Source organism: Nocardioides deserti, from assembly GCF_014266025.1.
GTDB classification, from domain to species: Bacteria; Actinomycetota; Actinomycetes; order Propionibacteriales; family Nocardioidaceae; genus Nocardioides; species Nocardioides deserti.
This window is the reverse complement of sequence record NZ_JACMYC010000013.1, coordinates 1-56471: the sequence shown is the minus strand read 5'-3', so window position 1 is coordinate 56471 and position 56471 is coordinate 1. Positions and strand designations below refer to the sequence as shown.

Annotated in this window: 49 protein-coding genes, 3 tRNA genes, 1 rRNA gene and 1 pseudogene (1 of these 54 running past the window's edge); 24 read left to right on the top strand and 30 right to left on the bottom strand. The window is 74.0% G+C overall.

From position 1 onward, the window contains the following. The 4 genes in view from rhaS to H7344_RS16525 are tightly spaced (at most 42 nt apart) and all read right to left on the bottom strand, a layout consistent with a single transcriptional unit that may run on beyond the window. On the bottom strand, positions 1 to 282 hold the beginning of the coding sequence (rhaS, locus tag H7344_RS16540) for a rhamnose ABC transporter substrate-binding protein (protein WP_186347106.1). Its footprint begins 753 nt before the window's first position; the window shows 282 of its 1035 coding nt (coding positions 1-282); the start codon lies at positions 280 to 282; its stop codon lies off the left edge, out of view. A gap of 42 nt (positions 283 to 324) precedes the next feature. Beyond that, positions 325 to 1425: an ABC transporter permease gene (locus H7344_RS16535; RefSeq protein ID WP_186347105.1), complete on the bottom strand. Its 1101-nt coding sequence runs from the start codon at positions 1423 to 1425 to the stop codon at positions 325 to 327. Continuing rightward, complete coding sequence (locus H7344_RS16530; RefSeq protein ID WP_186347104.1) at positions 1422 to 2597, bottom strand: ABC transporter permease; 1176 nt, start codon at positions 2595 to 2597, stop codon at positions 1422 to 1424. The genes H7344_RS16535 and H7344_RS16530 overlap by 4 nt, the downstream gene beginning before the upstream one ends. Next, on the bottom strand, positions 2594 to 4135 hold the full coding sequence (locus H7344_RS16525) for a sugar ABC transporter ATP-binding protein (RefSeq protein ID WP_186347103.1): 1542 nt from the start codon (positions 4133 to 4135) through the stop codon (positions 2594 to 2596). The genes H7344_RS16530 and H7344_RS16525 overlap by 4 nt, the downstream gene beginning before the upstream one ends. Before the next feature lie 201 nt (positions 4136 to 4336). Here H7344_RS16525 and H7344_RS16520 point away from each other — a divergent pair, with 201 nt between their 5' ends. Next, the gene (locus tag H7344_RS16520; RefSeq protein ID WP_186347102.1) at positions 4337 to 5350 is read left to right on the top strand and encodes a LacI family DNA-binding transcriptional regulator; all 1014 of its coding nucleotides are present in this window, start codon (positions 4337 to 4339) and stop codon (positions 5348 to 5350) included. Here H7344_RS16520 and H7344_RS16515 read toward each other — a convergent pair. Together H7344_RS16515 and H7344_RS16510 are read right to left on the bottom strand one after the other, a co-directional pair. Continuing rightward, positions 5313 to 6971: a sensor histidine kinase gene (locus tag H7344_RS16515; protein ID WP_186347101.1), complete on the bottom strand. Its 1659-nt coding sequence runs from the start codon at positions 6969 to 6971 to the stop codon at positions 5313 to 5315. The two genes, H7344_RS16520 and H7344_RS16515, sit on opposite strands and share 38 nt — an antisense overlap. A 76-nt stretch (positions 6972 to 7047) precedes the next feature. Next, on the bottom strand, positions 7048 to 8847 hold the full coding sequence (locus tag H7344_RS16510; RefSeq protein ID WP_186347100.1) for a thiamine pyrophosphate-requiring protein: 1800 nt from the start codon (positions 8845 to 8847) through the stop codon (positions 7048 to 7050). Positions 8848 to 8981: 134 nt separating this feature from the next. Between H7344_RS16510 and H7344_RS16505 the strand changes: the two genes are divergently transcribed. Both H7344_RS16505 and H7344_RS16500 read left to right on the top strand, forming a co-directional pair. Then, positions 8982 to 9230: an acyl carrier protein gene (locus H7344_RS16505; RefSeq protein ID WP_186347099.1), complete on the top strand. Its 249-nt coding sequence runs from the start codon at positions 8982 to 8984 to the stop codon at positions 9228 to 9230. Positions 9231 to 9240: 10 nt separating this feature from the next. Beyond that, entirely contained in the window at positions 9241 to 10800 is a 1560-nt protein-coding gene (locus H7344_RS16500) for an alpha/beta hydrolase fold domain-containing protein (protein ID WP_186347098.1), read from the top strand. A gap of 27 nt (positions 10801 to 10827) precedes the next feature. On the opposite strand, the gene H7344_RS16495 is transcribed toward H7344_RS16500, so the two are convergent. Further along, positions 10828 to 11040 carry a hypothetical protein gene (locus tag H7344_RS16495; protein WP_186347097.1) on the bottom strand — a complete coding sequence of 71 codons (213 nt, stop codon included), beginning with the start codon at positions 11038 to 11040 and terminating at the stop codon, positions 10828 to 10830. A 63-nt stretch (positions 11041 to 11103) separates the two neighbouring features. Here H7344_RS16495 and H7344_RS16490 point away from each other — a divergent pair, with 63 nt between their 5' ends. Next, positions 11104 to 11298, top strand: a complete 195-nt coding sequence (locus tag H7344_RS16490) for a hypothetical protein (protein ID WP_186347096.1) — start codon at positions 11104 to 11106, stop codon at positions 11296 to 11298. Between the two features lie 249 nt (positions 11299 to 11547). Here the strand turns inward: H7344_RS16490 and H7344_RS16485 are convergent, their stop codons facing one another. Then, complete coding sequence (locus H7344_RS16485) at positions 11548 to 11760, bottom strand: hypothetical protein (protein ID WP_186347095.1); 213 nt, start codon at positions 11758 to 11760, stop codon at positions 11548 to 11550. Between the two features lie 91 nt (positions 11761 to 11851). On the opposite strand from H7344_RS16485, the gene H7344_RS16480 reads away from it, so the two are divergent. Next, positions 11852 to 12967: a glycosyltransferase family 4 protein gene (locus tag H7344_RS16480; protein ID WP_186347094.1), complete on the top strand. Its 1116-nt coding sequence runs from the start codon at positions 11852 to 11854 to the stop codon at positions 12965 to 12967. A 1-nt stretch (position 12968) separates the two neighbouring features. Then, positions 12969 to 14120: a glycosyltransferase gene (locus tag H7344_RS16475; RefSeq protein WP_186347093.1), complete on the top strand. Its 1152-nt coding sequence runs from the start codon at positions 12969 to 12971 to the stop codon at positions 14118 to 14120. Here H7344_RS16475 and mptB read toward each other — a convergent pair. Continuing rightward, complete coding sequence (mptB, locus tag H7344_RS16470; RefSeq protein ID WP_186347092.1) at positions 14050 to 15462, bottom strand: polyprenol phosphomannose-dependent alpha 1,6 mannosyltransferase MptB; 1413 nt, start codon at positions 15460 to 15462, stop codon at positions 14050 to 14052. The genes H7344_RS16475 and mptB overlap by 71 nt on opposite strands. 157 nt (positions 15463 to 15619) lie before the next feature. On the opposite strand from mptB, the gene H7344_RS16465 reads away from it, so the two are divergent. The 3 genes from H7344_RS16465 to H7344_RS16455 all read left to right on the top strand — a co-directional run bounded on the left by H7344_RS16465 (position 15620) and on the right by H7344_RS16455 (position 18891). Next, positions 15620 to 16477, top strand: coding sequence for an SGNH/GDSL hydrolase family protein (locus H7344_RS16465; protein WP_186347091.1), 858 nt, complete (start codon positions 15620 to 15622; stop codon positions 16475 to 16477). Positions 16478 to 16482: 5 nt separating this feature from the next. Continuing rightward, entirely contained in the window at positions 16483 to 17277 is a 795-nt protein-coding gene (locus H7344_RS16460) for a crotonase/enoyl-CoA hydratase family protein (protein WP_186347090.1), read from the top strand. 66 nt (positions 17278 to 17343) lie between these two features. Further along, positions 17344 to 18891 (top strand): hypothetical protein, encoded by a 1548-nt coding sequence (locus tag H7344_RS16455; protein WP_186347089.1) that lies wholly within the window; start codon positions 17344 to 17346, stop codon positions 18889 to 18891. On the opposite strand, the gene H7344_RS16450 is transcribed toward H7344_RS16455, so the two are convergent. Then, entirely contained in the window at positions 18839 to 19405 is a 567-nt protein-coding gene (locus H7344_RS16450) for a GNAT family N-acetyltransferase (protein WP_186347088.1), read from the bottom strand. The two genes, H7344_RS16455 and H7344_RS16450, sit on opposite strands and share 53 nt — an antisense overlap. 58 nt (positions 19406 to 19463) lie before the next feature. Between H7344_RS16450 and H7344_RS16445 the strand changes: the two genes are divergently transcribed. After that, positions 19464 to 20144: a PaaI family thioesterase gene (locus H7344_RS16445; RefSeq protein ID WP_229707229.1), complete on the top strand. Its 681-nt coding sequence runs from the start codon at positions 19464 to 19466 to the stop codon at positions 20142 to 20144. 152 nt (positions 20145 to 20296) lie between these two features. On the opposite strand, the gene H7344_RS16440 is transcribed toward H7344_RS16445, so the two are convergent. Then, a complete protein-coding gene (locus H7344_RS16440) occupies positions 20297 to 21808 on the bottom strand; it encodes an NAD(P)/FAD-dependent oxidoreductase (protein ID WP_186347087.1) in 1512 nt (503 codons plus the stop codon). Positions 21809 to 22133: 325 nt separating this feature from the next. On the opposite strand from H7344_RS16440, the gene H7344_RS16435 reads away from it, so the two are divergent. From H7344_RS16435 to H7344_RS16425, 3 genes are read left to right on the top strand one after another with little or no spacing between them, the layout of a single operon-like run. Continuing rightward, on the top strand, positions 22134 to 23153 hold the full coding sequence (locus H7344_RS16435) for an ATP-binding protein (RefSeq protein WP_186347086.1): 1020 nt from the start codon (positions 22134 to 22136) through the stop codon (positions 23151 to 23153). Continuing rightward, on the top strand, positions 23150 to 23542 hold the full coding sequence (locus H7344_RS16430; RefSeq protein WP_186347085.1) for a fluoride efflux transporter FluC: 393 nt from the start codon (positions 23150 to 23152) through the stop codon (positions 23540 to 23542). The genes H7344_RS16435 and H7344_RS16430 overlap by 4 nt, the downstream gene beginning before the upstream one ends. Further along, a complete protein-coding gene (locus H7344_RS16425; protein ID WP_186347084.1) occupies positions 23539 to 23886 on the top strand; it encodes a fluoride efflux transporter FluC in 348 nt (115 codons plus the stop codon). Before H7344_RS16430 ends, H7344_RS16425 begins: the two co-directional genes overlap by 4 nt. On the opposite strand, the gene H7344_RS16420 is transcribed toward H7344_RS16425, so the two are convergent. From H7344_RS16420 to H7344_RS16405, 4 genes are all read right to left on the bottom strand, one after another. Next, positions 23877 to 24236, bottom strand: a complete 360-nt coding sequence (locus H7344_RS16420) for a metallopeptidase family protein (RefSeq protein ID WP_186347083.1) — start codon at positions 24234 to 24236, stop codon at positions 23877 to 23879. The two genes, H7344_RS16425 and H7344_RS16420, sit on opposite strands and share 10 nt — an antisense overlap. A gap of 125 nt (positions 24237 to 24361) precedes the next feature. Then, positions 24362 to 24438, bottom strand: a tRNA-Asp gene (locus H7344_RS16415). 97 nt (positions 24439 to 24535) lie between these two features. Then, a tRNA-Glu gene (locus H7344_RS16410) sits at positions 24536 to 24608 on the bottom strand. A 30-nt stretch (positions 24609 to 24638) separates the two neighbouring features. Beyond that, positions 24639 to 26129 carry an ABC transporter substrate-binding protein gene (locus H7344_RS16405; RefSeq protein WP_186347082.1) on the bottom strand — a complete coding sequence of 497 codons (1491 nt, stop codon included), beginning with the start codon at positions 26127 to 26129 and terminating at the stop codon, positions 24639 to 24641. 152 nt (positions 26130 to 26281) lie between these two features. On the opposite strand from H7344_RS16405, the gene H7344_RS16400 reads away from it, so the two are divergent. Together H7344_RS16400 and H7344_RS16395 are read left to right on the top strand one after the other, a co-directional pair. Continuing rightward, positions 26282 to 26355: transfer RNA gene (locus H7344_RS16400), tRNA-Phe, on the top strand. Positions 26356 to 26550: 195 nt separating this feature from the next. Then, positions 26551 to 26805: pseudogene (locus H7344_RS16395) on the top strand (mycothiol transferase); the annotation flags it as partial. Between the two features lie 187 nt (positions 26806 to 26992). On the opposite strand, the gene H7344_RS16390 reads toward H7344_RS16395, so the two are convergent. Then, positions 26993 to 28189 carry a glycoside hydrolase family 26 protein gene (locus H7344_RS16390; protein WP_222130782.1) on the bottom strand — a complete coding sequence of 399 codons (1197 nt, stop codon included), beginning with the start codon at positions 28187 to 28189 and terminating at the stop codon, positions 26993 to 26995. 159 nt (positions 28190 to 28348) lie between these two features. On the opposite strand from H7344_RS16390, the gene H7344_RS16385 reads away from it, so the two are divergent. Continuing rightward, positions 28349 to 30055, top strand: coding sequence for a hypothetical protein (locus H7344_RS16385; protein ID WP_186347081.1), 1707 nt, complete (start codon positions 28349 to 28351; stop codon positions 30053 to 30055). A gap of 126 nt (positions 30056 to 30181) precedes the next feature. Here H7344_RS16385 and H7344_RS16380 read toward each other — a convergent pair whose 3' ends face one another. The 4 genes from H7344_RS16380 to H7344_RS16365 form a co-directional block, all read right to left on the bottom strand. Continuing rightward, the gene (locus tag H7344_RS16380; RefSeq protein ID WP_222130781.1) at positions 30182 to 36031 is read right to left on the bottom strand and encodes a lamin tail domain-containing protein; all 5850 of its coding nucleotides are present in this window, start codon (positions 36029 to 36031) and stop codon (positions 30182 to 30184) included. A 236-nt stretch (positions 36032 to 36267) separates the two neighbouring features. Then, complete coding sequence (locus H7344_RS16375) at positions 36268 to 37992, bottom strand: PP2C family protein-serine/threonine phosphatase (protein ID WP_186347080.1); 1725 nt, start codon at positions 37990 to 37992, stop codon at positions 36268 to 36270. A gap of 129 nt (positions 37993 to 38121) precedes the next feature. Next, positions 38122 to 38484 (bottom strand): hypothetical protein, encoded by a 363-nt coding sequence (locus H7344_RS16370; RefSeq protein ID WP_186347079.1) that lies wholly within the window; start codon positions 38482 to 38484, stop codon positions 38122 to 38124. Further along, the gene (locus H7344_RS16365; RefSeq protein WP_186347078.1) at positions 38481 to 39380 is read right to left on the bottom strand and encodes a DODA-type extradiol aromatic ring-opening family dioxygenase; all 900 of its coding nucleotides are present in this window, start codon (positions 39378 to 39380) and stop codon (positions 38481 to 38483) included. The genes H7344_RS16370 and H7344_RS16365 overlap by 4 nt, the downstream gene beginning before the upstream one ends. A gap of 99 nt (positions 39381 to 39479) precedes the next feature. Between H7344_RS16365 and H7344_RS16360 the strand changes: the two genes are divergently transcribed. Next, a complete protein-coding gene (locus tag H7344_RS16360) occupies positions 39480 to 40274 on the top strand; it encodes an IclR family transcriptional regulator domain-containing protein (RefSeq protein WP_186347077.1) in 795 nt (264 codons plus the stop codon). A gap of 21 nt (positions 40275 to 40295) precedes the next feature. Here H7344_RS16360 and H7344_RS16355 read toward each other — a convergent pair whose 3' ends face one another. Further along, positions 40296 to 41750 carry an amidohydrolase family protein gene (locus H7344_RS16355; protein ID WP_222130780.1) on the bottom strand — a complete coding sequence of 485 codons (1455 nt, stop codon included), beginning with the start codon at positions 41748 to 41750 and terminating at the stop codon, positions 40296 to 40298. Positions 41751 to 41960: 210 nt separating this feature from the next. Between H7344_RS16355 and H7344_RS16350 the strand changes: the two genes are divergently transcribed. From H7344_RS16350 to H7344_RS16340, 3 genes are read left to right on the top strand one after another with little or no spacing between them, the layout of a single operon-like run. Further along, entirely contained in the window at positions 41961 to 43175 is a 1215-nt protein-coding gene (locus H7344_RS16350) for a CaiB/BaiF CoA transferase family protein (protein ID WP_229707227.1), read from the top strand. Positions 43176 to 43186: 11 nt separating this feature from the next. Further along, positions 43187 to 43999 (top strand): citryl-CoA lyase, encoded by an 813-nt coding sequence (locus tag H7344_RS16345; protein WP_186347075.1) that lies wholly within the window; start codon positions 43187 to 43189, stop codon positions 43997 to 43999. After that, positions 43999 to 44973, top strand: coding sequence for a quinone oxidoreductase family protein (locus H7344_RS16340; protein ID WP_186347074.1), 975 nt, complete (start codon positions 43999 to 44001; stop codon positions 44971 to 44973). The genes H7344_RS16345 and H7344_RS16340 overlap by 1 nt, the downstream gene beginning before the upstream one ends. 63 nt (positions 44974 to 45036) lie before the next feature. On the opposite strand, the gene H7344_RS16335 is transcribed toward H7344_RS16340, so the two are convergent. Then, positions 45037 to 45804 carry a hypothetical protein gene (locus H7344_RS16335; RefSeq protein ID WP_186347073.1) on the bottom strand — a complete coding sequence of 256 codons (768 nt, stop codon included), beginning with the start codon at positions 45802 to 45804 and terminating at the stop codon, positions 45037 to 45039. 67 nt (positions 45805 to 45871) lie between these two features. Between H7344_RS16335 and H7344_RS16330 the strand changes: the two genes are divergently transcribed. Then, entirely contained in the window at positions 45872 to 46969 is a 1098-nt protein-coding gene (locus H7344_RS16330; RefSeq protein ID WP_186347072.1) for an NADH:flavin oxidoreductase, read from the top strand. 66 nt (positions 46970 to 47035) lie between these two features. Here H7344_RS16330 and H7344_RS16325 read toward each other — a convergent pair whose 3' ends face one another. The 3 genes from H7344_RS16325 to H7344_RS16315 all read right to left on the bottom strand — a co-directional run bounded on the left by H7344_RS16325 (position 47036) and on the right by H7344_RS16315 (position 50814). Beyond that, a complete protein-coding gene (locus H7344_RS16325) occupies positions 47036 to 48589 on the bottom strand; it encodes an aldehyde dehydrogenase family protein (RefSeq protein ID WP_186347071.1) in 1554 nt (517 codons plus the stop codon). Between the two features lies 1 nt (position 48590). Further along, positions 48591 to 50192, bottom strand: coding sequence for a GMC family oxidoreductase (locus tag H7344_RS21285; protein WP_186347070.1), 1602 nt, complete (start codon positions 50190 to 50192; stop codon positions 48591 to 48593). A 97-nt stretch (positions 50193 to 50289) separates the two neighbouring features. Continuing rightward, positions 50290 to 50814: a DUF5709 domain-containing protein gene (locus tag H7344_RS16315; protein WP_222130779.1), complete on the bottom strand. Its 525-nt coding sequence runs from the start codon at positions 50812 to 50814 to the stop codon at positions 50290 to 50292. Between the two features lie 98 nt (positions 50815 to 50912). Here H7344_RS16315 and H7344_RS16310 point away from each other — a divergent pair, with 98 nt between their 5' ends. Both H7344_RS16310 and H7344_RS16305 read left to right on the top strand, forming a co-directional pair. Next, on the top strand, positions 50913 to 51275 hold the full coding sequence (locus H7344_RS16310) for a hypothetical protein (protein ID WP_186347069.1): 363 nt from the start codon (positions 50913 to 50915) through the stop codon (positions 51273 to 51275). Further along, positions 51226 to 51870: a PP2C family protein-serine/threonine phosphatase gene (locus H7344_RS16305; RefSeq protein WP_260989640.1), complete on the top strand. Its 645-nt coding sequence runs from the start codon at positions 51226 to 51228 to the stop codon at positions 51868 to 51870. Before H7344_RS16310 ends, H7344_RS16305 begins: the two co-directional genes overlap by 50 nt. 34 nt (positions 51871 to 51904) lie before the next feature. Here H7344_RS16305 and H7344_RS21280 read toward each other — a convergent pair whose 3' ends face one another. Genes H7344_RS21280 through H7344_RS16285 form a run of 4 tightly spaced genes read right to left on the bottom strand, consistent with a single transcriptional unit; the run spans position 51905 to position 55184 of the window. Then, complete coding sequence (locus tag H7344_RS21280) at positions 51905 to 52681, bottom strand: Fpg/Nei family DNA glycosylase (protein ID WP_186347067.1); 777 nt, start codon at positions 52679 to 52681, stop codon at positions 51905 to 51907. 12 nt (positions 52682 to 52693) lie between these two features. Then, entirely contained in the window at positions 52694 to 53137 is a 444-nt protein-coding gene (locus H7344_RS16295; protein WP_186347066.1) for an ATP-binding protein, read from the bottom strand. Between the two features lie 56 nt (positions 53138 to 53193). Next, entirely contained in the window at positions 53194 to 53343 is a 150-nt protein-coding gene (locus H7344_RS16290; RefSeq protein WP_186347065.1) for a hypothetical protein, read from the bottom strand. Beyond that, positions 53340 to 55184, bottom strand: a complete 1845-nt coding sequence (locus tag H7344_RS16285; RefSeq protein WP_186347064.1) for a hypothetical protein — start codon at positions 55182 to 55184, stop codon at positions 53340 to 53342. The genes H7344_RS16290 and H7344_RS16285 overlap by 4 nt, the downstream gene beginning before the upstream one ends. A gap of 52 nt (positions 55185 to 55236) precedes the next feature. Between H7344_RS16285 and H7344_RS16280 the strand changes: the two genes are divergently transcribed. Beyond that, positions 55237 to 56037 carry a MerR family transcriptional regulator gene (locus tag H7344_RS16280; protein ID WP_186347063.1) on the top strand — a complete coding sequence of 267 codons (801 nt, stop codon included), beginning with the start codon at positions 55237 to 55239 and terminating at the stop codon, positions 56035 to 56037. A gap of 117 nt (positions 56038 to 56154) precedes the next feature. Here the strand turns inward: H7344_RS16280 and rrf are convergent. Next, positions 56155 to 56271, bottom strand: a 5S ribosomal RNA gene (gene rrf, locus H7344_RS16275). Positions 56272 to 56471: the final 200 nt, after the last annotated feature.

Below are 56471 nucleotides of genomic sequence, written 5' to 3'. Positions count from 1 at the left end.
GTTGATGTAGGTGACCTGGCCGTCGGGCGAACCCTCGGCCGGACCGACCTCCTCGTACTCCCCGCCGAACTCCTCGACGGCCTTCTCGCCGCCGGCGTTGGAGGTGTCGAAGTAGGGGTTACCCAGGTTCTTCGGGATGAAGGTCACGGTGGTGGCGTCGCCGCCGCCGCCGTTGCCGCTCGACGAGCCGCCCTCGTCGTCGCTGCCGCAAGCGGTCAGACCGAGGCTGGCGACCAGCGTCACGGCCGCGAGGCTCGCGAGTCGTCGGTTCTGGAACAACATGTTCGTACCTTTCGATTCGTCCGGCGCGATGCCGGGATCAGCTCAGCGACCGCTTGCCGGTGCTGTCTTGTCGCTGTGCGGGGTACGGCCCGAGGAGCGCGCCCCCTTGCTCGCGGCGACCAGGTGACGTGCGCCGGCGAGAAGACTGGTGGACATCACCGAGAGCACCAGCAGCACTCCGATGACGATGTTGATGATGTTGATGGTCTCGCCGCTGAGCAGCATCGCCCGCTGGATGACGCCGATCAGCAGCACGCCCGCGATCACGCCGTGCAGGGCACCGCGGCCGCCGAAGATGGAGACCCCGCCGAGGAGCACCGCGGCGATGACCTGGAGCTCCAGCCCGACCGAGTTCTCCGCTCGGGCCACCCCCGTGACGAGGGTCGTGTAGATCCCGACGAAGCCGGCGACCGCGCCGGAGAGGACGAACAGCACGGCCTTGGTGCGGGCCACGTCGACGCCGGTGAAGTGCGCGGCCTCGTCGTTCAGCCCGATCTCGTAGACGCCTCGGCCGAACGGCGAGAAGTGCAGCAGCGCGGCGAAGACGATCGCGAGCACCACGAACGGGATGAGGATCATCGGGTACGGCTGGCCGTCGAGGATCCGGTCCTTGGCCAGGTCGGTCCACGACTCGGCGAAGTCGGTCCGCGACTCGGTGCCGAGCAGGCCCGCCGCGATCCCGCGGAACAACGCCAGCGTGCCGATGGTGACCGCGATCGACGGCAGGCCGACGTACGCCACCAGGAACCCGTTGAAGGCGCCGCAGACCGCACCGATCACGATGGCCAGGAGCGCCGCGACCGTCATCGACAGCCCCGCGTCGGCGTGCAGCATGCCGAACGCGACGCTGGTCAGGCCGACGGTGCTCGCGACCGAGAGGTCGATCTCGCCGGTGATGATGATGGCCGTCATCGGCAACGCGAGCAGCAGGATGCTCGCGGAGTCACGGAACAGGTAGTACATCGTCTGCGGGCCGTCGAAGTAGTCGACCTGCGAGCGCGAGTAGACCAGCGCGGCGACGAGCAGCGCGACGACGGCGAACTCGCGGCTGAACACCACGCGCTGCCACCACGGCCGGGCGTACGCCGCGTAGGTCCGCGGCGCCTGGGTGGGGGCGTCCCGGTGGTCGATCAGCGTGCTCATCGGACGACCTCCTCGTTGCTGTCGGCGCCCGGGCGAGGGCTCGTGCCGGCGTTCGTGCCGCCACCGGGGACGACCGGCGCGGGACGCGGCCCGCCCGTCGCGGCAGGGGTGCTCGGCGTGGTCGGCGTGTCCGGACCGTGCTCACGGGCAGCGATCAGCCGCCGTTCCTGGCGCCGGACGAGGACCCGGTCGAGGACGATCGCGCCGACGATGAGCAGGCCGACGACGGCCTGCTGCCAGAAGTCGGAGATGCCCAGGACCGGGAGTGCGCGGTTGATCGTGACCAGCAGGAAGGCGCCGAGAGCCGCTCCGAAGACGGTGCCGCTGCCACCGAAGATGGCCACGCCGCCGATGACGGCGGCACCGACCGCCTCGAGCTCGACCCCGGACCCGACGCTGGAGCTGACCGTGCCGAAGCGCGCTGCGGACACGACGCCGGCGAGCCCGGCCAGTGCGCCGCTGAGCACGAACGCGCACAGGATCCGGCGGGTGACCGGGAGCCCGTAGAGCTTCGCGGCCTCCGGGTCCGAGCCGATCGCGTAGAGCTCGCGCCCGCCGCGGGCGGTGCGCAGGTAGTAGCCGACCAGCACCAGGACGACCACCGCGACGATGGTCAGCACGGGGATGCCGAGGATCGACTCGGTGCCGAGGTCACGGAAGCCGCGCGGCATGTCGTCGGCATTGATCCGGTCGCTGCCGGCCCAGGTGAGGAAGGCGCCGCGGTAGATGTACATCGTGCCGAGCGTGATGACGAGCGCCGGCACGCGGCCGAACGCCACGAGCGCGCCGTTGACGAGACCCAGCACGGCACCCATCAGGATCCCGGCCAGCACGACCGCGACGATCGGCAGGTTGGTGTCGATGAACAACCGGCCGGTCAGGTAGGCGGTCAGACCGAGGGTCGAGCCGACCGACAGGTCGACGTTGCGCGTGATGATCACCGCGGTCTGGCCGACCGCGAGGAGGACGAGCATCGACGGGGTCAGCAGCAGGTCGCGCCAGCCGGTCGCGCCGAAGAGGAACGAGTCGCTCCTCAGCGTCGTGACCGCGACCAGCAGGACGAGGACCACGGCCACCGCGAGCTCGCGCGAGCGCAGCAGGTCCTTGAGGACCCGGCTCGCGGGCGACGCGGCGCTGGGCCGGGCCAGGTCGGAGGAGACGGTGTCGCTCATGCCGGGACCTCCGAGGCGCTCGACGTGCCGGTGTGGGTGACGGTGCTGGTTGCCGCGTGCATCACGTTCTCCGGCGTGGCCTCGCTGCGACCGAGCTCGGCGGTGATCCGGCCCTCGCAGACGACCAGGACGCGGTCGGCCATGCCGAGGACCTCGGGGAGCTCCGAGGAGATCATCAGGATCGCCAGGCCCTGGCCGGCGAGGTCCGACAGCAGCCGGTGGACCTCGGACTTCGTGCCCACGTCGATGCCGCGGGTGGGCTCGTCGATGATGAGCAGCTTCGGCTCGGTGGCCAGCCACTTGGCGATGACGACCTTCTGCTGGTTGCCGCCGCTCATCGTGGTGGCGCGCATGTCCAGTGCGCTGGTCTTGACCTCGAGCCGGCCCGCCCACGGCGCGGCGGCGCGGTTCTCCGCCCGCGCGGTGAGCATGCCGGCGGTGGTGAGCCCCCGGCGGATGACGCCGGCGACGTTGCGGGCGACCGAGGACTCGGTGACCAGGCCCTGCTTGCGGCGGTCCTCGGGCACGAACGCCATGCCGGCGCGGATCGCGGCCCGCGGGTTGCGGGGCGGGACCGGCTTGCCGAGCAGCTCGACGCGCCCGGCGTCGTACCCGTCCACGCCGAAGACGGCGCGGGCGATCTCCGACCGGCCGGCGCCCACCAGACCCGCCAGGCCGACGATCTCGCCGGCGCGGACCTGGAAGGAGACGTCGGAGAAGACGCCCAGGGAGCTGAGGTCGCGCACGTCGAGCACGACGTCGCCGATCGGGGCCGGGGTCTTCGGGAAGAGGTCGCCGACCTCGCGGCCGACCATCTCCGCGACCAGGGCGTCGACGGAGGTCTCCGCGATCTTCTGCGTGGCGACGTACGAGCCGTCACGCATGACCGTGACCGTGTCGCAGAGGTCGAAGACCTCCTCGAAGCGGTGCGAGATGAACACCAGGGCCCGACCCTCGTCGCGCAGGCTGCGCGCGACGGCGAACAGCCGCTCGACCTCGACGCCGCTGAGCGCGGCCGTCGGCTCGTCCATGATCAGCACGCTGGCGTCGAGCGAGATGGCCTTGGCGATCTCGATGATCTGCTGGTCGGCGATCGAGAGACCGAGCGCCGGCCGGCGAGGGTCGATCTCGACGCCGAGGCGCGCGAACAGCTCCAGCGCCTCGCGGTGCATGGCGCCACGGTCGATCCGGCCGAACCGGCTGCGCGGCTGTCGGCCCATGAAGATGTTCTCGGTGACCGAGAGGTCGGGGAAGAGCGTCGGCTCCTGGTAGATGACGGCGACGCCGGCAGCCTTGGACTCCGCGGTCGAGCCGAAGTCCACGTCCTCGCCATGCAGGCGGAAGGTGCCCGAGTCGCGGCGGTGCACGCCGGCGACGATCTTGACCAGGGTCGACTTGCCGGCACCGTTCTCGCCGATCAAGGCGTGGATGGAGCCGCGGTCGACGACCAGGCTGCCGCTGCGCAGGGCTGCGACGGCGCCGAACGACTTGGCCACGTCACGCAGCTCCAGCGCCACACGGGACGACTGCTCGACCACGGCGCCCTCCTGTCAGTGAAAGGTTTCAAAAGCGATGCCGGGAACGTACGTGGCTGCCGTCACAGCCGTCAAGGGCTACGCGCAGATTGCCGAAAGATTGCCGGCGGGTTGCGAGGAGGGACGAGACAGCCGCGCGTCGCCGCGTCATCGTGTGTACCGTTTCACACACCTTTACCTTTCGACCCCTCCAAGGAGGCCCCGATGACCGTGCGGAACGCGTCGGTCAAGGACGTCGCTGCGGCGGCCGGCGTCTCCCTCGGGACGGTCTCGAACGTGCTCAACCGCCCTGACCGGGTCAGCCCGAGCACCCGCGAACGTGTCGAGCGGGTCATGGCCGAGCTCGGCTTCGTGCGCAACGAGTCGGCCCGCCAGCTGCGCGCCGGCAAGAGCCGCACCCTCGCCTACGTCGTCCTCGACGCGGGCAACCCCTTCTTCACCGACGTCGCCGCCGGCATCGACGACGCGGCGGACGACGCGGCTCTCTCGCTGGTCCTGTGCAACAGCGCCAACCGTGCCGACCGCGAGGCGGCCCACCTCGCGCTGCTCGAGCAGCAGCGCGTCCAGGGCATCCTCATCACGCCGGTCGACCCCGACGCGGTGGCGCTCGACCTGATCGCCCGTCGCGGCACGCCGATCGTCGTCGTGGACCGCACCCGCCGGGTCGAGGACTTCTGCACCGTCTCCGTCGACGACGTCCTGGGCGGCCGCCTCGCGGTCGAGCACCTCGTGGACCGCGGCCACCGTCGCGTCGCCGTCGTGGGCGGCCCCACCACCATCGGCCAGGTGCACGACCGGTACGCCGGGGCGCGGGCGGCCTGGGCCGACGCCGGGCTCGACCCCGACGACCTGGTGGAGCTCGCCACCGAGGCGATGACCGTCGCCGAGGGCAGGTCCGCCGGCGAGCGGCTGTCCGGGCTGCCGGGCCGGCGACGCCCCACCGCGGCGTTCTGCGTCAACGACCTCCTGGCGCTCGGACTGCTGCAGCAGTCGATCGGCAGCGGGCGGTCGGTGCCCGGCGACCTGGCCATCATCGGCTACGACGACATCGAGTTCGCCGCCGCCGCGGCGGTGCCGCTCACCTCGGTGCGCCAGCCGCGCCACCAGCTGGGCCGGACCGCGGCCTCGCTCGTGCTCGACGAGTCGTCCGACCCCGACCACCGGCACCAGCAGGTCACCTTCACCCCGGAGCTGGTCGCCCGCGCCTCGACGCTCTGACTCCCGTCCACGCAGTCGGCGCCGGCCCCGTGCTCGTCGACGGACGACCAGACGTGGCGGGGTCGCCACCCGTGACCTGCGCCGAGCGCGCGGCGGGCACGCGGCGCGGCAGCCGCACGGTGAACGTCGTGCCGATGCCGACCTCGGACTCGAGCAGCACGTGGCCGCCGTGCGCCTCCACGAGCGCGCGGGTGATCGACAGCCCCAGGCCGAGCCCCTCGATCCCGTGCCGGCGCGCCGCGGCGCCCCGGTAGAACCGCTCGAAGACCCGGTCGAGCTCGTCGGCGGCGATCCCGTGACCCGTGTCGGCGAGGACCAGCTCGACCTCGTCGACCACGTCGTCCCAGTAGACCTCCAGCCGCACCGAGCCGCCGGGCGGGGTGTGCTTGACGGCGTTCGTGAGCAGGTTGTCGAGCACCTGCCGGATCCGGCCGGCGTCACCGTACGCGGGGATCCGTCGGCGCGCGCCGGCTCCGTCCGCGAGGTCGGCCCCCAGGCTGATCCCGGCGGCGACGGCAGCCGGTCCGACCGCGGCGACGGCCTCCGCGACGACCGCCACGACGTCGTACGCCGCGCAGCGCAGGTGCAGCGCGCCGCTCTGCAGCTGGCCCGCCTCGATCAGGTCGGAGACCAGCCGCTCCAGGCGGACAGCGTTGCGCTGGAGCGCGGCGACGTCGGCGCGGACCTCGGGGCCCTGGTCGGGGTACGACGCGAGCAGCTCGGCCCGCCCGCGGATCGCGGCCAGCGGGGTGCGCAGCTCGTGGGAGACGGCGGCGATGAAGTCGTCCTTGACCTCCAGCGCGCGCAGCACCTCGGTGATGTCGGTGTAGGCGAGGCCGGCGCCGGCGAACCTGCCGTCGGCGGTCCGCACCGACCGCGCCGAGACCGACAGCGCCCGGCGCACGACCGGGTCGGCGCCGATCCACATGTGCACGTCGTCGAACTCCTCGCCCTGCGCCGCGCGCCACGACGGCATCTGCTCCCGCGTCCAGCGGACGCCGTCCGGGCCGTAGACCTCGCCCTCCTGCCCGGCCCGCCCGCCGTGGCCGTCGGGGAACGCGAGGGCGATGAAGTCGCGGTGCCGGCGGTTCGTGACGGCGTACTCCCCGTCGGCGTCCAGCAGCACCAGCCCCACGTCCACCGTCTCGAGGATGGCCTCCGCGATCTGCTGCTGCCTGCTGATCACGTCGGCGGCCGCCCGGATCCGCTCCTGGTCGCGGATGCGCTCGGTGACGTCGAGGACCTGCGACATGAGGTACGCCGCCCGCCCCTCCTCGTCTCTGACGACGGCCACCGACAGGTCGCCCCACACGTGCTCGCCGTTGCTGCGCACGTAGCGCTTGGTCAACCGGTAGCCGTCGCGCTCGCCGGCGACGGCCTCACCGAACAGGCGCTCGTCCAGGGCGAGGTCCTCCGGGACGGTGACCTCCGCGAACGTCAGCGACAGCAGCTCCTCGCGCGTGTAGCCGAGCATGTCGGCCGCCGCCTGGTTGACCACCACCAGGCGACCCTCGAGGTCGACCAGCGCCATGCCGACCGGCGAGTGCTCGACGGTCATCCGCCAGAGCTCGGCGGCGTCGGGGCGCGCCGAGCCGGGCACGACACCGCGCTGAGCCGTCATCGGTCCTCCTCGCCCGGACCAACGCCGCTGGGGGCGCGGACGTTATGCGGCGGCCCGCCGCCGGGCGGCCACCGGCCTAGTGCCGGCGCTCCTGCTCGGCCTCGAGGTCGAGCAGCGCGCGGGCGTGCTCGGCGTCGTCCTCCTGGTCGAGCGCCCGGGAGAAGCTGTCGAGCATCGCCTCGCCGGCAGGGAACGGCGGCAGCAGCGGCACGTCGGGGTCGACCACGGCCTCGATGAGCACCGGCCGGTCGGCGGCGAGCGCGCGGTCCCACGCGTCGTCGACGTCCTCGGGCCGCTCGACGCGGATGCCGCCGAGGCCGAGCAGCTCGGCGTACGCCGCGTAGGGCACGTCCGGCAGCGACTGGCTGACGTCGTACCGCGGGTCGCCCTCGGTCTCGCGCTGCTCCCACGTCACCTCGGCGAGGTCGCGGTTGTTCAGCACGAGCACGACGAAGCGCGGGTCGGCCCAGTCCCGCCAGCGGGAGGCGACGGTGACCAGCTCGTTGAGGCCGTTCATCTGCATCGCCCCGTCACCGACGAGCGCGACGACGGGCCGGTCGGGCGCCTCGAGCTTCGCGGCGAGGCCGTAGGGCAGGCCCGACCCCATCGACGCCAGCGTCGAGGAGAGGTGGGCCGGCACGCCGGGCGGCAGGGTGAGGTGCCGGGCGTACCAGTAGACGACCGACCCCACGTCGACGCTGACCTGCGCCTCGGCGGGCAGCCGCGGTGTGAGGGCGCGTACGACGCGCTCCGGGCTCAGCGGGCGGGCGGCGGCGCCGATGTCGCCGGACGCGCGCTCCTCGGCGATCCGGTGCCACCGCTCGACCTGCGCGGTGACGTTCGTGCGCCACGTCGGGTCGGCCCTCTCCTCGAGCAGCGGCAGCAGGGCGGTCAGCGTCTCCGCCGCGTCGCCGACCAGCCCGACCTCGACCGGGTAGCGGTTGCCGAGGTGGCGGCCGTCGATGTCGACCTGCACGGCGCGGGCCTGGCCGGGCGCGGGGTAGAACTCCGTCCACGGGTCGTTGGTGCCAATCATCAGCAGCGTGTCGCAGTGGTCCATCAGCCAGGCCGACGCGGTCGTGCCGAGGTGCCCCATCACCCCGCAGCTGGTCGGCAGCGTCTCGTCCCACCACGGCTTGCCGAGCAGGCTGGTCGTGACGCCGGCGCCCAGCCGCTCGGCCACCGCGCGGACCAGCTCGCCCGCGTCCTTCGCGCCCTGGCCGACCAGCAGCGCGACCCGCTCGCCGGCGTTCAGGACGGCCGCCGCCTCGGCGAGGTCGTCGTCGGCCGGGAGGACTCGCGGCGGCCGCCACTGCGGGGCGGTCGGCACGACGCCGTGCTCGTGGGACGGCACCGCCGGCGCCGGCTGCACCTGCACGTCGTGCGGCAGCACCACCACGCAGGGTGACCGCGTCGCGAGCGCGGTGCGGAACGCGCGGTCCACCACCATGGCGGCCTGCTCGGGGTCGAGCACGGTGGCGACGTACTGCGCGGCGACGTCCTTGAACAGCGAGGTCAGGTCGATCTCCTGCTGGTACTCCGAGCCCAGCACGGTCGTCTGCTGCTGGCCGACGATCGCGACGACCGGCTGGTGGTCGAGCTTGGCGTCGTAGAGGCCGTTGAGCAGGTGCACCGCACCCGGGCCCTGGGTGCTGGTGACGACACCGATCCCGCCGGCGTACTTGGCGTGGCCGACCGCCATCAGCGCGGCGTTCTCCTCGTGGCGCGCCTGCACGAACGCGGGGTCGCCCCCGGCCCGCCGCAGCGCGCCCATCAGCCCGTTGATGCCGTCCCCGGAGTAGCCGAAGACCCGGGGCACGCCCCAGGCGCGCAGCCGCTCGACCACCAGGTCCGCGACCAGTCGTTCCTCCGCCATCGGGTCACCTCTCGTCGCTGCTGCCCGAGCGGGCGCGGTACCCGGTCGGCGCCGCGGCGAACCGGGTTGGGCGTCCGGGCCACGGGTACTGCTCGTGCCCACCCACCCGTCCAGCCCCACCCCCGGGAGGAACCATGGCCACCGGAGAGACCGGATTCGACGACGTCACCTTCGACCTGATCTCGGTGCAGTACCACTCGCTCAAGGCCGGTCACGACTACGGCCAGTACGTCCGCGACGCCGAGAACGCGGGCCAGCAGGAGATCGCCGACTTCTTCCGCGAGGTCATGCAGCAGGACTCCGAGCGGGCCCAGCGCTGCCACCGGTTCCTCGCCCAGCTCGGTGGCACCGACAACACCTCGCCGCAGTCCGGCCCGGCCTGAGGAGTACGCCGTGGCGCTGTCCTACCCCACCCGGCCCGGCGACATCGACCACCTGATCGCCGACGACCACGCAGTCGTCGAGCGCCAGTTCCAGCACCTCGAGGCCGGCCGTGGCGACCGGCGCGTGCTGGTCGACCAGATCAGCCTCGAGCTCGCGCTGCACGCGTTCGCCGAGGAGGTGGTCCTCTACCCCGTCTGGCCCGAGATCGGCATGGCCGACGAGCACGACGACGCCGAGCACGAGCACCAGCAGATCAAGGAGCTGCTCGTCACCCTCGGCCGCACCGACCCCGGCGAGCGCGAGTTCGAGGACGCCCTGACCCGGCTGATGGAGGTCGTGCGCCACCACGTCCACGACGAGGAGGACGAGGAGCTGCCGGAGTTCCGGCAGAAGGCCGGGCCGGAGCGGATGGCGCAGCTGGGCAAGAAGTTCCTCGCCGCCAAGCGGCAGGCGCCCACCCGACCGCACCCGCACGCCCCCGACGAGGGGATCGCGGAGAAGATCGCCGGCATGCTCGCCAAGCCGTTGGACCACGTCCGCGACCTGCTCTCGGGCCGCCAGAAGGAGACGGTCACCGACCCCTCCGGCACGCTCGACCCGGAGGCGCAGGCCATCGTCGACGCCCACTCCTCGCTCGGCCCGTTGCCCTTCGAGATCCTCGAGCCCGACCAGGCCCGCAAGCAGCCCGGGCCCGACGCGGCGGTGAAGAAGGTGATGGCCGAGCGCGGCATCGACGGCCCCGAGCCGGTCGCCGCGGCCGAGGACCTCCGCATCCCCGACGGCGCCGGCGGCGAGCAGACGCTGCGCGTCTACACCCCCGAGGCCGGAGGTCCGGGACCGCGACCGGTGCTGATGTGGATCCACGGGGGCGGGTGGGTGCTGTTCGACATCGACACCTACGACGCCTCCTGCCGCGGCCTGGCGAACAAGACCGGCGCGATCGTGGTCTCGCCGGACTACCGCCGCGCCCCCGAGGCGGTCTTCCCGGCCGCCCACGACGACGTGCTCACGGCGTACCGCTGGGTCGTGGCGAACGCCGCCTCCTTCGGCGGCGACCCGGCGCGGGTCGCCATCGGCGGGGAGTCCGTGGGCGGGAACATGGCCGCGGCGACCTGCCTGCAGCTCGCCGAGGCCGGCGAGCCGCTCCCGGCGGCCCAGGTCTGCGTCTACCCGCTGGTCACGCCCGAGCAGCACGGTGCGTCGATGGAGGACGCCGCCGACGCGCGGCCCGTCGACCGCCCGCTGCTCTCGTGGATGGCGATGCACGCCTTCGAGGGCCGCCCCGACGCCGCCACCGACCCACGGATCGACCTGCTCGGCGCGCCCCTCGAGCGGCTGGGCGTCCTCCCGCCGACGCTCGTCGTCACCGCCGAGCGGGACGTGCTGCGCAGCCAGGGCCAGGACTGGGCCCGGCGGCTGGAGGAGGCCGGCGTCGACGTCACGCTGCGCCACTACGACGGCGTGATGCACGAGTTCTTCGGCGCTTCCGCCGTGCTGGCCAAGGCCGAGGACGCCCAGCAGGAGGCGGCCCGGCACGTCCTCCGGGCCTTCGGCACGGCGCCGGCCTGAGCCCGAGCCCCCGCGGCCCCGCTCCCCTCACCCGGGCGCGGGCCCCCCGGGGTGGTCGTCTGACCGGTTGTGGGGGTGGTCGGCCCGCCGGTTGTCCGGTTGGTCCTCTCGGGCCCGCCGCGTGGCCTGCTCGCGGAGGTCGCGCTCGATGCCCCGCGCGCGCTTGCGCTCGAAGAGCAGGATCGCCGCCGCGACGGCGAGCATCGCGACGACCGTCAGGGCCACGCTGAAGGCGTCCATGCGAGTCCGGGTACCCCACCAGCACGAGCACGAGCAGCGGATCCACGACGGACGGAGGACGGGATGCAGGTCCACGACAGGTCCGGCGAGCGGCGGCGCTTCTCCACGCGGTGGTCGGTGATCGCCTTCGTGGTGCTCGCCCTGGTGGTGGCCGCGGTGGTCATCGCCTGGCAGATGCAGGGCACCCCGCCCGGCCAGACCGACGTGGGCATGCCGCCGCCGGCCCCGGCGGGGACCGGCCCGGCGCCCCGCGCCTGAACGGGGCCGGGAACACGACAGCCACCCTAACCGGGGCTTACCCGGCGGGTGGCTGCGTGCTGTTGCTCGCCGGCCCGACAGCCGCCTCTCGGCGGGAGGCCGCTCGCAGCGGCAAGGGGTGAGCCCGGGGGCATGGAACGGACCGGCTGGGGATCACAACGGGGCGCGGGCGCGAGGTGTTCCGGCGTACGGCGTGTGCTGCGCCACGACCGGACGACCCGCTCGTCGGGGCCGCGTCGGGACGCCCACTCAGCTGCGCGGGTGTCCCTCCTCGCCGCTCTTCGCGGACTCCTCGGGGAACGACTCGCCCACCGGGTGCCCGCCGCCCGGGGATCCCTGCGCCGGGTCGTAGTCGCCGGCCGCGGCCGGGCCGTCGGTGGTCGAGGACTCCTGGGCGGCCTCGGCCGCGTCGTCCAGGTGCCCGGTCTGCTTCTGGGTGGACTCGTCAGGCTGGTTGGTCATGCCGGGCCGGTACCCGACGGTTCGCCCGGCACGCAGCGAACGATCACGTCCGGGCCACGCGTGGTTCATCCGGTCCCGGGACCGTCGAACCATGCGCGTTGCCATCGTGACCGAGTCCTTCCTCCCCCAGGTCAACGGGGTCGCCGGCACCGTGCGGCACGTGGTCGACCGGCTGACGGCGACGGGCCACCAGGTGCTCGTGGTCGCGCCGGGCGCCGGCCCGACGGCGTACGCCGGCGCCGAGGTGGTGCGCGTGCGGTCGCTGGCGCTGCCCGGCTACCGGTCCTTCCCCCTCGGCCTCCCCGACCCGGTCGTCCACCGGGCGCTCGACCGGTTCCGGCCCGACGTCGTCCACCTGGCGTCGCCGATCGCGCTCGGCGCGGTGGGGCTGCGCGCGGCGAGGCACCTGGCGGTCCCGGTGGTGGCGGTCTACCAGACCGACGTCGCCGGCTTCGCCCGCCAGTACGGCCTGCCGGCCGACCGCCTCATCGACCGCTGGGTGGCGCGGCTGCACCGGCGCGCCGACCGGACGTTGGTGCCCTCGTCCGCGTCGTGGGACCAGCTCGCCGCCCAGGGCGTCCCCGACCTCCACCTGTGGCGCCGCGGCGTGGACCTCGACCTCTTCGATCCCGGGCACCGCGACCCGGCGCTGCGGGCGTCGTGGACCGAGCCCGGGCACGTCGTGGTCGGCTACGTCGGGCGGCTGGCGCAGGAGAAGCAGGTGCGTCGCCTCCTCGAGCTCGCCGACGTCCCCGGCGTGCACCTCGTGGTCGTCGGCGACGGACCGGAGCGCGGATGGCTGCAGGAGCGTCTGCCGGCGGCGACGTTCACCGGGATGCTGCGCGGCCCGGCCCTGGCCCGGGCGTTCGCCTCGCTCGACGTCTTCGTCCACACCGGCGAGGCCGAGACGTTCTGCCAGACCGTCCAGGAGGCCCAGGCCAGCGGCGTCGCGGTCGTCGCACCGGCCGCCGGCGGCCCCCTCGACCTCGTGTCGCCGGGCCGAACGGGCAGCCTGTACGACGTCACGCAGCCGCAGGCGCTCCGCGGTGCCGTCGCCGCCCTCGTCACCGACCCGCTCGCCCGCGCCCGGATGGCCCGGGGCGGACAGCTGGCGGTCGCCGGCCGGAGCTGGGCCGGCGTGGTCGACGAGCTCCTCGGTCACTACACGGCGGTGCTCGGCGGGCCCTCCGAGCGGCTCGCGGCCTGAGGTGCGCATCGCCCAGCTGGCCAACTTCGTCGGTCCGACCTCCGGCGGCATCCGGACGACCCTCGCCGCCCTCGGCGAGGGGTACGTCGCCGCCGGGGTCGCCCGGCTGCTGGTCGTGCCCGGACCCGAGGACCGCTACCTCGAGACCGCGTCCGGCGACGTGGTCCAGCTGCGGGCGCCGCGGGTCGGCGGCGGCTACCGGCTGCTCGTCGAGCCGTGGCGGGCGATCGAGCCGCTGCGCCGGTTCGGACCGACCTCGGTCGAGGTGTCCGACAAGTCGACGCTGCTGCCGGTCACCCGGTGGGCGCGCCGGTCCGGCGTGCCCTCGGTGCTGCTCTCCCACGAGCGGCTCGACGCGATGCTCTCCCTACGGACCGGCCTGCCCGTGCCGACGACGGCCTGGAACCGGGCGGTGCTGCGACGCCACGACCGGGTCGTCGTCACCTCGCGCTACGCCCGCGACGAGCTGCGGGCCCTGGCCGCCGCCACCGGCACCCCGCTGCACCGCGTCCCCCTCGGCGTGGACCTGGCGACATTCCACCCGCGGCGAGGTCCGGACCGGTCGGCCGGGCCGCTGCGGCTCGTGCACGCGGGGCGGCTCTCCCGGGAGAAGAGCCCGCACCTGGCGGTCGCGACGGCGGTCGCGCTGCACCGGCGCGGCGTCCCCGTGCAGCTCGACGTGTACGGCGACGGTCCGCACCGGTCGGAGCTGGAGACCCTCGCGGAGGACGCGCCCGTGACCTTCCACGGGCACCTCGCCGGCCGGGAGCGGCTCGCCGAGCGCCTGGCACGGGCCGACGTGTCGCTGTCGGTGTGCCCGGGCGAGACGTTCGGCCTCTCGGTCCTCGAGGCGCTGGCCTGCGGCACGCCTGTGGTGACCGCGGACGAGGGTGGCGGCCGCGAGCTCGTCGACGGGGCGTGCGGGGCCTGGGCGCCCGCGAGCCCCGACCGGCTGGCCGACGCGGTGCTCGAGGTCGCCGCACGCGACATGGACCTGCGGCGCAGGGCGGCGCGCCGGCGCGCCGAGGAGTACCCGTGGTCGAGGGCCGTCGAGGGGATGCTCGAGGTCCACGACCTCGCCCTCAGCGGAGCGCCCGCTCCCGCTGCTCCGGCGCGGTGGCGAGCGCCCGCCGGTGACCGACGGCCTGCGTGACCGCCACGCCGACGACCAGTAGCACCGCCACCACGATGTCGGTGCCGCGCGCCCGTAGGCTGGAGTCCAGCGGCGCGACCAGCCCACCCAGGCCGACCAGCCCGACCAGGGCCCCAGAGGCCCGGGGCCCGAGCCGGGTCGCCGCCAGGAACGGCACCGCCCACAGCGCGTACCAGTGGTGCACCACCGGTCCCAGCACGACGGCCGCCAGGGCGGTGAGCCCGGCCACCCGCACGGCGGCCGCCGGAGCGCCGGTGGGCTCCCGCAGGGCGCACCACGCGACGTAGCCGAGCGCGAGCAGGGTCCCGGCCGTCCGCACCATCTCGACGGGGTCCGGACCGGGCAGGCCGCCCGCCTCCTGGGCCCACGCGATGGCCCGGCCGACCTGCGTGGTCAGCGAGAGCGGCGTGTGCACCACTCCCGGGACGGAGAGGGCGTGGACCCAGCCGATGCCCAGTCCCGTCGCGACGCCGCAGCCGACCAGCACGCCGACCGACACCCCGCCCACCGCGGCGAGCCGGCGCAGGCGGTCGACCACCGCCGCGCCGGCCGGGAGGGACACGAGGGCGATGGCGACGCACACCAGCCCGCCCGGCAGCTTGACCGCCGCGGCGGCCCCGCCGACGCCCGCGCCCAGCGCCCAGTGGCCCTCGACCGCCAGGACGAGCGCCACCGCCGCCAGGCCGACCATGAGCAGGTCGTTGTGCAGGCCTGCCACCCCGTGCGCGACCACGAGCGGCCCAGGCAGCACCACCGCGGCGGCCCGGACCGGGTCGCCGCCCGCCGCTGCAGCCAGCCGCGGGACCGCCCACGCCAGCAGCGCCAGACCCACCAGCGCGAGGAGGCGATGGGCGACGACCAGGTCCCACGGCTCGCGCGTGAAGCCCGCGGCGAGCGCGCCCCACGCCAGCGGGAGCGGGCCGTACGGCGTCGTGGTGTCCAGCCACATCGGGTCCACCGGCTCCACGACCGCGCCGGGCAGCACCGAGGGGCCGTGCTCGTACGGCGAGACGCCGACGCGCGCCATCACGCCCTGGGCCGCGTAGCTCCAGCCGTCGCGGCTGAACATCGGCGGCGCGAGCAGCAGCGGCAGCGACCAGCTCGCCGCGGCGCGGTGCACCAGCAACATCCCGCCGGCCCCACGGCGTACCGCCCGTAGCAGCTCGAGCCACGCCCAGCCCAGCAGGCCGAGCCCGCCCACCACCACGACCAGGCCCACCAGCCGGCCCGGGGTGTGGTGGCGCAGCGGCAGGTCGTCGAGCGGGCTCGCGGCGGGCAGCACGGAGACGACCAGGCCGCCGAGCAGGACCAGCACCGACCCGAGCAACCCACGCGCGATCACGCTCCCGGACGCTAGGCAGTCCCGGGCACCGGCCGGCGACCTGTCCGTGAACGCCCGCCCAACGCTCCGCGGCCCGTTCCGGTGCCGTGCCCCCGCCGTCATCCGAGCGTCGTCCAGCCGTCACCCGCCGGCCGTGCGGGCGGGCTGGAGTGGGGGCGTGCGGGGTCGGTGGTTCGTGGGCGGCGGTGGCGCGGTGGTGCTGGGCGGGCTGCTCGCCGGGCGGGGTGTGCTGCTGCGCCAGGCCTCGGCCGTGCGCGCCGTCGTCGGCAAGCCGCTCGGCGAGGACGCCCACCGGGCCGACCGGGTCTGGAAGCGCTCGTACGGCGACCCCCTCGACCTGCTCGTCCTCGGCGACTCCATCGCGGCCGGCCTCGGCGCGGACTCCCCCGGCGGGACGTTCGGCGCGCAGCTGGCCAAGCGGCTGGCCAAGGTGTCCGACCGCGCGGTCCGGCTGCACACCGCCGCGGTGGTGGGCGCGGAGTCCTCGATGCTCCGCGCCCAGCTCGCCGGGCTGCCCGGCGGATACCGGCCCGACGTGGCGGTCGTCGTGGTCGGCGGCAACGACGTCACCCACCGGGTGCGGGTCGGCGAGTCCCGGCGGCACCTGGCCGAGGCACTCGAGACGCTGGGCGCCCTCGGCGTCCCGGTCGTCGTCGGCACCTGCCCCGACCTCGGCGCGCTCGGGGTCCTCCCGCAGCCGCTGCGCACCCTGGCCCGCGTGGCCTCCCGACAGCTCGCCGCGGCGCAGCGCGAGGTCGCGCTCGAGCACGGCGCGCTGGCGGTGTCCCTGGCCGACGTCGTCGGGCCGTTCTTCGTCACCCGCCCCGACGAGATGTTCGCGGTCGACCGCTTCCACCCGTCCAGCGCGGGCTACAAGCGGACCGCGAAGGCCGTGCTCCCGAGCCTGCTGGTCGCGCTCGACCTGGCCGACCACCTGCCGCACGGCCACCACGCGCCCGGCCTGCCGTCCTCCCGGCGGGACGCTGGACACGTCCCACCGGCCACGGCAGGGTGACCGCCATGAGCGACCCCACCGCGCCCGTCGAGCCCGTCGAGCCCGTCGTCCTCGTCGAGCGCCGCGACCGCGTCCTCGTCGTCACCCTGAACCGACCGCACGCCAAGAACGCCGTCAACGCCGAGGTCTCGGCCGCCGTCGCCGCCGCGATGGACGAGCTGGACGCCGACGACGGCCTGTCGGTCGGTGTGATCACCGGTGCGGGCGGGACGTTCTGCGCCGGCATGGACCTCAAGGCGTTCCTCACCGGCGAGGACGTCATGGCCGGCGGCCGCGGCCTCGCCGGCCTCACCACCAGACCGCCCGCCAAGCCGCTGGTCGCCGCGGTCGAGGGCTGGGCGCTCGCCGGCGGCTGCGAGGTCGTCCTGGCGTGCGACGTGGTCGTCGCCTCCCGCGACGCGAAGCTCGGCATCCCCGAGGTCAAGCGCGGCCTGGTCGCGGGCGCCGGCGGGCTGGTGCGGCTGCCGCGCAAGATCCCGCAGAACGTGGCCAACGAGCTCGCGCTCACCGGCGATCCGATGACCGCGGAGCAGGCCGAGCGGTACGGCCTGGTCAACCGGCTCACCGAGCCCGGCGGCGCGCTCGAGGCGGCGCTGGAGCTGGCTGCGCGGATGACCGCCAACGGCCCGCTCGCGATGGCCGCCACCAAGCGGATCCTCGCCGAGCAGGCGGACTGGTCCTCCACCGACGTCTGGGACCGCCAGTCGGCCATCCTGGGCCCGGTCTTCGCCTCCGAGGACGCCCAGGAGGGCGCGCGGGCCTTCGCCGAGAAGCGCGCGCCCCAGTGGCGCAACCGCTGATCCAGACCGCGACCGGTCCGGCGGTACCCCGGCGTAACGCCCGTCCGCGCGCGTAGTTTGGGAGGCATGGCGGACAAGGAGGACCCGGGCGACCTGTTCGACCGGTGGCTGACGCACCGCGAGCAGGCCGGCGGAGCCCGTACGCCGGAGCGCGCGGCCGCCGCCGACCCCGCACCGCCCGACCCCGCACCGCCCGCCGAGGAGCCGGCTCCGGAGCCGGGCGACGCGGCTGCCGAGCCGGCCGACGTCGCTCCCGCGGAGGGCGACCCGCTCCCCCATCAGTCACTGGAGCCTCCGGCGGTCGAGGCGGTCCCGCCCGCGACGGCGCCCGCGGCAGCACGCGACCAGCTCCAGCTCGACTTCGAGCCGGTGATCATCCCGTCGGCCCGCAAGAAGAACCAGAAGCCTGCGTCCCGGCTCTCCCGGCTGCGGTCGCGGCGGCCGGACCCGGGTCCCGAGCCGCTCCCCGACCTGACCCCGCCCGATCCGGTCGCGGCGGAGGAAGCACGGGTCGAGCAGGGACGTGTCGCGGAGGAGGCGCGGCTCGCCGAGGAGGCGCGGCTCGCCGCCGAGGCCCGGCTCGCCGCCCAGGTCGAGGCCGCCCGTGCCGCCGAGGGAGCGCGCGCCGCCGAGGAGGCCCGTGCCGCCGAGGAGGCCCGCCGCGAGGCCGAGGCCCGGCTCGCGGCCGCGCTGGCCGAGGAGGCCCGGCGGGACGAGGCCGCCCGGAAGGCCGAGCAGGAGCGGATCGCCGAGGAGGCCCGGCGGGACGAGGCCGCCCGGAAGGCCGAGCAGGAGCGGATCGCCGAGGAGGCCCGGCTGGGGGCCGAGGCGCGGCTCGCGGCCCGGGCCGAGGCCGCACGTCAGGCGGAGGAGGCGCGGCGAGCGGAGGCCGCCGAGGCCGAGCGTCTCGCCGAGGAGGGTCGCCGGGCCGCGCAGGCCGAGGAGGCCGAGCGAGCCAGGCAGGCCCAGCAGACGGAGGAGTCCCGGCGCGAGGCCGATCCCGTCCGCCCGCGGACGCCGGCGACCGCTCCGGACGCCGCCAGCGCCATGGTCGCCACCCTCACCGGTCGCCGGCCGAGCACGGCCGTCCCCGAGAGCGTCCCCGAGGCCGTCCCCGAGGCCGTCCCCGAGGCCGTTCCCGGGGCGCCGGCGACGACGACCACCACGGACGCCTCGACCAACCACGTCTTCGCACCCCGCACGGGCGCGCGTCGCCTGGTCGGCGTGCTCCTCCTCGCGGCGCTCGTGGCGACGGCCGGGGCGGCGTACCTCGCCTACCAGGACCAGACGACCTTCAACCTCGGCCTCGCCGGCACGCTCGCCGTCCTCACGCTGGTCGTCTGGGCGGTCCGGGCCGGGTCGGCCGTGACCCGGATGTCGGTGACCGCCGGGCAGCTGGAGGTGCTGCGCGGCGGCGGACGGTTCGTCTTCGACCTGCGCAGCCGCTACACGCCGATCGAGGTCGTGGGCGAGCCGGGCTCGCGGGGCTGGAAGGTGCTGTTCCTGCGGCGCAGCATGGCGCCGTTCGTCGTCGACGCCTCCATGGTCGACCCCGCGGAGTTCATGCGCGTGCTGCGCCAGCACCGCCCGGACGCGTCGGCACCGCAGACGTAGGCAGCCAGTAGCGGCACGTCCCGCGGCGCACGTCCTCCAGCGCGCCCCCGCACCGCTCGACGACCCGACGCGAGGCGAGGTTCTCCTCGCCGCACGTCACCAGCAGCCGCTGCAGGCCCAGCTCGGCGGCCCGCGCGAGGGCCAGCCGCACGGCGCGGACGGCGTGCCCGCGCCCCCGGCGGCCGGGTCGGATGGAGTAGCCGAGGTGGCCGCCCTGCTCGTGGTGCCACGCGTCCAGGTCGCGGCGCAGCGCGAGGAAGCCGACGACCTCGGACGGGTCGCCGTCGACGACCCACCAGTACTCGGTGGGCACCCGCCCCTCGCCGCCGGCGGCGGGTTCGGCGAGCCGCGCCAGCGCCGCGACGTACGCCGCGCACCCGGCGGCGGTGAGGTCGAGCGCGGCGCCGCCGCCCACGGCGTACCACCCGGAACCGTGGGCCTGGTCGCCCAGCTCGAGCATCGCCGCCGCCCAGCTCTCGCGGAGCGCGACGTCGGGGCGGGCGAGCGAGGTCACAGCGTCATCGAAGCAAACCGGGCACCGGCGCCCCGTACCGGCTACCTAGACTCCGCCCGTGAGCGTGAATCCTGACCGACCGCCCGAGATCAGCCCTGACGAGCTCGCCGAGCAGGAGGCGCTCTACACGCCGTTCACCCAGGCGGTGCGCGAGCTGGTCGACGCCACGATCCGCACCACGGTCGACGCCGACGCGATCCGGGCCGCCCAGGCCGAGGTCGAGGCCGTCACCGCGCGGCTGCGCGAGCAGCAGGTCGACGGGCCGCTCGGCGCGCACTTCGGGCACGGCCGCGCGCGTCAGCCCTGGGGCAACACCGTGGTGGGCGTGCGCAACCCGGTCGCGCCGCCCGTGCACCCCGAGCCGGCCGGCGACCGGCTCGGCGAGGTGCACGCCGAGGTGGTGCTCGGCGCGGCGTACGAGGGACCGCCCGGGCTCGTGCACGGCGGCGTCTCGTCGCTGCTGCTCGACCAGATGCTCGGCAACGCCGCCGCGGCGGCGCGGAAGCCGGGCATGACGGCGTACCTCAACGTGACCTACAAGCAGCCGACCCCGCTCGGTCCGCTGCGGCTGGAGGCGTGGGTCGAGCGCAGCGAGGGGCACAAGACCTGGGCGCGCGGCCACGTCGTCGGCCCGGACGGCCCGACGGTCGAGGCGGAGGGCCTGTTCGTGCTGCCGCGCTGGGCCCGCGAGCTGCTCGCCCAGCGGGGCGCGACCGAGGTGCCGCCCACCTTCGAGTAGGCGGCCCGGCGGTGCGTCCTCGCAGCCGTCCACGATCGTTCAATTGCGCTGGTGTTGCGCCCGGGACGGCCGAGACCCCGCTACAACCGCGCAATTGAACGGTTGTTGCGGGGTCCGGGCCGGGCTGTCGGCCTGGGCCAGGCGAACGAGCCTCAGACGCGCTCGGAGGGCCGGGTGCCGCGCTCGCCCTGGTCGGTGAGCCGGACCTCCTCGGCCGCCTGCGCCTCGAGCTCGTCGCGACGGGCCTGCTCGCGCTGGGCGTCGTACTCCCCCGGCGGCGAGACGAGGTCGGTGGCGCCGCGCTCGAGCCGCTGGAGCGCGGACCGGGCGAAGATCTGCTGCTCGGTGGTGGTGCGCTCGGAGCGGCCGCGGCCGAGGAACGAGACCGCCCAGTGCAGGACGGCGGTGACCCGGTTCTTGAAGCCGGTGATGTAGACGAGGTGGACCGCCAGCCACATCAGCCAGGCGATGACACCGGTCAGGCGCAGCCTGCCGACCATCGCGACGGCGCGGAAGCGGCTGATGATCGCCATCGAGCCCTTGTCGAAGTACTTGAAGGGCTTCTGCGGGGCCTTGCCCTGGACCCGGTTGTCGATCTCCTTGGCGGCGTACTTCGCGCCCTGGATCGCGACCTGCGCGACGCCCGGCAGGTTGTCGAGGGCGATCATGTCGCCGACGACGAAGACCTCGGGGTGGCCCGGCAGCGTGAGGTCGGGATTGACGCCGACCCGGCCGGCGCGGTCCAGCGGGGCACCGGACTGCTCGGCCAGCTGCTTGCCCAGCGGGGACGCCTGGACGCCGGCGGCCCAGATCTTGGTCACCGACTCCAGGCGCTCGGTCCGGCCGTCCTTGAACTTCATCGACAGCCCGCGCTCGTCGACGTCGGTCACCATCGCGCCGAGGATCACCTCGACCCCGAGCTCCTCGAGCTCCTTCTGCGCCTTGCCGCCCAGCTTCGCGCCGAACGGCGGCAGCACCTGCGGCGCGGCGTCGACGAGGACCACCCGGGCCTGACGGGTGTTGATCGAGCGGAAGTCGCGGCGCAGCGTGCGGTGCGCGAGCTCGGCGATCTGGCCGGCCATCTCGACGCCGGTCGGCCCGGCACCCACGACGACGAAGGTCAGCAGGTGGTCGACGTCCTCACCACGGGAGGCGCCGAGCTCGGCGAGCTCGAAGGCGCCGAAGATGCGGCCGCGCAGCTCGAGCGCGTCGTCGATGGACTTCATGCCCGGCGCGAACTCCGCGAACTGGTCGTTGCCGAAGTAGGACTGGCCCGCGCCGGCGGCGACGATGAGCGAGTCGTACGGCGTCACCGTCTCGCGCCCGAGCACGTGCGAGCGGACCGTCTGCTGCTCGAGGTCGATCTCGGTGACCTCGCCGAGCAGCACCTTGGCGTTCTTCTGCCCCGCCAGGACCTCACGGGTCGGCGGCGCGATCTCGCCCTCGGAGAGGATGCCGGTCGCCACCTGGTAGAGCAGCGGCTGGAACAGGTGGTGAGTCGTCTTGGCCACCACGGTCACGTCCACGTCGGAGCGACGCAGCGCCTTCGTGCCGAACAGGCCGCCGAAGCCGGAGCCGATGACCACGACCTGGTGCCGGCCGTCACGGCGGTCCTCGCCGCCGGCCGTCCGGGTCTCGTCGTCGAGGGGCGCAGTCGCTGCCATGTCGTTCCTCCTGTGCGAGGGGGGGCCGTGCGCGTGACGTGCACCGAGCTCCGCCGGCTGTGTCGGTCATTGTCCCGCCGCACGCGTGCCGATCGCCAATCCGGTGACCGTTCCGCCCGCAGCCACACCCCGCCGGGGCGGGGCCCCGTGGTGGGACACCGGGGGAACGCCGGGAGCCCGAAACCGATTCCGTCGGAAAACTTTCAACGACATGGGTTTGGTCACAGGTGTGCCGGGTATGCGGGCCCAGAATGATCGCTGTCCCGCAGCGCTCGAACCCCCACCTCTCGGTCGCCCCCGTCCACCTTCCGTCCGGAGCCGCTCTGTGCCGTTGAACCGGCCCGCCCTGTCCCTGGGCCCTGGCCCACGCGGAGTGCAGGACGCGCGCCGCTGGGTCGTGGCGACCTGTCGGGACATCGGCCGCGACGACCTCACCGAGTGCGCCGAGCTCGGCGTCTCCGAGCTGGTCACCAACGCGCTGCTGCACGGGGCGCCGCCGATCCAGGTGCGGGTGCGCGGGACGGTCCAGCACCCGCGGGTGGAGGTGCGTGACGGCTCGACGGAGCGCCCGGTGCTGCCGACGCCCGTCCCCGAGGACGAGGACGACCTGCTGCTCACCTTCGGCCGCGGGCTCTCCATCGTGGCCCGCAGCGCGGACGCCTGGGGTGCCGACATCGAGGACGACGGCAAGACGGTGTGGTTCGCCCCGGCGGCGGCCTTCGCCGACGACGACGGGGCCGAGGGGCTGGTGACCGGAGCGGCCGAGGAGCCGCCGCCGATCACCGGCGACGACCGCGAGCTGCTCGAGATCACCGTCGTCGGCGTCCCCCTGCGGGCGTACGCCGCGTTCCACCGCCACTACCGCGAGCTGCGCCGCGAGGTCCGGCTGCTCGCGCTGGCCCACGAGGCGGACTACCCGCTCGCCAAGGACCTCTCCGACCTGTTCGGCTCCGTCGAGCGCCACCTGCGCGACGGGATCGGCTCGGAGCAGATCGAGTCCGCGCAGGCCGCCGGCCTCGAGACCACCGACCTGCGGATCGTGGTGCCGCGGCGTGGCGCGCCGACGATCGACCGGTTCCTCGCCCTGCTCGACCTCGCCGACGAGTTCTGCCGCCAGCAGCGGCTGCTCTCCCTGGCCCGGACCCCCGAGCAGCGCGACTTCCAGCGCTGGTTCCTCGGCGAGCTGGTCCGCCAGGCCCACGGCGGCTCGCCCTGCGCGTGGAGCGGCGGCGACGGCATCGGCTCCGCCGTGCCCGAGGGCACGGACCCGCACGCCCAGGCGGCGCACGTCGCCGCCCAGCTCGAGGCCGCCTCCGAGCCGGGACGCCAGAGCAGCGTGTCGTGAACCCTCGCCTGCTCGCGGCGGTGGCCGCGGGCGGGGCGGTCGGCGCCGCCCTGCGCTGGTCGTGCGGCGAGGCCGTCCCCGACGGACCCGGCCTGCCCGGCACCACGCTGGCCGTCAACGTCGTCGGCAGCCTCCTGCTGGCGCTGCTGCCCGCGCTCGCGGTCGTCCGCCGCTCGCCCGTCCTGCAGGCGGCCGCCGGGCCGGGACTGCTCGGCGGGTTCACCACCCTCTCGGCGGCCTCCGAGCAGACCCGCTCGCTGCTCGCCGACGGCCGGCCCGCCCTGGCGCTGGGCTACCTGCTCGGCACGCTCGCCGCCACCCTCGCCGCGGTCGCGCTCGCCACCCGGCTCACCTCGCGCCCGGACCCGGCACCGGAGCGGGCCTCGTGACGCTCCTCCTGGTCGCGCTCGGCGGCGCGCTCGGCTCGGCCCTGCGGTACGCCGCGGCGTCGGCCCTCGACGCGCGCTTCCCGCGCGGCACGCTCGCCGTCAACGTCGTGGGCTCCGCCCTCCTCGGCCTGCTGGTCGGGCTGGGCGTCGACGACACGGCGTACTTCTTGCTCGGGGTGGGGTTCTGCGGCGGGCTGACGACCTGGTCGGCCTTCGCCGGCCAGACCCACCGGCTGGGCCCACGCACCGGGACGACGTACGCCGCGGCGACGCTGGGGCTGGCCCTGGTCGCGTGCGCGCTGGGCTTCTGGGCGGGAGACGCCTGGGTGGGCCCTCAGGCGTAGCCGAGCTCGTGCAGCCGGTCGTCGTCGATGCCGAAGTGGTGGGCGACCTCGTGCACGACGGTGATCCGAACCTCCTCGACCAGCTCCTCCTCGCTCTCGCACAGGTCCAGCAGCGGCCCACGGAAGACGAAGATCTGGTCCGGCAGCGGGACGCCCTCGGTCCAGCTGGTGCGCTCGGTCAGCGCGACGCCGTCGTACAACCCGAGCAGGTCGTCCGGCTCGCCCTCCGGCGGCTCGTCCTCGACCAGGACCACGACGTTGCGGACCAGCTGCGCCAGCTCGTCCGGGATGCCGTCGAGCGCCTGGTCGACGAGCACGTCGAAGCGGTCGGGATCCATGTCGATCGGCACGCCGCCAGTCTGCCGGACCGGCCGCAGGGCCCGTGACGGCCCGAGAAGCGACCCCGAGAAACGACCCTGGGAAACGACCTGACAAACGACTGAGCGCCCCGGACCTGGTGGTCCGGGGCGCTCGGTGGCGACCCCGACGGGACTCGAACCCGCGGCCTCCGCCGTGACAGGGCGGCGCGCTAACCAACTGCGCTACGGGGCCTCGTTCTTGCTGGTGCTCCGCGCACTGGCGAAGCGGTGGAACTCTAACCCACACCCGGCTCGCCGACCCAATCGTGGCCAGCGAGCGGCTGGTGCAGCACCCCCAACGGGATTCGAACCCGTGCTACCGCCGTGAAAGGGCGGGGTCCTGGGCCGCTAGACGATGGGGGCCGGACTGCGGGACAGCATAGTGCGGCCGCCTCACTCCGGCACGACGGTGGTGCCGGTGCACGTGTAGTCGCGCGAGCCGGCGGGCACCCAGCGGCCGCCGGTGACCTTGATGAACCGCCAGCACTCCGCGGTCCGCTCGCTGCCGACGTTCTGCGGTGCGTGGGCGTCGTTGCCGGTCCAGTCATCGACGCGGCGCAGCGCCGCGACGAGCGCGTCGCGGGTGAGCCGGCCGCCGAGGCGCACGGCCTCCTGGACGAACAGCCGCGCCGCGGACCAGCTGAACAGCCCGTAGCTCGTGGGCGCCGCGCCGGGCCGGACCTGCTCGAGCCACGCGAGGTAGGTCTGCACCTCCGTGCTGCGGCTCGCCTCCTCGAACGGCACGTGGGTGATGAAGATGTGCGCGTCCTCGGCGGCCTCGCCGGCGACCTCGAGGAAGGACGGCTCGTACATGGGCTGGGTCATCATGAACAGGTCCGGCGCCCAGCCCTGCTGCCGCATCGTCTGCACCATCCGCACGGCCTGGGCGGCGGCACCGAGGAACTGGACGTACTCCACCTTGGCGTCGCGCAGCTGCTGGACGTAGGGCGCGTAGTTGAACTCCGAGACGTCGATGCCTTGGCGCACGACGAAGTCCAGGCCCCGCTTCTCCATGGCATCGGCCTGGTAGTTCGCGTTCGCCGGCACCGCGCCCGCGTTGACCCAGACGTACGCCGCCCGCTTGGCGCCGGCGGGGTAGTTGCGCTTCACCCAGTCCGGCACGGCGTTCTCGAACTCGTTCGCGCGCAGCGACATCGCGCCGAAGCAGGTGCTGCACCCCGAGCGCTCCAGCGACGCGGACGCGGCGCGCAGGTCAGGCAGGCCGCACTGCTCGGCGGTCCGGGCGCCGCCGGCGTCGAAGGCCGACATCGACCCGACCGCGGCGAACGCCTTCTCGCAGGCCTCGCTGTAGGCGACCTGGTCGGCCGCGGCGTCGGTGCGGCTGTCGAGCGCGAGCACCTCGAGCTTGCGGCCACAGATGTCGGAGGTGGCGTTGAAGTACGCCGCATAGGCCCGGATCGCGTCCTGGCTGGCTTGCATCAGGCCCGGCACCGGGCCGGACAGGTCGACGGCGTTGGCGAGCACGATGGTGTCGTCGGTGATGCCGGTGGTGTTCTCGAACCCCTCGCACGCGCCGGCCTTCGCGTCCCCCTCCGGCGCCGGGGCGCCCCCGCCCCCCGGCGAGCCGGACGAGCCTCCGGCACCGCCCGAGCCGCTCGTGCCGCCGCCGGCCGCGACCGGGCTGCCCGGCACCGAGCCAGCACCGCCGTCCAGGCCGGGAGCGTCCGACCCGTCGAGACCGGCCGGGCCGCCGTCCGCCGCGGCCGGGTCGCTCTCGAGCAGGCCGGACGACGTCGTACCGCCCTCCACGCCGCCGCCCGCCTGTGCCACCGCGCCCGGATCGAGCTGGGAGCCGCACGCGGCGAGGAGCAGGACGATGAGGGTCGAGGGCAGGGCGATCCGGCCTGCGGGGAGCACGCGCATGTTCCGGCAACGCCTTTTCACCGTCGAGGTGACGCCACTCACACGAAGGTACGGACCACTTCGTGCCCCTCTCGCGCCCGCCTCGTGCCAGCCCTGCAGCCGTCGGACGAATTCGTCGACGGTCCCGGCGGCATGTAAGATGTCCGTCGCTCGGGCAGGTAGCTCAGTTGGTACGAGCGTCCGCCTGAAAAGTGGAAGGTCGGCGGTTCGACCCCGCCCCTGCCCACGAGCACCGCAGGGCTTCACCTGCGACAGAAGGGCCCCGCCGGTCTCCGGCGGGGCCCTTCGACGTTCGGGACCAGGGGAGGCCCGCGGCGCGCGCCGGCGACGCGACGGATCCGCACCCGGGTCCTGTTGCGATCGGACGACGCCTGGCCCCTGCGCGCGTCGTTAGGGTGAGCACACCGGAGTCCAGGACCCGGACTGGGCGTGGAAGCACGCGCGGGACTTCACCTCTGAACAGCCGTGGGCCTGGTTCGACGAGGCGGTCGCCGTCTCGGACCGTGTCGTCGCCGAGGCAGCGGCGAGCAACGAGGGCCTGGCGACGGTCGGCGCCGACCCCGAGGAGCCGGTCTCGATGCGCTGGCTCCTGAGCCACATGGTCGAGGAGTACGCGCGCCACAACGGGCATGCGGACCTCATGCGCGAAGCGATCGACGGCGTGACGGGTGACTAGAACCGCAGCGGCAGCGCCCGACGTCCAAGCGCATCGGCACACCAGGCGGCCGTCCGCCGACCATCGCCGCGCGGGAACAAGCGGGCAGGACGGGGCGTGATCGCCCGCCGCTCCATGCCGACCGCCAACAGCAGCCGTCGGGGCCGGTGGCAGCTCGAGGGGGCAGGGTCTCGGTTCGGCCGCAGCGTCAAGGCGCGCTGGGGTCCTCGGCGAACCGCAACCACGCGGGCAGCTCGGTGCGGAACCGCTCGCCGACGGCACCCCGTGTGACTGTCCAGTCGACGACCCCGCCGACTTCCGGCTCGTCCTTGCGCCACTCGAACCAGTTGATCATCTTGACCCAGGGCAGGTCCTCATCATGGCCAGCGGCGAAGACCTGACGCCACCAGGCTTGCTTGATCGCCAGCTCGTTGGCACCACCCCGACCGGGCGCGAACAGCGCGCCGGTCTCGGTGACGGCGACCGGCAGCCTCTGACCCTCGCCGTAGACGGCGTAGAAGTCGGGCACGTCCCGCTCGTCGCCGGCCGCACCGACGTAGGTCCCGCGCAGGAGGTCGCTGAACTTCCCCGCCTCCGGGACCTCGTTCTCACCCCAGGGGTAGACCGCGCCCCAGTGGTAGACCGACATGCCGACCCAGTCGACGTGCCGGCGTCCCGGCCAGTACGGCGCGTACGGATCGTCAGCCTGGGTGACGCGGCCGTCCCCGTCGGTGTCGAGGACCTCCGCGTCCGCTGTCCCTGGGCGTACCTCGAACTCGCCGCCAGAGAACGGGTAGCCGCCTCCGTAGTTCGGCGCCCAGACCATGGCGGTGCCCGGAGCGGCTCGGTGCACCGCCTCCGCCACGCGGCGGAACGCTGCGACGTAGGACCGTGGCTGCTGGCCCCACGGGTACCAGGAGCCGTTCATCTCGTGGGCGAAGCGCAGGAAGATCGGTGTGCCGCCCTCGTTGTACGAGCGCAGCAGAGCAGCCAGGTCCTCCGCCACCGACGGCGTGACGGAGTCCAGTCCCGACCGGGGCTCGAGGGTCGCCAGCAACATGGTGCCGGTCTCGCGAGCCTGCGCGACCGCTTCGTCGAGCCACCTGCGCTCCTGCGCGCTCATCGGCAGCTCGTAGAAGGTGACTGCGACGGCCGGGGGATGACCGAGCCGACTCGCATATCCAGCAATCGTGTCCCGCGACCAGTCGATCGAGGCGCCGAACCACGCCCCCGCGCGGGGCACCAGCTGCTCCGCCGTGCGTGCGACTGGCGCACGCTCCGTCACTTCGTCGCCGTCGTCCGAGAGCGGGCGCTCGGAGTCCTTCGGCGTCGAGTGACCGCCGCAGGCGGCAACAGCCACGGCCACCGCCAGCACCCACGGCGCGAACAGACGCCTGGCGCTCACGACGGCCAGGGCAAAGAGGCATTCAAGCCAAGGACCCACCCACGACCGGGCGACGACCCGCCTATGGCCGCGCATCAGCCGGCCGCTGACCTTGTGCCGGCGGGTGAGCGGGCGGAGAGTGAGGGGCGTCACGTCCCGCCGCTTCTCGGAGGCCTCCGCATGACCCCCAGCCCCGCCACGCCCACGCCCGCCACCCCCACCGCTCCCCCGCCTGCGCTCGGGCGCCGCGCCGTGCTCGGTGCGACCGGCCTCGGCGGCCTCGCCGTGCTGGCCGCCGGTCCGGACGTCGCCGCGGCGGCACCGGCCCGCGGCCGGGTCAGCCCGTTCGACCTCGACTTCGAGGTGGTCCACCGCCGGCGCCGTCTCGACCTGCTCGCCGACCGCTTCGTCACCCTGCGCGACAGCTTCACCGCAGCGGGCAGCGCCAGCGAGTACGCCGTGCTGGCGCCCCGCGGCACCGCCGGCGCGGTCCGCAGCGGCGGCGGCGAGCTCCGCATCGGCGGGGGCGCCGGCGCCCACTCGACCCTGCTCCGGTCGCGCAGCCGCCAGGACGCGCCGTACGCCGCGGTGCTGGTCGACGTCGCGTCCTTCTCGGGCGACGGCACGCGGGACCGGGTGCTGGCCGGCCTCGCGAAGGGCGCGCAGGACCACCTGCTCGCGTGGTACGACCGCGCCACCGGGACCGTCGGCATCGACCTGACCCTCGATGGGACGACCGAGACCCTCGGCACGGTGGAGGCCGACCTGGCGGCGCCCTTCGAGCTGGGCTTCGCGCTCACCAGCACCACGGTCGTGGCGTTCGCCGACACCGGGTCTGGGCCGGACCCGCTCGTCAAGGCGACCCTCGACGAGCGGCTCGACCTGCGCGAGCCGGCGGCGCTGCGCACCTGGCACAACTCCTTCGGCGCCGAGTCCGGCTCCGGCACGGTCGTGCTCGACCGGGTCCGTGCCGGCTACTTCGGTCAGCTCGGGCTGCGCGACCCGCACCTGGTCACCCACGCCGACGGCACGCCGTACATCGACCGCGGCAAGGCCTACCTGACCTTCACCCAGGCCGGCCTGGGCTTCTTCGAGACCGCGCACTGGGGCGTGTGGACGCTCGACCTCGAGACCTACCGGCTCGAGCAGGTCGCCAACCTCTTCTTCCAGCGCGACGGCAATGACGTCGTGCTCGGTGACCACGCCGGCCACCTCGTGCGCGACGAGGCGAACCGGCGCTGGATCGTCACCACCAGCACCTGGGGCGACTTCGCGAACGACAGCGTCGAGATCGACTACACGACGGTGCGCTCGTCGGTCGACGTCCTCAGCGGCGTCCACGTGCTGCGCACGCGGCAGCTGCGGCTGCCCACCGGTGACCTGCCGTCGGCGGCGGTCGGGCAGTGGGACCCGCACGTGGTGCGGATCGGGGGCCGTTGGTACGTCGGGTTCGTCAACGCCCGCCGCTTCTTCGACTTCTACCCAGCGCTCGCGCGCAGCCCCCGGGGCGGCGACTTCACGGAGCTGTCGCTCGTCGGCGCGGACCCCTCGAAGGTCGAGACCGAGGGGACGGTGCTGCAGCGCTTCGGCGGTCGGTGGTACGTCCTCGCCAGCAACGGCGACGCCTCGCCGGCGGAGATCCGGGGGCAGTACCCCGTCTACGACCTCGAGATGGACCAGCTCGGCGTGCTCGACGCGCCGCACCCGACCAACATCCCCTGGCCCATGGTGATCCCGGTCGCCGAGCGCGGCCGCACCCGGTGGCTGCTGGTCACCTTCAACGGCACGCAGTACGACGAGCCCCTGCTCGGCTACGGCACGCACGGCGACGTGGTGGTCATGGAGGCGCAGCGGACGACGGGGGTCGAGTTCCCCGGCCGCCGCTGACGCTCCGACCCGGCCCGTCGGACCATCAGCGCGTCGGCACGGGCAGCCGAAGGACCGCTGCCCCCGGACTCACGGAGGCCGGTCCCGGTGGAGTGCTCTGCTCCACCGGGACCGGCCCACCCACGCTCAGCGCTCGACCGGCGCCGTCCAGACGCTGCTGCGGCTCCGGTCGGCGTACCCGCGCTTGACCGCGGTCACCCGGACGCTGATCCGCTTGCCGAGGTGCTCGCGCACCAGCCGCAGCCGGTTGGAGCCGGCTCCGCGGACCGCCCGGCCACCGACGTACCACCGCACCCGGGTGGCCACCCGGCCCGGCTCCCAGTCGCCGGTCCGGACCCGCAGCACGCGGCCGACCTCGGCCTTGCCGGTCACGACGGGCCGCGGGCCTCGCAACCGACCCTCACCGACGCGGACCGGCTGCGACCGCACGGTGGAGGGCGGCGCCGACCCGAGGGTGCCGGTGACTCGCACCCGCAGGCGCTTCCCGGCCAGCGAGGCGGGGACCCGGAACGTCCGGGCGGTCGCGCCCGCCACCGGCCTGCCGCCGGCGAACCACTGATAGGTGAACGTCGTGCCCGCGGGCCAGGTGCCCGGCTCCGCCGTGAGCAGCTCCCCCACCCGGGCCTTGCCGCGCAGGGACGGCTTCCCCGGGACCGGCGGCTCCGGGGCCGGCTCACCGGGGTTGCCGGGGTTGCCGGGCTCACCCGGGTTTCCGGGGTTGCCGGGGTTGCCGGGCTGGCCGGGGTTGCCCGGCTGGCCGGGGTCGCCCGGCTGGCCGGGGTCGCCCGGCTGGTTGGGGTCGCCCGGCTGGTTGGGGCCGCCCGGGCCGCCGGTCACGACGAGCGTGCGCACCTCGGAGGTGTCCGCGCCGCCGTAGGGGTTGGTGCTCTCGACGTACCACCCGTGGACGCCGGCCCCCGGGTTCCACCGCACGGTCCGCTCCTCGCCCGAGGGCACGCCCTCCAGCACCGCGATGTCGTGGGTGGTGAGCACGTCGGCACGGAACGAGTCGGTGCGGAGCACCTTCGTGGCCGGGGCGATGCCGCCGGCGGCGTACGGGATCTCGAACTCCTGGTGCACCTGGTCCAGCGACGGGTCGTCGGAGTCGAAGTCGTCCAGCGACGGCGAGTAGGTGCGGACGATGATCCGTTCCCCGACGTTGTCGAAGTGCAGCAGCCGCAGGTATCCGAGCCCGCCCTCCGGCAGCCCCTGGTAGTCGAAGAGCATCGAGTACACCGTGCGGTCGGCCGTGCCGTCCCCGTCGTCGTCGAACTGGTCCTGCCGGGTGTAGGCGTCGTGGTAGTGGCCGGAGGACACGGCGAAGACGTTCGGGTTGGTCGCCACGACCTCGTCCATGATCCGCTGCGGCACCGGCCCGAGCCCACCCGTGGTGAGCATGAACTCGTGGAGGTTGATCCACACCTTGCGCTCGGGGTGCTCGCGGATCACCCGGTTCATCCAGGCGATCTGCTCGTCGCCGGGCGCCCAGCCCATGTACAGCATGAGGAAGTCGATCCCGCCTGCGGACACCAGGTCGTAGTGGCCACGGTTGTCCAGGTGGGACCCGCCGTACCACGGGTTGTCGCGGTAGCGCTCCTCGCCGAACCACCGCGAGTACGACGAGTAGTCGTTGTCGTGGCCGCCGACGTCGTGGTTGCCGGCCAGAACCCCGTACGGCAGTCCCGCCTCGTCGAGCATCCGGTACGCCGGGTCGGCGTTGCGCCACTGACGCTCCTCGCTCGCGACGTTGACGATGTCGCCGGTGTGCAGGAGGTACTGCAGGTTCAGCTCGTCACGCTGGTCGAGCAGGAACTCGTGGATGTTGAGCTGGTGCTGGTGGAAGGCGTCGGTCTCGTTGTAGTACTGCGTGTCGGACTCCCAGGCGAAGGTGAAGTCGTAGTCCGACCGGGGCGTGACGCCGCCGGCGGAGTACGGCACGGGGTTGCTCTCCCGGGTCGAGCGGTCGGCACCGGCGAAGCCGTCGGAGTGCTGGACGAGCACGGCGACGACGCCGTCCGCGGTGTACCCGGCGGTCGGGACGAGCTCCTCGAACGTGAAGACCTGGTCGTCGGTGGTGACTCGGCGGGCCACCTCCACCCACGCACCAGACTCCGCGTCGCGGACGTACATGAGCACCTTCGCCCCGGCGTTGGCCGAGCCGGTCCACTGCAGCCGCACGCTGGCATCCGCGCCGGCGTCGGCCGGGACGGCCACCGTGAACATCTGGTAGGGCAGCTCGGTGCCGGAGGAGACCTCGTGCGCGACGCCGTCGGTGCCGGCCACCTGCTCGAGCTCCTCGGCCGACAGCACCACCTTGCCGGTGCGGTCGGTGCCGCGCGCGGCCCGGGTGCCGCCGTCGTACGCCTGGACCTCGGCGTCGGTGGGGACGTAGGTCCGCCCCTCGCGGAAGCGCAGGGTCAGCGGGTCGCCTTCCGGTGAGCCGGCCCGGGCGGTCAGGTCCACGCCGCCGGCAGGGACGGTCGCGCCGTCCTCAGGACTCAGCAGAGTGGTCTCGGGCCGCTCGTCGCCGGTCGTGAAGACGACGGTGCGGGTCGCCGCGTTGCCCACCCGGTCGCGGGCGGTGAGGACGACCCGGTGCTCACCGGGCGCCAGGGTCAGCGAGCTGGCGTCGTGCGGCAGCGCGATCGGCTCGCCGTCGAGCGTCGCGGTCGCGCCGTCGTCGTCGAGCCCGGCACCGGCGTCGCCGGCGGTGGCACCGATGGTGAAGTCACCGCGGTAGTGCTGTCCCTCGACGATGGTCGGCTCGATGGCCGGCGCGGTGTTGTCGACGCGCACGGTCCGGGTGACGGTCTCCTCCCCCGCCGAGGCGGTGATCTCGTGCGGGCCGTCGGTGACCTCGCTGGTGTCCCAGACCGTGGCGAGCGAGTCGAACGCGTCGTCGGGGATCACGAACGTCGCCGTGAAGTACACCTGGTTGGCGTCGTTGAACCCGATCCGGGCGGTCGGGTCGGGGCAGACGCGGACGGTCGGCTCCTGGTTCTCGCCGGCACCGCCGCACGCCTGCGGTCGCAGGACCCGGCCGTCGGGGAGCGCCAGACGGAGGTTGAGCGCCGAGAAGTCGTCGTTGTTCTCGTTGGGGTCGGGCTCGGGCCAGGCCTTGGTGCCGGCGTAGATCCCGAGCGTGAGCGGCTCGCCCTTGACGACCTGCTCCACCGGGACCGGCGCGGTCACGGTCTCGATGCGCTCGTAGAAGCCCTGGTCGAAGATCGTCAGCACGTCGTCCCCGAGCCGCACGCCGTTGCGGAAGAACGCGTCGGTGTTGGTGGCCTCGAAGGCGAAGACCGGGCGAGCCTCGAGTGCCGGCACCGGCGCCGGCGCCGGCTCCCCGTCGATCCGGAGCGTCAGCGCGGCCGGGTCGCCGGCAGCGGTCGCGGCGAGCCTCGTCGGGCCACCGACGTACTGCCCCTCGGTGACGTTGAGCCGGACCGGCTCCGGCTCCTCGGCGTCGAGGGTGACCCGCACCGGGCCGAACGTGCTCGTGTGGGTGCCGTCCCTGGCGGTGAGGGTGTACTCGATCCAGCGCTTGCCGTACAGGTCGACCGCCGGGACGGTGTAGGTGTACCGGTCCGGCGCGCCGAAGCGGAGGTGCCGGCTGACGGGCTCGTCGACGTCGGTGTCGACGGTCAGCGTCACGGTCCGGGCGAGGACGTCGTCGGTGACCTCGAAGTCGAGCGCGAGATCGGCGGAGTCCGGCGTCTCGGTGCTCTCGGAGTGGTCGACGACGGTCGGCGCGGTGGTGTCCACGGGCGTGGCGACCAGGCCGCTCGGGACCTGCTCGGGCGCGGCGTACCCAGGGGTGGCTGGGCCGACGCCGAGCTTGGTCTGCTTGGTCTCGCCGGCGCCGCCGCCCCACCGGTACTGCAGCGGCCGGTCGGCCACGGTGTCAGCGTTGTCGAGGTAGTAGGCACGGCTGATGTCGTGCCCGGTGTTGGTCATCACCTGGATGCCGCGGAGGCCACCGTTGGCCATGCCGCCGGCGAAGATCTCCACCAGGTCCACCCCGTCGGTCAGCCGCGACCCGAAGTGGGCGTTGAAGTCGTCGTCGGTGAGCGCGTCGTTCGGACCGTTCTTGATCCACAGCACGAGGGTGCGGCCCGGCTGGACGACCGGGTCGGCGGGCACCGCCGGCCACAGCGCGCTGTTGAGCGTCACCTCGTTCGCGTCGGTGTAGAGGTAGTTGATCGTGTAGTCGGCGAAGTCGACCGGCGCGTCGGAGGCGTTGTAGACCTCGATGAACTCGTAGCCGTCGGCCCCGTCGATGTTCGCGGTGTCCGGCGCCACCTCGGTGACCTGCAGGACCGGCGCGTCGAGCTCCGGGTCCCTCGCCGGGGGCGGCCCCTGCTCGGGCACGGTCGGCTCGGTGGGCTGCTCGGTGGGCTGCTCGGTCGGCTGCTCGGTCGGCTGCTCGGTCGGCTGCTCGGTCGGCTGCTCGGTCGGCTGCTGGACCTGGGTGGGGTCGACGGTTCCCGGGGTCGGCGACTGCTTCCTGGCGTGCACGGGCTGCTCGGTGCCGCCGGTGCTGGGAAGGGCGTAGGTGACCGTCTGGTCCGTGCCGATGTCCTCCCCGGTCCAGGTCACGCGCGAGACCTCGGCACCGGCCAGCGTGAGGTACATCGACGTGCCACTGTTGTTCAGGCCGTCCTGCCCGGTCAGCTCGACGAGCGGGTAGTCACCGGTGACGCCGAGCCCGGCGTAGTGGGCCCGGAAGTCCTGCTTGGTCAGCCGGGCGTCAGTGCCACCTGTGTCCGTCCCGTCGCGGTACCGGCTGTTGCGCGCCCAGAGAACGACCGTCCCCCGGGCGGGAACGACCGTGCCCGGCTCGTAGGTCAGCGTCTTGGGGTTCGACCCGCTCAGGTAGACGACCGCCACCTGCGCCTCGGCCAGGTCGATCGCCTCGTCGGTGGTGTTGTGGAGCTCGACGAACTCCCACGCGTCGAGCGACGCCCCGTCGGACGCCGGCCGGTTCGCGGAGTTGACGTTCACCTCGGTGATGACCAGCGGCGACGTGCTGGCCGGCTGGCCCGGCGTGCTCGGCGCCGGTGCGGCCGTCCCGGTCGGGCTCGGCACGGTCGTCCCACTCGGGACCGGCTGCCCCGGGCTCGGCTGCCCGGTCTCGCTCGGGCTCGGCTGCCCGGCCTCGCTCGGGGTCGGCTGCCCCGGGCTCGGCTGCGCGGTCCCGCTGGGGGTCGGCTCTGCCGGCTCGCTCGGGTCGGGGCCCTCGGTCGGGGCGGTCGCGCCCGGCGTGAGCTGCTCGGGGGCCACCTTCCCGGGGGTCGAGGCTGCCCGGCGTGCGTACGTCGTCGCCGCGACGTCTCCCGGCCCCGGCACGGTGAAGTGCACGGTGGTGCCCATCGACACGTCGTCGGCCGGGACGTACGCCGAGCTGCTGACCGGCTCGCCGTGCTGGCTGACCACGAACGGCGCCGGCTCGGTGCCGCTGTTGACGAAGCCGTTCTGCCCCGTGACGTGCACGACCGGCTGGTCCTCGGGGAGGCCGTGGTGCGCGCGGAACTCCGCGTCGGTGAAGAGGTCGGTGTTCGGGCTGCCGCTGCTCACGCCGTCGGCCGAGCGGGCCTGGTACTGCAGCCACAGCACGGCCGAGCCGTGCGCCGGGACGATGCCGGCCACCGGCGAGTCGTCGGCGACGCTGAGCGTGCTGGTCCGGTAGCGCAGGGCGTAGCCGGCGGCGACGAGGTCGATGTCGGAGTCCGTGGTGTTGGTCAGCTCGACGTACTCGAAGTTGTCCTGTCGGCTGGGGCGGCCGTCGACCTCGTGGTCACCGGTGTCCGGAGCCACCTCGGAGACGAAGAGAGCCGGCAGGGCCGGGTCGTCGGCGGTCGCGGGCGCTGCGGCGGCCACGGTGAGGGAACCGGCGGACAGAGCGGTCACGAGCCCGCCGGTGAGCGCGGCGGTCAGCGCGCGGCGTCGGGCGCGCGCCGAGGGAGTGGGTGGCATGCGGGGCTTCCTTCTGCTGAGGCGTCGGCCGGAAACCTCGCAGAGCCAGGGTGAACGGTGGCGAACCGTGGGTGACGCGCCGATGGCTGGGAGCGGGCGACTTGGGCGCCCCGTCGTGCCGGGTCGGCTCCCGGCCCCGCTGCGTGGACCGAGCACCGGCCGAACGTCGAGGGCGCTCGTGCAGATCAGACCGTGGGCGTCAGAGGGTGAAGTCCGGGAAGGCGATCACGGCGTCCTCAGTCCGGGGGCGCCGGCGCCAGGTGAGCGGCCGGAGGCGCCGTCACGACGCCCGGCTCGGCCGACGTGTCGTCGTCCACCGTAGTCCGGCGCAGCGCGAGGACCGCGGTGTCGTCGGGCGCGCCGTCGTCGCGCATCTCGGCGAGGACCCGACCGATCAGCCGCGGCAGCGGTTGGTCGCCCAGGTCGGTGACGGTGCGGACGAGCCGGTCGAGGCCGGTGTCGATGTCCTCGCCGCGTCGCTCGACGAGGCCGTCGGTGTAGCACAGCAGCGTCGCCCCGGTCGCGAGCGTGAAGGTGGTCTCGTCGTAGGCGGACGCACCGAAGCCCAGCGGCGGGCCGACCGGCACGGACACGTAGTCGACGCCGTCGGCGGCGGCCAGGAGCGGCGGCGGGTGGCCGGCGTCGGCGACGGTGATCGCGCCGGTGCGGTGGCTCCCGACCGCCACCAGCGCGGTGATGATGTGACCGTCCGCGACGACGTCGAACTGGCGGGCGCACTTCATCAGCGCCGTGGCCGGGGAGTCCCCGTCGACGAGGTAGGCACGCAGCGTGAACCGGGCTCGGGCCATCTCCGCGACCGCCTCGACGCCCCGGCCGGAGACGTCGCCGACGACGAACGCGAACCGGTCCTCGTCGAGCCGCAGCACGCTGTACCAGTCGCCGCCGATGTCGATGCCGATGGCGCCGGCGACGTACTCCGCCGCCACCTCGAGCTGCGGGATGTGCGGGTCGGCCGGCGGCAGCAGCGCGCGCTGGAGGGCCACGAAGAGCTCGCGCTGCTCGCCGAAGACGGTGTCGACGCGCTCGTAGAGGGCGCGGATGGTGGCGGTGTCCGCCTCGGCGGTGGCGCGGGCGCGGGTCAGCTTCGTGGCCACCAGGACGGCGAGCCCGGTGAGCAGCAGGCCGCCGAGCAGCAGGAGCCACGGCAGGCGGGCGCTCAGCGCGCTGCCGAGGTGGGTCCGCGGCGCGGTCACCAGGGTCAGCGCGGTGTCGCCGAACGGGATGGTGGTGCGCGAGGTGACGTCGCCGTCGAGCGGCAGCGTGGCCGGGTCGACGTTCGTGGTCGCCATGTCGCGGGTGCGGGTGGTGTGGCCGAGGTAGATGGCGTAGGACAACCCGGCGTACGCCGAGTCGCGGTCCACCGGGGCGCGACGGTCGGCGGGGATCGCCCGCTCGACGTGGACCACGGCGCCCGACGCCGGGTCGGCGAGCGCGTAGGCGATCCGGGTGCCGTCGGCGGCGGCGACGCGGCGTACGACGGTGGTGCCGGCGCGCAGCGCCCGCTGGAGGAAGCCACGCATCGCGGGGTCGTCCGGACGCAGTGCCGGGGCGCCGCCGAGGGCCAGGACCCGGGTCGGCGCTCCCCCGTCGGCGCGCCACAGCGAGGCCGAGACGTACGTCGCGTCGGCGGCGACGTCCTGGTCGAGCAGCTCGGCGACGGCCGCCCGGCCGCGCTCACCGCCGCCGGCGCCGCGATCGAGGTCGAGGGCGGACCGCAGCGGTGCCTCGATCGCGCTGATCGCCGCGGCGAGGACCGACGCGGCCTGCTGGGTCTGCACCTCGAGCAGCCGCTCCTCCGTCGTGCGGTCGGCGTGGGCAGCGGCCAGCGCGGCGGACACCGTCAGGCCGAGCCCGGCGAGACAGATGAGGGCGACGAGCCGCGCCGGTCGTCCGGTGCCGGCGCCGACGGCCCGCCTCGGTCGAGGACGCTCGGACGACATGCGGTCTCCTCGGACGAGCAGGCAGGGTGGGGCAGGGACCCCACGGCCCGATTCTCGCCGACGAGCACCCCTCCGCGTCGCCGAATGCCTAGACCGCTCCTCGTCGCCCGCGGGCGTCTCCGCCGCAGGTCAGCAGCTGATGTCGGGGTAGGGCTGCTCCACGTGCGCCAGCTTCGCCGCGTAGTCCAGCTGCATGCCGAGCGGCTCGTCCCAGTCGCGCTCGAACATCGCGATCCACAGCGTCAGGGTGAGGAACGGGTGGGCGCCCATCCCGAAGAGCGCCACGTGGTCGTGGGTTGCCAGGGCCTGGCGCTCCTCCTCGGTGAAGGACAGCCAGGTGGACCTCTCCGCGTCGATGCAGTTGAGGATCTTGTTCGCCTCCTCCGCCTCCCACCAGGCGACGGTGCCGGCGGGGTCCTCGCGGTAGCGCTCGGTGAGCGCGGTGTCGCGGTCGACGGTGAAGAGGAACTTGTTGACGAGGTACTTGCTCATCGGAGCAGCGCCCCCTTCGAGGTGAGCGGCGGTTCCGTCAGCAGGCTCGGGTCGGGGTACCAGGTGAAGTAGGCCTCCATGGTGTGGAACAGGTCGAGGTTGTCGGCGTAGTCGGCCTTGGCGTAGCCGGCGATCCCCATCATCAGCATGAAGTCCATGAAGCCGTGGGTGGCGTTGCCCGGGGCGTGGAGGCTGTCGAGGGTGACGTTCGACAACACGCCGTCGATGTCGCCGTCCCTGATCCACTCCACGGCCTGCGCGTCGAACTCCGGGTCCGGCCCGTGCGGGCCGAACTGGCGCGGGCCGCCGAGCTCGAGGGAGAGGTGGCCGGTGCCGATGACGGCGACGCGCATCCCGCTGGGCCAGGCGTCGATGATCTCGCGGATCGTCTTGCCCAGCTGCACGAACCGCTCGGGGCGCGGCAGCGGCGGGGCGAAGATGTTGGTGTAGATCGGCACGATCGGCAGGTCGTTCTGCGGGCGGACCGTGAAGATCGGGCAGGTGATCGAGTGGTCGACGCGCAGCTCGTGGGAGAAGGCGAGGTCGAAGCCGCGGTCGATGCCCTCGCGGAGCATGTACGCCGAGAGCTCCTCGTGACCCTTGAAGAACAGCTTCGGCATGCCGAACTCGCGGATCTCGTTCTCCCAGTTCCCGTCGTAGTACGGCGCCTTGCCGACGAGGAACTGCGGCATGTTGTCCAGCCAGAGCTGGTGGAAGTGGTCGGAGCCGACCATCACCAGCACGTCGGGCTGCGCCCGCGTGAGGGTCTCGCGGTACGCCTCGACCTTGCGCACCCAGTCGGCCGCGAACGGCGGCGCCTCCTCGGCCGGCAGCCGGCTGGTCTTGTAGAAGAAGGGGTGGTGGGTCGTGGCGAGGATCGCCACCAGCTTCGCCATTCAGCAGGTCCTTCCGGAATTGTCCGTACATCTGTCCGCATCGCGGCTGCGTTGCCGCGATCGGCGTCCATCGAGCGTCCGCTGTGCGAGCATCGGTCCATGGCTGGACGTGGAACCGGACCCGACTTCGTCGAGGCGCTCGCGCGCGGGCTCGACGTGCTCACCTGCTTCGACGCCCAGCGCCCGGAGATGACCCTCGCCGACGTCGCCGCCGCGACCGGCCTGGCGCGACCGACGGCCCGCCGGCTGCTGCTCACGCTCGAGGAGCTGGGCTACGTCCGGACGAGCGAGGGGCGCTTCGCCCTGACCCCGCGCGTCCTGCGCCTGGGTGCGGCGTACGCCGCCTCGCTGGGGCTGTGGGACATGGCGCGGCCGCACCTGGAGGCGCTCGTCGCGCGCACCGGGGAGTCCTCCTCGATGACGCAGCTCGACGGCTCCGACGTGGTGTACGTCGCCCGCGTGGCCGTGCCGAAGATCATCGCACTGCGCGTCGACATCGGCACCCGGTTCCCGGCCGTGCCGACCTCGCAGGGCAAGGTCCTGCTGGCCGCCCTCGACCCGGACGCCCGCGCCGCGGCCCTGGCCGAGCCGACCCGGTCGGGCCTGCCCGCACCGACCTACGACGCGGACGAGCTCGAGGCCGAGCTGCGCACGGTCCGCGCCCGCGGCTGGGCGCTGGCCGACGAGGAGCTCGCCCGCGGCATCCGCTCGATCGCGGTGCCGGTGCGCGACGGCGACGGCGTGGTCCGCGCCGCCATGAACGTCACCGTGCACGCGGCCGAGACCAGCGTGGAGACCCTCACCGGGGAGTACCTCCCCTGGCTGATGCAGACCGCGAGCGACGTCGCCGCGGACTGGGCCCTGTGGCAGGCCCGCCCGCAGGTCGGCGCCTGACTCATCCCCGCGTCGCATCGCTCAGCGCGTGTGCGTCGAGGCGTCGGCGTACTCGGTGTAGGTGTAGGGGTTGTCGAGCACCTTGGACTCGGGGACGTCGGGGCTCATGCCGGCCGCCCACTCCTCGGCGCCGAGGGTGTCCTGGAGGTAGGACACGGTGTCCTCCACGACCCGGCGGGCCTTCACCAGGTCGGCGTCGACGAGCTTGTGGGCGTGCTTGACGACCTTGCCGTCGACGAGCACGGTGTGGACGTCGCCGCGCTGGGCCTGCATGACGACGTGGCCGTAGGGGTTGAGCACCGGGAACATCACCGGCGAGTCGTCGTTCTTGACCAGCACGACGTCGGCCTTCTTGCCGACCTCGATGCTGCCGGTGACGTCGTCGAGGCCGAGCGCGCGGGCACCGCCGCGGGTCGCCCACTCCACGACGTCCGCGGCGCGCACGGCGAGGTGGGTGATGGTCTCGTTGCCGGCGTGCGCCTCGTGGTGCTCGCGGGTCCGGTCGGCGCTCAGGGTGGAGCGCATCGCGGAGAAGATGTCGGCGCTCATCCACACGCTGGTGTCCATCGAGAGCGAGATCGGGATGCCGTGGCGGCGCAGCGACCAGCTCGACGGGTAGCCCTGCCCGCAGCTGGCCTCGCTCTCCGCGGCGACCGAGGCGTGCCCGCCGGTGGCGGCGATGCGCTGGTAGGAGTCGTCGCTCAGGGTCGCCGCGTGGACGTAGACGGTCTCCGGCGTCATGAAGCCGTGCTCGTGCATCAGACGGATGCCGTTGTCGTTGGTCGCGCCCCACACGCCGGCGTGGGTGGTGACCGGGACGCCGAGGTCGCGGGCGACCTCGAAGGCGGCCTTCTCGGGGAACTCCGGGTCGCCGGTGACGTCGAAGGCCATCTGGAAGCCGAGCATGTCGGTCCGCTTCATCCGGCGCTCGACGAAGTCGCGGAACTCCGGGGTCGCCGACCACTCCCAGGGGCCGGCCTGGATGTTGCCGTAGGCGAAGACGAAGCGGCCCGGGACCTCCTCGAGCGCGTCGACCGCCGCGTCGGCGTGGTCGACGGTGTGGAGGTTGTGGGACCAGTCGACGCTGGTGGTCACGCCGGCCTCGAGCGCCTCGAGTCCGCTGAGCAGGTTGCCGGCGTAGATGTCCTGCGGGCGGAACTTCCGGCCGTGCTCCAGGTAGTTCCACACGAAGTACTGCGTCAACGTCCAGTCAGCGCCGTAGCCGCGCACGGCGGTCTGCCACATGTGCCGGTGGGTGTCGACCATGCCGGGCATGACGATGCCGCCGGCGGCGTCCACCTCGACGGTGCCCTCGGGCACCTCCAGGGCCGGGCCGACGGCCTCGATGCGCTGACCCACGACGAGCACGTCGGCGTCGGTCAGCACCGTGCGCCGGTCGTCCATCGTGAGCACGGTCCCGCCGCGCAGCACGACGGCGGGCGCGCCGGCGAAGTCGGTCGCGGGAGTGGCGGGCACGGACATCTCGACCTCCGGTGTTCCGAACTGACGGACGATTGTCCGTTTTGGGTGAGCCTGACCGTAACGGCGGTCACAAGTCAAGAGATCTGGGCGCTCCTCGCGCGGCCGTGCCGGTGCAGGTCTAGGCCGATGGCACGCGCTTGACCACGCGTTAACCGATCGGGCACTGTTGCGGACAGTTGTCCGCGATACGGATGGAGCATCGCAGTGAGCATCGACCCCGCGTCCCCGCCCGAGGTCCGGACGGACGGGCCCCTCGCCGGCGTCCTGGTCGCCGACTTCTCCCGCGTCCTGGCCGGCCCGTACGCCACGATGCTGCTCGCCGACCTCGGCGCCGAGGTGGTCAAGGTCGAGAGTCCTGCCGGCGACGACACCCGGCACTGGGTGCCCCCGCGCCGCGGCGACGACGGCACCTACTACCTCGCGATCAACCGCGGCAAGCGATCGATCGTGCTGGACCTCAAGGACGCCGACGACGTCGAGGTCGCCCACGAGCTCTCCCGGCGCGCCGACGTCTTCATCCACAACTTCAAGCCCGGCGGCCTCGACCGCTTCGGCCTCGGGTACGACGACGTGGCCGCCCGCAACCCCGGCAGCGTCTACTGCTCGATCAGCGGGTTCGGCTCCACCGGTGGCGCCCACCTGCCGGGCTACGACCTGCTCGTCCAGGCGATGTCGGGCCTGATGAGCCTGACCGGCGACCCCGACGGCGAGCCGTTCCGCGCCGGTATCTCCGTCTTCGACGTGATGACCGGCCTGCACTCGGTGATCGGGATCCTCGCCGCCCTGCGCCACCGCGACGCCACCGGCGAGGGCCAGCACGTCGAGACCAACCTGCTCGCGACCGCGATGTCCTCGCTGGTCAACCAGACCTCGGCGTACGTCGCCGGTGGGGTCGTCCCCGGACGGATGGGCAACGCCCACCTCAGCCTCTTCCCCTACGAGCCGCTCGCCACGGGCGACGGCGACCTCGTGGTCGCCGCGGGCAACGACGGCCAGTTCCGCAAGCTGGTGCGGGCGATGGGCGTGCCGGAGCTCGCCGACGACGAGCGCTTCCGCACCGTCGGGCTGCGCAACGACAACCGCGAGGACCTGCGGCCGCTGCTGCTCGAGCGGCTCGCGACCCGCTCGGCGCAGGAGTGGTTCACCGAGCTCAGCGCCGCGGGCGTGCCGTGCGGCCCGATCAACGACGTCCGCGGTGGCGTCGAGCTCGCGGAGTCGCTCGGCCTCGAGCCGGTCGTCGAGGTCGGGGGCGTGCCGACGGTCCGCAACCCGATCCGGTTCAGCGCGACCCCGGCCCGCTACGAGCTGCCGCCGCCGGCGCTGGACAGCCACGGCGAGGAGGTCCGACGCTGGCTCGGGTTCGGGCCGCACCCGCACCCCGACGCGGCTCCGGCCGAGCCGCCCGCCCCGTCCGCCTGAGGAGAGACCCGATGAGCGACCACCCGACGTACCCCACCTCGCTGGGCGTCTCCGACCTGCACACCATCTCGTTGCTCGGCCAGGACCTCTCCGCCGACCTCATCGGCAAGGTCAGCTTCGGGCACCTCGCCTACCGGCTGATCACGCTCCGGGAGCCGACGCCGCAGCAGGCGCGCGTGTTCGAGGCCGTGCTGGTCGCGCTCGCCGACCACGGGTTCACCCCCACCGCGATCTCGGCGCGGATGACCTTCCTGAGCGCACCCGAGTCCATCCAGGGTGCGTTGGCGTCGGGTCTGCTGGGCGGCGGGTCGCGGTTCCTCGGCGTCAGCGAGGACACCGGCCGGTTCCTGGCCGACGCGCTCGCCCATGTCGACGAGCTGCCGACCACGCCCGAGGCCTGGGACGAGCTGGCCGCCGACGCCGTCCGTGGCCAGCGGGCCGCCGGCCGGTTCGTCCCCGGGCTCGGCCACCACCTGCACAAGGAGGGCGACCCGCGCATCCCCGCGTTGTTCGGCATCGCCCGCGAGGAGGACCAGTTCGGCCCGCACCTCGCGCTCTTCGAGGCCGTCGGCCGGGTCGCGGAGGAGGTCACCGGCAAGGCGCTGCCCCTCAACGGCGCCGGCGCGTGCGGGGCAGCACTGGCCGACATCGGGATCCCGGTCGAGCTGCTGCGCGGGGTCGTCCTGCTCGCGCGGTGCGCCGGGCTGCTCGGCCACATCGCCGAGGAGGTCCGCGGCAACCGCGTCGCCGCGGACGTCTTCGCCGACGTCGAGCGGCACGCCGTGTACGTCGACCCGCCGGCCTCGGCCCGCGGGGAGGCGTGATGCGCGCGGCCCACCTGCACACCTGCGGCGAGCCACCGCACCCGGTCGAGCAGGACGAGCCGGTCCCCGGCGACGGCCAGGCGCTGGTCGCCGTGACCGCGGCACCGATCACGCCGCTCGACCTGCTCTGCGCGAGCGGCACGTCGTACTTCGGGGAGCCGGCGACGCCGTACGTCCCCGGCGTGCAGGGCGTCGGCACCGTGCTGTCCTCCGCCGAGCACGCCACCGGAACCCGCGTGTGGTTCCCGACGACCGCCGGCATGGCGCCCGGCGACGGGGCGATGGCCGAGCGGGCCGTCGTCGCCGACGCCGACCTGGTGCCGCTCACCGGGTCGGTCGACGACGTGCACCTGGCGGCGCTCGGGCTCTCCGCGATCGCGGCGTGGACGGCGCTCACCCTGACCGGCGGCCTGTCCACCGGCGAGCGGGTGCTGGTGCTCGGCTCCAGCGGCGTCGTCGGGACGGTCGCGCTCCAGGCCGCCCGGATCGCCGGCGCGGGTGCCGTCTTCGGCGCGGCGCTCGAGCCGACCGCTGCCGAGCGGGCCGCCGACCTCGGCGCCGACGGGTTCGTGCCGCTGCAGCGCGACGACGACGTGGCCACGCTGGCCGCCCGGATGCGCGACGTCGTCGGCGAGGTCGACCTCGTGCTCGACCCGCTGTGCGGCGTGCCCGCGTCGGCGGCACTGCTCTGCCTGGCGCCGCACGGCCGCCTGGTCAACCTCGGCGGCAGCGCCGGCGACACCGCGACGTTCTCCTCCGCGCACCTGCGCAGCGGCGCCCGACGCGTCCTCGGCTACACCAACAACGACCTCACCGCCGGCGAGCGCCGCGCGGCGATGGCCGCGATCGAGGAGCACGCGGCCGCCGGCCGGCTCGCCGTGCCCCACGAGGCCTTCACGTTGGAGCACGTCGGTGAGGCGTGGGCGCGGCAGCAGGGCGGCGAGGTGCACGGCCGGGCGGTCGTCACCCTCTGAACCCGGGCCCTCGGCGCGTGCACTGGGGGGACGCGCCGGGGGCCCGATGGAGCGGCGGACGGTTCAGACGTGGCCGGCGAGCTGACCCATCCGCGCCTCGAGCGCGGCGAGGTAGGCGTCGCGCTGCTTGGCCGACAGGGGGCTGCCCGGGTCGAGCCGGCTGCACGCCGGGAGCACGTCGATGGACAGCTTGGCCGCGCCGGCGAGGGCGCGCAGCTCGTCGAGCCGGTCCCCGAACGGCGTGCCGCTGCCCGGTGAGTAGGAGCGCACCACCTCGTCGATGCCACCCGGCTCGTCGAGGAACAGGTCCACCTTCGTCACCACGACCACGACCACCAGCCAGGTCGGCCGCGGGCGGCGGACCGCCATCGACGCGATCCGGTGCGCGGTGACCGTCCAGTCCTCCAGCTCGCGGGCCAGCTGCTCCTCGCGGTCGACCTCGACGGCTCCGGTGGTGCCGGCCGGGCGGCGGCCGGTGGCGTGGCCGTTCGCGACGACGTGCAGCACGCCGTCGACCGGGTCGTCGTGGAAGACCTCGTCGAGCGCGCCGAGCCGGGTGGCGGCGTTCTCGCCCGGCACCACGCGGAACCGGAACCCCCGCAGCCGCCGGTCGCGGCGGACCCGCCGCTCCATGACCGCCGAGCCCGCCTCGGACGGGTCGTCGCGCCGCGGGCGACCGGCGAGGTGGTCGACCAGCTCGGTCTTGCCGACGCCGGTCATCCCGGTGACCGCGACGGTCGGGTAGCGGTGCTGGAACACCCCGGTCACGCGGTCGCGGCCGCGCGCGAGGGTCGAGGGGACGGTGCGGAGGCCGCGGCGTGAGTCGCTCATCGCGCTCGAACGTACCCGAGCCGCACCTCCCGGTCGGCCGTCACCGGGCCGTCGGCAGGATGGGCCGGTGACCACTCCCGCTCCCGGTCCGGCTGCGACGCTCGCCGACACCGTCACCTTCGCCCACGGCCCGGCCTGGACCAACCGGTTCGCGCTGGCGCCGCTCACCAACACCCAGAGCCACGCGGACGGCACGCTCTCCGACGACGAGCACCGCTGGCTCGAGGCGCGCGGCCGCGGCGGCTTCGGCCTGGTCATGACCGCGGCGGCGTACGTCTCCCCGGCGGGGCAGGCCTGGGGCGGCCAGTTCGGCATCGCCTCCGACGACCACCTCCCCGGGCTGACCCGGCTCGCCGACGCCCTGCGCGCGACCGGCACCGTCTCGGCCGTGCAGCTGCACCACGGCGGCCGCCGCGCCGACCCGGCGCTGACCGGTCGGCCCAACCAGTGCCCGTGGGACGAGCCGAGCAAGGACGCGGTCGCGCTGACCACCGGCGAGGTGGAGCAGGTGGTCGCGGACTTCGTCGCCGCGGCCGTCCGCGCCGAGCGGGCCGGCTTCGACGGCGTGCAGGTCCACGGCGCGCACGGCTACCTCGTCGGGCAGTTCCTCGACGCGCGGCACAACCACCGCACCGACGGGTACGGCGGCTCCTTCGACGACCGCTTCCGCATCGTCCGCGAGATCCTCGAGGGCATCCGCGCCGCCACCGGGCCGGACTTCCAGCTCGGCCTGCGGCTCACCCCCGAGGGCAGCGGGATCAGCCTCGAGGAGGGCCGCGAGACCGCCCGCCAGGTGATGACGTCCGGCCTGCTCGACCACCTGGACATGTCGCTGTGGGACGTGTACATGAAGCCCCGGTACGGCGGCGACGGGCTGCTCATCGAGCACTTCGCCGACCTGCCGCGCGGCGGCACCCGGCTCGGCGTCGCCGGTGCGGTCGTCTCCACCGCCGACGCCCGCTGGTGCCTCGAGCGGGGCGCCGACCTGGTCAGCGTCGGCACCGGCGCGATCCTCCACCACGACTTCGCCGCCCGCGCCTTGGCCGAACCCGACTTCCGGGTGCGCGAGCGGCCGGTCACCCGCGAGGTGCTGCGCGAGGAGTCGGTCGGCCCGGCGTTCGTCGACTACCTCGCCCGGGGCTGGGACGACCTCGTCGCCTCCTAGCCCCCGTCCGGCTCGTGCTGCCCCGCGTGCGTCCTGGCGCACGCTGGGCAGCACGAGGCGAGGTGGTCAGCCCCGACGGCGCCCGCGGATCGTCTCGAGCGGGCGGCGTGGGATCTTCGGCAGCTGCGAGGCGCGGCCGTGCAGCGCGAGCAGCAGGGTGGCGACCATCGTGTCCTGGTCGAGCGTGCGGTCGAAGGACGTGAGGTTCAGCGGCGCCTTGAACCGCGTGCGGGTCACCGCCTTGGCGTAGGTGAACTCCCGCAGCCCGTCCGGCCCGTGGATCCGACCGAAGCCCGAGTCGCCGACGCCGCCGAACGGCAGCGTCGGCACGCCCGCGAACGAGATCACCGAGTTGATCGACGTCATCCCGGTCCGCAGCCGGCGGGCCAGGTCGTCGCCGCGCTTGGCGGTGAAGATCGCCGATCCGAGGCCGTACTTGCCGGCGTTGGTCAGCTCGACCGCCTCGTCCATGTCGCGCACCTTGCGGACCGTGACGGTCGGCCCGAACGTCTCCTCGGTCACCGCCTCGCTGTCCTCGGGCACGTCGACCAGCACGGTCGGCTGCACGAACCGGTCCCCCACCGCCTCGTTGCCGCCGACCACGGCCCGCCCGCCGCGGGCGAGCGCGTCGGCGACGTGACGGCGTACGACGTCGAGCTGGCCGGGCATCGTCATCGGCCCGATCTTCGCGTCGACGTCGACCCCGGCGTGCACGGTCCGCGCCTTCTCGGCGAGCAGGTCGACGAACCGGTCGTGCACCCGCTCGTGGACGTAGACCCGCTCGACCCCGGCGCAGGTCTGCCCGGCGTTGGCGAAGGCTCCCCACGCGGCCGCGTCCGCGGCGGCGTCGAGGTCGGCGTCCTCGTCGACGAGCAGTGCGTCCTTGCCACCGGCCTCGATGACGACCGGCGTCAGCGTCTCCGCGCACGCGGCCATCACCCGCTTGCCGGTGGCGGTCGAGCCGGTGAACGCGACCTTGTCGACCCCGGCCCGGCACAGCGCCGCACCCGTCTCGCCGTACCCCGTCACGACCTGCAGCAGGTCGTGGTCGCCCACGACCTCGCGGAGGCTGTCGGCCAGCCATGTGCCGACGCCGGGGGTGAGCTCGCTGGGCTTGAAGACGACGGTGTTGCCGGCGGCCAGCGCGTAGGCGATCGAGCCCATCGGGGTGAAGACCGGGTAGTTCCAGGGGCCGATGACGCCGACGACGCCGAGCGGGAGGTACTCCACCGACGCCGCCTGGTTGGCCAGCAGGAGCCCGGGCGAGACGCGCTTGCGACCGAGGACCTTCTCGGCGTGCGACCCGGCCCAGGCGAGGTGGTCGATGGCGAGCGCGCACTCCAGCTGGGCGTCGCCGTGCGGCTTGCCGGTCTCCTGGTGCACGACGTCGCAGAGCTGGGCGAGGCGGCGGGTGATGACGCCGCGCCACTGGGTGAGCACCTCCTTGCGGCCGTCGAAGCCGAGGCCGGCCCACCAGTCCGCCGTCGCCCGGGCGCGCTCGACCGCGGCTCGCACGTCGGACTCGTCGTGCACCGGGTGGGTCCCGACCACGTCGCCGGTCGCCGGGTTGATCGACTCGAAGGTCCGGTCGGTCGTGCTCAGGGCGGGGGCAGTGGTCATCTCAGAGGGCCTTTCCACGCAGGAGGTCGGCGGCACGCTCGCCGATCATGATCGTCGGGGCGTTGGTGTTGCCGCGCGTCACCACCGGCATGACGCTGGCGTCGGCGACCCGCAGCCCGTCCACCCCACGCACGCGCAGCTCGGGGTCGACCACCGAGCGCTCGTCGTCGCCCATCGCACAGGTGCCGACCGGGTGGTAGAGCGTCTGGGTGTAGGCGCGCAGGTGCTCGACGACCTGCGCGTCAGTGGGGTCGTCGCCCCAGGCCTCCATCGTGGGCAGCCCCGGGCCGGCGACCAGCTCGGCGAGCGGGCCGGTCGCGACGGTCTCGAGCATCCGCCGCACGCCCGCGGTCATCGCGTCCAGGTCGGCCTGGTCGTCGAAGTAGCCGGGGTCGATCTCCGGGTGCCAGCGCGGGTCGGTCGAGCGCAGCCGCAGGGTGCCGCGGCTGGCGACGTCCACGAGCGTCGGCGCGACGGTCACCCGGCGGGCGGTGGCCTCGTGCAGCCCGTTGTCGTAGAAGCCGGTCGGCGCCACGTGCACCTGCAGGTCCGGCGCCGCCAGGTCGTCGCGGGTGCGCCAGAAGCCGCCACCCTCGCCGACGTTCGACGTCAGCGGGCCGGTGCCGGTCGCCTTGGCGCGGGCGAACTGCACGAGGTTGTTGTGGTCCATCAGGTCGGTCGTCCCGCGGGTTCGGAAGACCAGCGGCACGGCCGGGTGGTCGTGCAGGTTCTGCCCGACGGGCGGCAGGTCGACGACCACGTCGACGCCGACCTCGCGCAGGTGCGCGCCGGGCCCGATGCCGGAGAGCATCAGCAGCTGCGGGGAGTTGATCGCGCCGCCCGCGAGCACCACCTCGCCGTCGACGTACGCCGTGCGGGTGCCGCCGCCGTGCGCGTAGGCGACGCCGACGGCCCGGCCGGCCTCGACGACGACCCGCTCGGCGAACGCGCCGGTGCGGATCGTCAGGTTGGGCCGGTCGGCCGCGGGCTCGAGGTAGGCCTTCGCCGTGGACCAGCGGCGGCCCTTGCGGCAGGTCACCTGGTAGAGGCCGGCGCCCTCCTGCTCGGCGCCGTTGAAGTCGTCGGTCGGCTTGAAGCCGGCCGCCACGGCCGACTCGACCCAGGCGGTCGTCAGCGGGTGGGTGTAGCGCCGGTCCTCGACGTGGAGCGGGCCGTCCTGCCCGTGGAGGGGCCCGCCGAGCCGGGTGTTGCCCTCGGACCGGATGAAGTAGGGCAGCACGTCGTCGTACCCCCACCCGGTCGCGCCGTGGGCGTCGCGCCAGGTGTCGTAGTCGGCCCGGTTGCCGCGGATGTAGATCATCGCGTTCATCGACGAGCAGCCGCCGAGGGCCTTCATCCGCGGCCAGTAGGCGCGGCGGCTCTCGAGCTGCTTCTGCTCGGTGGTCTGGTAGTTCCAGTCCCACCGGGTCTTGAACAGGTTGGCGAAGGCCGCCGGGATGGCGACCTCGTCGGCGTCGGCCGGGCCGCCGGCCTCGAGCAGCAGCACCGAGACCGCGGGGTCCTCGGTGAGCCGGGCGGCGAGCACGGCGCCGGCGCTGCCGGCTCCGACCACCACGTGGGTGAAGACTTCCCGGTCCGGCACGACGTCCTCCTCGCTCCCCGGCCGGAGTGCCGGGGTGCGGGGAAGACTAGGCGGAGGTGACCGGCATCACCAGGGGCACCCCCGCCTGTGGATCACGTCAGAGCTGGTCGTCCTGGACCACGTGGACCGCGGCCTCCTCGGCCCCGGCGCCGGCACCGTCGATGCCGACGTCCTCGGCGACCAGGTCCGCCTCGACGTCCGTGTGCGCGCCCTCGTCGGGCTCGACCAGGCGGCCGGCGCGCTCGTCGCCGGACTGGGCCCCGTCGCGGATGTCCTCGTTCAGCTCGCCGCGCTGGGCCTCCACCTCGGCCTGCTCGTACGGGTCGGGCTCCGGGACCTCCTGCTCGAGGCGCTGGTCGAAGGTCTCGCCCATCGCCTCCTCGAGCGGGGTGTTGCCGTAGCCCTGCGCGACGGAGTACTTCTCCGGCGGGCTGTAGCCCTCATCGAGCGGCTCGCGGACGTCGGTGTTCTCCTGCACCAGGCTGTCGCCCGAGCTCTGCGGCTGGGTCTCGTCGTCGACGCTGTAGCCGTGGTAGCTCTCGTTGTCGCTGGCGTCCTCGGTGGCGTCGACCGAGGGGTCGGTCCCGATGGCTGCGTTGTCGGCTGCGGGGTCGTTGGTCATGGGTCTCCTGTACCCGCACCCGCCGCCGGTATTGCCCCGACGCACCTCACACCGCTCACCCGCAGGAGGCCGCGCGGCGCCCGCCTTCGATCGTCGCCATGCCGTACAGCAGCGGGGAGCGTGCCCTCGACGACCTGCTCCAGGCCGCCCACCTCGCCGGCGCCCACGACCTGCCGGACCTGTTCGCCGCGCACGGCGCCGCCCTCGGCGTGACCGACGTGCGCGTCCACCTCGCCGACCTGCAGCAGGGCGTGCTGGTGCCGCTGCCCGACCGGCCGCAGCCGGACGGCACGTCGCCGCGCGATGGCGAGCCGGACGCGCTCCGCGTGGACGGGACGCTCGGGGGCCGGGCCTTCCAGCAGATCGAGGTCGTCCTCGAAGAGCTCGAGCCCCGGCCCGCGGCGTCCGGGTCTGGCAGCCGCTGCTGGACGGCACCCAGCGGCTCGGGGTGCTGGCCGTGACGGTGGACGACCCCGCAGCGCTCGACGCCGAGGACGGTGCGCTGCGTCTGCGACTTCGCCGCTTCGCGTCGGTCGCCTCCGAGCCACCACTGCCCGGTTCGTCGACGACGCCGTGGCGCAGGGCGCCCGCGAGGGCGGGTTCAGCACGGGGCTCCTGGCCGAGCTCGACACCACCACCGGCGAGCTGCGCTGGGTCAACGCCGGACACCCCGACCCGCTGTTGCTGCGCGAGGGCCGCCTGGTGCGGATGCTCGAGACACCGCACGCGCTGCCCTTCGGCCTCAACGAGGCGATCACCGGGAGCCAGGACTTCGTGGTCGGCTCCGAGATGCTCCAGCCCGACGACCTGGTGCTGCTGCACACCGACGGCGTGGTCGAGGCCCGCTCCGCCGACGGTGAGTACTTCGGCGCCGAGCGCCTCGTCGACCTGGTCACCCGCAACCTCGCCGCCGGCCTGCCGGCCCCCGAGACCGTGCGGCGCCTGGTCCGGTCGCTGCTCGAGCACCAGGACGCGCGGCTCGAGGACGACGCGACGCTGGCGTTGCTGCAGTGGCGTCCGACCGCGCCCGAGCGGCTCGCACCGCCCACGCCCTGACGAGCCGGCGCTGACGAGCCGGCGCCGCGCCACGTCAGGGCGCCGGCTGCTCCACCGGACAGGCGTACGACGTCCGCCCGCCGACCTGCTCCACGACGACGTCCGCGCCGCAGTCGCGGCAGTGCACCTGCTTGTAGACCCGGCGCGCCTCGGCCTCCGGCACGGCCAGCCGGTCCGGGGCGTCGACGGTGACGATCCGGCCGTCCTCCACCGCCCGGCTCATCATCGCGACCAGCACGTCCCAGAGCCGGTCGAGCACCGGCCGCTCGACCGCCGGCCCCGGCGTGCGCGGGTGGACGCCCACGGCGTGCAGCGCCTCGGCGCGGAAGACGTTCCCGACCCCGGCCACGACCGACTGGTCGAGCAGCAGCGCGCCGATCGCGGTCCTGCCGCGGCCGAGCGCGGCTAGCGCAGCCTCCCGGTCGGCGTCCCGACGCAGCGGGTCCGGCCCGAGCCGGGCGACGACCGCGGCCGCAGCAGGCGGGTCGAGCAGCTCGCAGGTCGAGGGCGCGACGAGCTCCCACGTGCCCGCCGCGCCCTCGATGCGCAGCCGGGCCGACGCGATCGGCGGCTCACCCGGCGGGCGCGGCAGCCAGGTGCCGCGCATGCCGAGGTGCACGTGGACGTAGCGCGTGTCCCCGAGGCCGAGCAGCAGGTGCTTGCCCCAGGCCTCGACCGAGCCGAGGGGCGCCCCGTCGACCTGCGCCGCCTCCTCGCCGAACCGCCCCTGCGGCGAGCTCACCCGCAGGCGGTCACCGACCAGCGGCGCGAGGTCGCGGGCGTTGCGGTGGACGGTGTGACCCTCGGGCACGGCGGCGCCCGGTCAGTCCTCGGCGAGTGGGTCGAAGGCGAGCTGGGCGGTGACCCGCACGGTGCCGTCGTCGACGTCGACGCCCCACCGGTCGCAGACGTGGTCGACGATCGCGAGACCGCGGCCGCGCGGCGCGTACTGGTCGGCGACGACCGGCTGGAACTGGTCCTGGACCTTCTCGCCCACCACCGGGTCGACGTCGCCGGCGACGGTGATCCGGGCCCCGTCCGGGTAGAGGCACCAGGTCGCCTCGACGTGACCGCACCCGTGCGGTGAGCCGTGCTCGACGGCATTGGCGGCCAGCTCGGAGAAGACCAGCACCGCGTCCTCGATCGACCGCCGGTCCCGGCCGGCGTCCTCCAGGTCGTGCACCAGGGCCCGGCGGGCGTCGGCCACCGCGCCCAGGTCGTGCCACAGGTGCACCCGGGTGCACGGGTCCTGCTCGAGGCCGGTCATGGACCCCCGGTGAACCGGCGGGCGCGCCGCCAAACCTGCGCCGCGCCCGACACCGCTCACGTCTCCTGCTCGCCGCGCCAGCGCAGGTAGAAGACCGTCACGAACGCCACCGCCAGCGGACCGAGCGCCAGCAGCAGGACGAGGAACCCCTCCGCACCGTGCAGGGCACCCATGTGCTCGACGACCGGGGCGCTCGGCCCCCTCACGCCGGCACCTTCGGCCCGCGCCCGGCGCCGACCTCGGGCCGCGTGGCCCGGGCGAACCGGCTCACGCCCCACCCGAGGCCCAGCACCAGCGCCAGCGAGCAGAGCAGGACGACCGACCCGGCGGCGAGCCACAGCCACCCCGGTACGTCGTCGGACAGCTCGCGCTGCAGGAGCAGCTTCTCCTCGTCGAACGGACGGGTGCCGTCTCCCACCGGGATCTCCGGCTCGTCGAGCGCGGCGTCCTCGGGCAGGAAGACCGGCATCGCGGTCAGGTCCCGCCCGTCGTGCAGCCGGACCATCGTCTTCCAGGTGCCGTCCGCCGGGACGGGCCGGGTGGTGCGCCAGACGCCTTCCTCCCCTTCCGCCAGGTGGTCGACGACCAGGCCCTCGCTGCCGGCGCCGCCCTGCCAGCCGGTGACGGTGAGCCACGCGGGCTCGCCGTCGGCCGGCTCGCGGTCGAAGGTCACCTCCAGGTCGACCTCGCCGCCGCCGGCCTCGGAGACGGCGACCGTGCCGCGAAGGTCGTCGGGGTGGGTCGCCACCACGCCGTTGGCCGCGCACACGGCGATCCCCGCCAGGGCCAGGCCGAAGTGCAGCCGCGGCCGGACCGCGTCCGGCAGGTCCCGGCGCAGCCCACGCACCAGCAGCCCACCGAGCAGGCCCGCGGCCGCTCCGGCCACGGTCGCCATCAGGACTCCCTCCACGACGACGTCCGAGGTCCACGGGAGCCGGAAGGCCACCTGCGTCCAGGCGTGCTCGGCGGCGTACCCGACCGTGCCGATCAGCACCCCGCTCGTCACGCCGAGCGCCAGCGGGCGGGAGGCCAGCCGCAGTGCGACCAGCTCGACGATGAGCGCCTCGGCGAGGTAGAGCGGGACCGCCGCCCACAGCTCGCCCAGCACCGGCCCGACGACCACGCTGACGCCGCCGCGGACCACGAGGTAGAACAGCACCGCTGCGACGGCGGCGCCGCGGCCGATCCACAACCGGGCGACCACGAGGCTGAACGCCGCGGCCACCGCGATGAGGAACGGCTGCAGCACCAACCGGAACTGCGGGACGCCGAAGTCGAACTCCGCCTGGAAGACGCTCATCCCGATCAGCAGCCCGCCGACCAGGCAGGCCTTGAGCACGTACGTCGCCACCGCGCTGGTCCGACGGCCGCTCTGCTCCGTGGCGACCCGGCCCTCCTCGAAGAGGACCGCCATCGCGACGAGCGACAGCCCGGCGCCGCCGATGAGCATCAGGTGGGTCGGCCCCCACAGGGTGACGTCCTGCCCGAAGATCCGGTGCCACACGTCGTCCAGCGGGAAGCCGAGCAGCGCGTAGGTGCCCGCACCGGTCAGGAGCACGCCGCCGGCCGGCGCGTGCCACCCGGGGGCCAGCTTCACACCGGACGGGCCGACCTCGTCCTGGCGCGGCAGCGCGCACGCCAGGACGCCGGCGGCGGAGATGCCGAAGAGACCGAAGAGGATCGGGTAGTGCGCGGGGTTGGCCAGCGGCCCCTCGTCGCGGCCCAGGCCGATGTGCAGCGAGATGTCCCAGTACATCCCCAGCAGCGCCGTGATCAGCGAGACCATCGCGACCATCAGCGGCACCTGCGCCCAGGGCGCCAGGGTGCCGAAGAAGCGCGAACGGTCCATCCACGCCATCAGCCGGGTCAGGGCCGGGAGCCGGCCCGAGCGGTGGGCCAGCACGATCGCGCCCAGCGCGATCGTCATCAGCAGCGCCAGGCCGGACGCGAGAGCGACCTCGCTGAGCGCGGCCGCGCCGGCGGGACGGTCCTCGACGGCCACCGGACCGGAGGCGAGGACGTCCACGAAGCGGAGGGATGCAGGCATGCATCTATGTAACATCGTTCAATGCAACCGTAGCAAGGGTTAGCATCGAAGCGTGGTCGAGCACACGTCCCCCGAGCCGGCGGACGGGTCTCCGGACAGATCCCACGGCGACGCCGACGAGCTCTTCGTCGTCGAGGAGCTCGCCCGACGCACCGGCGTCTCGGTCCGCTCGTTGCGCAACTACCAGTCACGACGCCTCCTCCCGCCGCCCGAGCTCCACGGACGGACCGGCTACTACGGCGCCGCGCACGTCGAACGCGTCCGGCTGGTGCAGCAGCTGCGGGCCGCCGGGCTCAAGCTCGAGGGCATCGCCCGGATGCTCGACACCGACACCACGGCCGACGGACAGCTGCTCGCGTTCACCGAGCACGCACGCGGCATGTTCACCCCACCCGAGGTCGAGGTCACGACCCTCGCCGACCTGGTCGACCGGTTCCGCCTGGACGCCGGCGACGCCGCGGAGGTTCTCGGCATCGCGCTCCGCCTGGGACTGGTCCGCGAGGCGCCGGACGGACCGTCGGGCGAGCCGCGGGTCGAGGTCGTCGCTCCGGCGCTCCTGACTGCCGGCGAGGAGGCCATGCGCCTGCTGGGGCTCGACGCCCGGGGCGCGCTGGACCTGCTCGAGCGACTGCGCCGGCACGCGGACGGCGTGGCCAAGCTGTACGTCGAGCTCTTCGTGGACCGCGTCTGGCAGCCGTTCGTCGACGCGGGCAAGCCGGCGGTCGCCTGGCCGGACGTCGAGCAGGCCCTGGACGACCTCCGCCAGCTCGCGACCCGCGCCCTGCAGAGCACCTTCGACCTCGCGATGGTGCACCGCGTGGACCGCGTCCTCGGCGACGGACTGCCCGGCTGACCAGTCGACCGCGCCAACCCGGCCGGCTGGGGTCTCGAGCCGCGTCGGCTGAAAGGCCCCCGGGGAAATGCGAAGCGGGGCCATACCCGAAGGTATGGCCCCGCTTGCTAATGGTATGTCCGGCGGCGTCCTACTCTCCCACAACCTCGCGGTTGCAGTACCATCGGCGCTGAAAGGCTTAACTTCCGGGTTCGGGATGGGACCGGGTGTTTCCCTCTCGCTATGGCCGCCGTAACTCTAGCGACCTGTGCGCGGAACACTCCACCCGCGGGTGGGGTTCACGGCACAGATCAAGTCTGGCGTGATGCTGGATTCGTGGACGCGAGCACTCTGCTTGCAACACCATGGGTGGTTGTTGTCTTGGTTGAGTGGTTGTGGGACAAGCCCTCGGCCTATTAGTACCGGTCGGCTAGGCATTACTGCTGTACACCTCC

Coding starts and splice junctions, on each gene's coding strand:
- H7344_RS16535 (WP_186347105.1), bottom strand. CDS start 1,425: ATGAGCACGCTGATCGACCACCGGGACGCCCCCACCCAGGCGCCGCGG.
- H7344_RS16530 (WP_186347104.1), bottom strand. CDS start 2,597: ATGAGCGACACCGTCTCCTCCGACCTGGCCCGGCCCAGCGCCGCGTCG.
- H7344_RS16520 (WP_186347102.1), top strand. CDS start 4,337: ATGACCGTGCGGAACGCGTCGGTCAAGGACGTCGCTGCGGCGGCCGGC.
- H7344_RS16515 (WP_186347101.1), bottom strand. CDS start 6,971: ATGACGGCTCAGCGCGGTGTCGTGCCCGGCTCGGCGCGCCCCGACGCC.
- H7344_RS16510 (WP_186347100.1), bottom strand. CDS start 8,847: ATGGCGGAGGAACGACTGGTCGCGGACCTGGTGGTCGAGCGGCTGCGC.
- H7344_RS16505 (WP_186347099.1), top strand. CDS start 8,982: ATGGCCACCGGAGAGACCGGATTCGACGACGTCACCTTCGACCTGATC.
- H7344_RS16495 (WP_186347097.1), bottom strand. CDS start 11,040: ATGGACGCCTTCAGCGTGGCCCTGACGGTCGTCGCGATGCTCGCCGTC.
- H7344_RS16490 (WP_186347096.1), top strand. CDS start 11,104: ATGCAGGTCCACGACAGGTCCGGCGAGCGGCGGCGCTTCTCCACGCGG.
- H7344_RS16485 (WP_186347095.1), bottom strand. CDS start 11,760: ATGACCAACCAGCCTGACGAGTCCACCCAGAAGCAGACCGGGCACCTG.
- H7344_RS16480 (WP_186347094.1), top strand. CDS start 11,852: ATGCGCGTTGCCATCGTGACCGAGTCCTTCCTCCCCCAGGTCAACGGG.
- H7344_RS16460 (WP_186347090.1), top strand. CDS start 16,483: ATGAGCGACCCCACCGCGCCCGTCGAGCCCGTCGAGCCCGTCGTCCTC.
- H7344_RS16455 (WP_186347089.1), top strand. CDS start 17,344: ATGGCGGACAAGGAGGACCCGGGCGACCTGTTCGACCGGTGGCTGACG.
- H7344_RS16440 (WP_186347087.1), bottom strand. CDS start 21,808: ATGGCAGCGACTGCGCCCCTCGACGACGAGACCCGGACGGCCGGCGGC.
- H7344_RS16405 (WP_186347082.1), bottom strand. CDS start 26,129: ATGCGCGTGCTCCCCGCAGGCCGGATCGCCCTGCCCTCGACCCTCATC.
- H7344_RS16385 (WP_186347081.1), top strand. CDS start 28,349: ATGACCCCCAGCCCCGCCACGCCCACGCCCGCCACCCCCACCGCTCCC.
- H7344_RS16380 (WP_222130781.1), bottom strand. CDS start 36,031: ATGCCACCCACTCCCTCGGCGCGCGCCCGACGCCGCGCGCTGACCGCC.
- H7344_RS16375 (WP_186347080.1), bottom strand. CDS start 37,992: ATGTCGTCCGAGCGTCCTCGACCGAGGCGGGCCGTCGGCGCCGGCACC.
- H7344_RS16370 (WP_186347079.1), bottom strand. CDS start 38,484: ATGAGCAAGTACCTCGTCAACAAGTTCCTCTTCACCGTCGACCGCGAC.
- H7344_RS16365 (WP_186347078.1), bottom strand. CDS start 39,380: ATGGCGAAGCTGGTGGCGATCCTCGCCACGACCCACCACCCCTTCTTC.
- H7344_RS16360 (WP_186347077.1), top strand. CDS start 39,480: ATGGCTGGACGTGGAACCGGACCCGACTTCGTCGAGGCGCTCGCGCGC.
- H7344_RS16345 (WP_186347075.1), top strand. CDS start 43,187: ATGAGCGACCACCCGACGTACCCCACCTCGCTGGGCGTCTCCGACCTG.
- H7344_RS16340 (WP_186347074.1), top strand. CDS start 43,999: ATGCGCGCGGCCCACCTGCACACCTGCGGCGAGCCACCGCACCCGGTC.
- H7344_RS16335 (WP_186347073.1), bottom strand. CDS start 45,804: ATGAGCGACTCACGCCGCGGCCTCCGCACCGTCCCCTCGACCCTCGCG.
- H7344_RS16325 (WP_186347071.1), bottom strand. CDS start 48,589: ATGACCACTGCCCCCGCCCTGAGCACGACCGACCGGACCTTCGAGTCG.
- H7344_RS16315 (WP_222130779.1), bottom strand. CDS start 50,814: ATGACCAACGACCCCGCAGCCGACAACGCAGCCATCGGGACCGACCCC.
- H7344_RS16310 (WP_186347069.1), top strand. CDS start 50,913: ATGCCGTACAGCAGCGGGGAGCGTGCCCTCGACGACCTGCTCCAGGCC.
- H7344_RS16295 (WP_186347066.1), bottom strand. CDS start 53,137: ATGACCGGCCTCGAGCAGGACCCGTGCACCCGGGTGCACCTGTGGCAC.
- H7344_RS16285 (WP_186347064.1), bottom strand. CDS start 55,184: ATGCCTGCATCCCTCCGCTTCGTGGACGTCCTCGCCTCCGGTCCGGTG.